The organism is Thermobifida fusca YX (genome assembly GCF_000012405.1).
Classification (GTDB): domain Bacteria; phylum Actinomycetota; class Actinomycetes; order Streptosporangiales; family Streptosporangiaceae; genus Thermobifida; species Thermobifida fusca.
Map to the genome: position 1 here is coordinate 1782848 of NC_007333.1, position 57671 is coordinate 1840518.

Consider the following 57671-nt stretch of genomic DNA (forward strand, 5'->3'; position numbering starts at 1 on the left):
GCACAAGGAAGCCGCCACACCCCCACCCGACCCCGCCACCGTGGGACCCGACGACCCCCTGCTCATCAGCCACACTCCCGGCATATCCGGGCCCCCGCGGCAAATCACCGTCCCCGTGCGCGCCCTGGCCGCCTTCCACATCCACCACCACTACGGCCTGCACATCAGCGACGACGACATCTACTGGTGCTTCAGCGAACCCGGCGACCCCCACGGCCTGTACTACGGCCTGGTCTCCCCCCTCCTTGCCGGACACACCTGCCTGCACCTGCGCGCCGGCTTCGACCCGGAACTCACCTTGGACGTCATGGAAACATTCCAGGTGACCCGCCTCGCCGCCGCGCCCACCATCTACCGGGCCCTGCGCACCGCCACGAAAACCCTGCCCCCCGGCATCATGGTGCAAGGACTCGCCACCAACGGCGACGAGTTCCGCACCGACCTGTCCGAATGGGCGCTCGGCACCTTCGGCGTCGGCATCAGCGACCACTACGGCCACCCCGAATCAGGGATCGTCGCCGTCAACGACGGGCACGGCGGCCCCCTGACCGCCCTCCCAGGATTCCGGCTGACAGTCCTCGAGCCGCTCAGCGACACCCCGGCCGAAACAGGAGTCCCCGGACGCGTAGCAATCGACACCCACAACAGCCCCGCCTGGTGGTTCGCGGGCTACCCGGACGACCCCCTGGCCACAGCCCAGCACTTCAGCCCTGACGGACGCTGGTACCTGACCGGAGACACCGGCACCGTGGACGACACCGGCGCCGTCCACCTCACCCGCCACAACGGTGAAGTGATCATCACCTCCGGCTACCGGATCGGCCCCTACGACGTGGAATCAGTACTGCTGGAACACGACGCCGTCGACGAAGTCGCCGTCTACGGAATCCCCGACCCGCTCCGCGGCGCACTGGTAGCAGCCAACGTCGTCCTCACCCCGGACGCCTCCCCCAGCGACGAACTCGCCGAGGAGCTCAAACGCCTCGTCGCTGAACGGTTCGCAGAAACCGCGGCCCCCCACCAGGTGACGTTCGTGCCGCACCTGCCGAAAACCGCGAGCGGCAAACTACGCCGCAACCGGCTGCGCGCCAGCGCTGCCTAGCCTTTCTCGGCTAGTCGACGAGCGTGTCGATCCGGGCAGCCATCTTCAAATCGCGTTCGGTCACATGGCCGACATCGTGGCTGGTGAGCGTGAACGTGAGCGTCGTGTAGCGGATGTCGATATCGGGGTGGTGCTGGGCTTCCTCAGCAGCCTGGGCAACCCGGTTGACCAGCTCGATGCCGTCCAGGAAGCTCGGCACGGTCACGGTGCGGGTAATAGCCTGCCCTTCCCGCCGCCACGCGGGCAGCCGGTGCATCGCCGACTCCAACGCCGCCTCGTTCTTTGTGTCCACCATGGTTTCCTCCCTGCCTCGAGCTTGCCTCTGCGGTCCAGGGCAGTGCCCGGCGCCGTCTTTCCTCTACCCGCAATCACCCCGCCCCACCAGCACCCCGCCGGTCCAGGGCAGGCCCGGGTGATGCAGGAGACAGGCGTGGAAAGGGCAGCAACAAGACCGCTGAACAGCTCCACCAAAAGCTCATCAAGACCGGACAGCGTCGTCGGCGCCTGTTTTCTCTACTGGTGGAACCCACAAACGCCACGCCTTGGCCCAACAATCAACGGCCTCCACCACCAACGACACACCGCTCCAGACCCGAAGAAACGAGCGCGCCCAACCGACAAACACCAAGACTCACACCACACACGGCACGTCCCAGCCACCAAGCCTTCGAAAATTGGGATAGTCCACGCCAAAGGTGCATGTTGGATAATTTTGCACCGTGTGCCACTTTGGTCGGTTTGGTGTGGCGTCCAAAAATTAAAACCGCATCCCCAAACCTGCTTTTGCGGGGGCCGAGCTGGTGGAAGGCAGTGAGGAGCAGTTCTGTCTGCGGTGATCGTCTTCTGCTGGCGGATGCTGCGCACACGCCGCGCCCAGCAAGCCCCGGTCTGGTTGGGCTGGCTCATTCTCGCCTCCTAGGGCGCGGCAGCACTGTTGGCCGCTGGTCTTCTCGCTGCCGTATGGCTGCTGCTCGGCTCTCCTGGTCTTGAGGTTCCTCAACAACTCACCCCGAAGGATCTGGACTCGATTGCTACCCGATCCTTCGGGGTGGTCGCAGGAATGGGCGCCGTGGCCGCGCTGGTGATCAACTACCGGCGCCAACGATTGTCTGAAGCGGAAAACAGCCGCAAAGAAACCCGCCTGTTTACCGAACGCTTTGAAGGAGCCAGCGAAAAACTCGGCAGCGAATACGCCGCAGTCCGTCTGGCTGGAGTCCATGCTCTGGCGCATGTGGCCGATGGTGCTCCCAGCCGCGAGTTACGACAGATGTGTATCGATGTGTTGTGCGCCTACCTGTGCCTGAAGACGCCAGCAAAGAGGAACACGTCGAGCATCAGCAACGCACCCTCCGGTTCGCCTCGTTTCGGGAGGTGCGTCACACCATCATCCGCATCATCGGTAGACGGCTCCGCAAGGATGCCCCTGTCTCCTGGCAGGGCTGCGACTTCGACTTCACCGGGGTCGTTTTTGACGGCGGCGACCTCTCCGATGCCCATGTCACCGGAGGTCGCATCAGCTTCCGCGAAGCACAATTCACCAACAGCAGGATGGACTTCACCGGCGCGACGTTCTCCGGAGGCACAGTGGACTTCGCCGACGTTCGTGATCTTTCGGTGATGCCGCAAGGCTTGCGGGAAGCCACGGTGAAGGCTGCGCCGGAAGCGAAGGTGCTGCTGCCAGAAGAGTGGCTTTCGTCTTCCCCTGCGGATTAAGTCAGTAGAGCTCTGACTGGTTTCCTGGTTGCCGTCTTGGCGACGACCGTTCAGACAAGGCCCCTTACGTCGCCTGCACCGCTACGATGCACCCTCCCCTTACCCGGACACGTCCCAGCCGCTTTGGCTTTCACTGTGATGAAAACAGCCCGCTCGAGAACTAAAGGCTATTGACGGTGGCCCACCCTCACTGCTCGATCCTCAACCGGCCTTGAGCAGGAGCCAGGCCGGTTAAGGATCGCGTTGTCTAACCCGTGTCAGGCGCTACACCCGGTGGTTAAGGCCAATCCACGCCAGGGCTGAGGGTTCCGCTAAAGCTTGGGGACGACCAACCGGGGGGATAAACCTCATCGTCTTTTTTGACGGTGGTTGCGGTCGTGTAGCGTCCCGGCTCGGCGGGTTCAACGAAAAAAGGTCCGCATTCGCGCGCCTGGTGAGTGTCGAGGGTGACCCGGCAGGAGTTCAGGGTCGATGGGTCCCGTGTCAAGTGATACTGCTGACTGTCGATCAAGTCGGGATCGAGGTCCATCAACCAGACCCACACGGTGACGTCTGTACCAGCTATCTCGGCGCTGAACGCTTTGACTTCTGCGGAAACAGCAATCTGCCCGTTTTCTTTCTTGATACAAGGGCGCACCTGCACGGTGTCGTTGATCATGCTCGCCCACGACCGGCAGTTTTTTGTGGCTACGGAAAGCTGTTCTCTCGGTTCTCGTGGTTCTTCTGTTTCTTCCACAGTCGCGGGAAGGTCCGCAGAGGAGGAGGGCTCTGGGCTCGCTGAGGGTGAAACAGAAGCCGAGGGGGAAGGCTCTGCGGTGGCTGAAGGTAACGCTGATGGGGAGGACAGTGCAGCTACCGACGGTGAAGAAGACGTCGACGAATCCTTTGAAGACAGAAAATAAACAACTGCAGCAATCGAACAGACCGCACCGATCGCGGCGAACAGTGAGTGGACCAGGAGCCGTCGGGGGACGGCCGCAGCATTTTTCGCCGGGGAGCTGGACTCTGACCCTCCGGAATTCGCTGGTTCTTCCTGCCCCTTCTTCTCTGCAGGAGAGCTGTACTGCTGGGCTTCCAGGCAGCGCGCGGCTTGGCTTCCCCAACTGCGGGGATACCGTTCTGAAAGCCGGGCAGCCAGGTCCTCCACCTGCCTAGTGATTTCGCGCAGCCTTCGCGCCTGGGAGGGGTTCTTTTCTTGAAGGCCAGTGTGGTTGATGAGGGCGTCCACTTCGGCCGTGCCGGGAAGTCGCCGACTCTTGATCTGGTGGATCTGTTCGTGGCCTTGCATCCACCCTGATAAATCGGACTGGTCCACGCCCATTGCCTGAACCAGAGCTTTACGGCCTGCCCCATAGTGTTCGAGGACTGTGCTGAGCTCTTCAGCGAACTCATCCAGGGCCTTGGCTAGCGCGACGGCATCCCGCTCAAAATCAGTGTCAGGAGTCGTGTCCCGCTCCGCCATCCCACCTCCTTCACCATTCCTTGTCACACCTCAACGGTGTTTCTCCTGCTCATAACCGCACTCGGTTGCGGTGCCGCTACACGCCATTCCTCTCCTCTTTCTCACCTGGCTGCGAGGCGACGCGGCTTCTACCAAGGCCGCAGCCACCACAGTCAGGAAGGCCCCCATACCGAGGAAGGAAAAATGCGGAGTTTCACGACATATTCTCAAAAAATGTCGTTATTCTCTTCGAAGTTATCGGACTGTTGAGGTTCTCTTGATCTGCCGTGTCCGTTGGTGTGACAACCACGAGATGTTCTGCTCGTTCTTCCAGCACGGCAGGACCCGACTCGAGGAGAGAAATCCACGCTGGCCGCACAGCAGTGGCCGAGGAACGTGACGAAAGTCGTGGGACACAGGTTTTCCGCTGATCAAGGAGGACGAGGGCCCATCCAGGGAACAAATCTTCCCGGGTAGAGCTTGGGGGATTGCTCTCCAGCGCGACCCTTTCCACCGCAAGGAAGCCCTACGTTATCCCGCAATCACCTAATGCAAGGAAAGACTGGCATGCGGTCGTGGACACTCGCCGCATGCAGATACGCGGCACAAACCCACGTCTCCGGCCCGCCGCTGCCACGAATCTCGCGCTCCCCACCAGCGCAATGACCACGAGTCAAGTCATGCGAACGCACCAATCGGCGACGAGACGCTGCAGCGACCCATTCCGGCCACCCCTATAAGCCGCCACGCCACCCGCAACGACACTGTTCTCCCGAAGCTCAGCCCCATGCCGAAAAAACCGAACCGGACTAAGTTGCTGGAGACGAACAACCACGCAACGCAAAGGAGACTCCATGACGGCAGCAGAAAGCGCACGCCTTACCCTTCTCGTCCTCTACAGCGACCGCATGGAAGAGTGCCGCGCCTTCTACAGTGCCCTGGGACTGTGTTTTGCCCGTGAACAACACGGTCAAGGACCACAGCACTACGCGGCCGTACTCGACGACGGTTCCGTATTCGAGATCTACCCCGCCTCCCCCGAACGCCGCACGGGTATCACACGACTCGGCTTCCGCGTTGACAAGACTTTGCTTCAAACACCCCTGGAAGCCGGACACCATATCTTGACCGACCCGGACGGCCGCAAAGTCGACCTTCACGTGGTCTGAAACCCTCCCCCCGGAAAAAGGGCTCGTGACCGCACCACCCTCCACGAAACCCGCCCCGCAGCGAGCACCGTGAAGTCGTCACCCGACCGCACAAACACGCGGCCTCTAAGGTTCACCACTGTCAGGCACCGCGCCGGGAGCACCGCTCCCCCGCGGGCCCACTCACCCAATATCCGGTCACATACTGGCGGGGATCATTGCCAACACCCACAAAGCCACCCGCCGCCACGGCCACACCCCTGGAATAGCCCACCTTCCCCGAACACACCCCCGTAGCAGGCACCCAGTCGTGCCTGCACCAAACCCTGCGGCCCCACCCCGGAAACACGCCACCGGCATCATGCGCAGCTCACTCCATGCCTGCCCCTGGGGTTTGGAAAACCCCGAACCACGGGGGTTAAGGCGTGTGGGAGGAAGGCCGGCTTGGCGGAATCACGGGGGATTCAGGAACCCGGATCACGATCACAGCGACATCGTCATCGTTGTCCTCAGGGCGGACGCGCTCAATGAGCAGGTCACAAAAGTCGTCGAGCTCGTGGTGGACGAGCTCGGCAGCATGCTGACGCAGCTGCGCCATACCCTCGTCCAGACCGTGGCGGGTGGATTCGATAAGCCCGTCGGTATAGAACACGACCGTACTCGCCACCGGCAGTTCAACAGCGGAGTCGGTGCGCGGAATATCCGTCTCAGCACCCAACAACAGGTCGTGGTGCTCGTCGAGGAAACGGGCCTGCCCGTCCCGCAACACCAGCAACGGCGGCAGGTGGCCAGCGTTCGTCCACCGCAAAACCCGCCGCCCTTCAGAACCGTCTTCTTCAAGCCGCGCAAAAACCATGGTGGCCATGGAGACTTCACTGATGTGCCCCAACGCGTGGTCCAACCGGCTGACGATACTGCTGGGCGGCTCGTCACGGTCCCACGCCAACGCCCGCAGCATGTTGCGGATCTGCGCCATGTGAGACGCGGCCTGCAAGTCGTGGCCCGCCACATCCCCGATAACCAGAGCAGGGGTGCCGTCTTGAAGACGAAAAGCGTCATACCAGTCCCCACCCACGTGGGAGGCATCAGGCGCAGGATGGTAGCGCACCGCCATCTTCACCAAAACCGTTTCGGGAAGCGGCGACAGCAGATACCGCTGCATGGTTTCGGTGACCCGCTGCTGACGCTCATACAGTCGCGCATTGTCGATAGCCAGCCCGGCCTGACGGGCCAAGTCGTCGACCAACGCCAACTCGGTGCTGGTGAAATCGTGGAGCTGATCGGCACGCCCCAAAGTGAGCGCCCCCAGAATGGCGCCGCGCGGCCCCCGCAGCGGCGCGGTGATGGCCGCGTGAATCCGGGTGCGTTCAAACAGCGTCCGCTGAGCCATGGCCAAACCCGTGTCGGGGGGACGCTGGTAGTCGCGGAGACTGACCCGAGTCGTCGACGCCCCGCGCAGCACCCGCGACAGCGGCATCAAAGAGGTTTCTGAAACGGGTGGCAGCGGCCCCTGCATCTCTTCCCGACGGATATGCCGCCCGTTTTCGTGGTGGACCACAAGCGCCCGCTCCAGTTCCCCTATCTCGTTGAGCAGGTCAATAACGACCCAGTCCGCAAGACGAGGCGTGACCTGCCGCGCCAGCAGCCACAGCGCTTCCCTGACCTGCAAAGTAGACGTCAGCACCGAAGTGACCTCGGCGATCAGGGAAAGACTGTCAGCAAGGTCGGTCAGCGTGGTCACCTGGTCGACAGGAACCTCCTCAGAAGAGGGGTCACCCCGCGGGTCACGGGGATGGAACAACACCAGCGCCCCCGTAGTGTCCCTGTTAATGCGGTACGGGGCGGTCAACCAGATCACGGGCAGCAGGGCGCCGTCACCACGCAGGAACCACTTGTTGCCACCGTAGACGCTCTGTCCTTGCAGGAAGGCTTTCATCAGCGGGCATTGGGAACGAGGCAGCAGAGCCCCGCCTTCAGCCCGATGCAGCAGGTCATGGGCGTTACGCCCTATCATGGCGGACTCAGAGCGACCGAGAAGTTTCTCCCCACGAGGGTTGACCGCAATGATCTGTTCGCGGTCATTAGTCACGTACACCCCGATTTTGAGCCCGGACAGGACTTTACGCGGCAAGTCCTGCTCCGATGCGGAAAACGAGACTGGATGCGGCTGATGGTCGCTAGGCACGGCGCTGCCTTCTTTCCACGCGCAAGGCTGCTTACCCGAGTCGAAACCGGTCACAGACTCCAGGTGTTCCCATAGGCCTCCCCTCCCCACCCAGGGCACTACCCCCACACAGCGTTCTGTTTCAGGGAAGCCCAGACCGCTCCTCCCGGACTGCCCGCAGCCCACAGGAAAAGAACAGCAGACGGTCCACCGCGCGCCAACTCACCCCACGAAACCCGCGCTGCCTTCCAGGCCAGGGCTAGGCGCAGCCGCAGTGCTCAAAGGCCCACGTGACGCATGGGGTTGTCGTGCCACGCATCCGCGGGACGAATATAGGTATCGACAACGGACGAGTTCGGCGACCAGCGCCCCTGCCGGGCAATATAGGCGCGAGGAACCCGGGCCGCTGCAGCAGCGGTAGCCGCACCCGCCCGCAGAGAATGCGCGGTAATCGGCGCGTCGATTCCCGCGCGACGGGCAAGGGTTTTAATGATGTGGTTGATTCCAGCACCACTCATCCGCCCCGAACCACGGATAGCAGCACCCGGACTTCCCGCGGGACGCCCATACCGGTCCACGGCACGCAGCAGCGGACCTTCAGTGATTCCTCGCTCGCTAAGAGCATCGATCCACGCCAACGTGGTACGCACAGGGCAGGTGCGAGCTAGTGACCCGTAGGGGATGGCAACAACCGCACCAACTGATTCACGGTCGGTTTTGGAGGTGCGGACCCGCACGTGAAGTCCTTCGGGAACCGGGTGCACGTCAGCGATATCGAGGGCCGCAAGTTCACTGCGCCGAGCCATCATCGCAAAGCCAAGCAGGCAAAGGGTACGGTCCCGCATCCCCGCTAGGTCATCGCTGGTGGCCTCAACCATGGCACGCAACTGTTCCACAGTGAGCGCGGGAGCGCGACGCGGCTCATATCCGGCTTGCGCACGTTCTCTACGGTAGGCGCGCAACACCATGCGGGCGGGTTTGGTGTCAAGAGGCAGACCAAGCGCGGTGTGGTGGGACTGGATGGTGCCGAGCATCCGGTCGAGGGTGGCGGGAGCAGGCGGAGGGACCGTGTGGGTGAGCGCGTCGATGTAGGTAGCGAGTGTGGCAGCGGAGGCAGGAAGCGGACTGCGGTTTTCGCGAGCACACCATTCTTGGAAGGCCGCCCAGTCCCGACGATAGGCGGCACGGGTGTTAGGCGTCCAGCTTTCTGCGATGCGCGCGGCCGCGGTAGGGCTCAATTCCCCGTTAGCGATGATCGGAGCAGGGGAGTCGGCGGGCATGAGCGGGCCGTCAGCGCGGGGAGCGGTCATCGACAGTCCTTCCTCACAAGGCCGCCAGGGGATGGTTTCGCCGGGCTGGACAAGGCGGACACGCAGGCAAAAACCAACCGGTGAAGGCTGTCACAGCCATGTGTCCACCCCACACGTCCCACCCGACCATCCTATGCGGTCAAAAACCGGGAGCAGGCCACCACCGCAAAGCAGGACGGTAACGGTGACCGTGCTTTCCCATACCCCTTCGCAGGCTGTGGGAAGACCGCAGCCCCGTGGCCGGACTTGGAGCCGCCATACGCACGGCGCGGCGGCCACCCCCTCGCAAGGCCCCACCCGTAAGAGAAGGCTACAGCGGAACCTCACACCTGGCGTGCGCCGTGAAAACCACGCTCGCATAGCCGGAATGAGAAGGCACGGCTTGCCAGCTGTTTCTTCCACGGCGGGGATGGCCGCCACCACCACGCTGATTCAGTGAACTATTTCCTTACCCCCAGGCACAGGAGCTACGACCGATACGGCCTTTTCCCACCCGATACTGCGGGGGCATGTGCCGGTCATTGGGAGGACGACGTCAACTCCTCCAGCAGTTCCTCCACAAGAGCACGGATACGGTCGCGGATAGGCCGCACCGCTTCCACATCCTTGCCAGCCGGATCAGGCAAATCCCAGTTCAAGTAGCGTTTCCCCGGATAGATCGGACACGCGTCGCCGCATCCCATAGTGATCACCACATCCGAGGAACGCACCTCCTCCGCGGTGAGGACTTTAGGGACGTTAGCGGAGATATCGATGCCAACCTCAGCCATCGCCTGGACGACAGCGGGGTTGACTGCGTCCGCCGGGGCAGACCCCGCCGAACGCACCCGCACCTTGCCGGCACCCAGGTGCTGCAGAAACGCGGCCGCCATCTGGGAGCGCCCAGCATTGTGCACGCACACAAACAGCACTTGCGGGATCTCAACGTTCGACATACTGGGGCCTTTCGTCAGGGAAGAAACGGCGGACAGCGAGGGCAAGGTGAACGAGAGCAAGCAAGACAGGCACTTCGATAAGCGGTCCCACAACCCCGGCCAGAGCCTGACCGGAAGCAGCACCAAAGGAGGCAATCGCTACCGCAATCGCAAGCTCAAAATTGTTGCCTGCCGCGGTGAAGGCCAGCGTGACCGACCGAGAATAGCCGAACCCCCACAGACGGGCCAGGAGCAACGTCGAGCCCCACATGAGCACGAAGTACAACAGCAGCGGAATCGCGATGCGAGCCACATCCCACGGGCGAGAGGTGATCGCCTCGCCTTGCAGGGCAAACAGCGCCACGATAGTGAACAGCAACCCGTACAGGCCCCACGGCCCCAGCTTCGGCAACAGACGAGACTCATACCAGTCCCGTCCGCGAGCCCACTCGCTTAGCCGCCGCGTCAAGTACCCGGCCAGCAAGGGAACGCCGAGGAAGACCAGCACCGAAAGGGAGATGTCCGTAAAGGTCACCTCCACCACCGCTTGTTCCCAACCTAGCCACCCGGGCAGACCCACCAGGTAGAACCAGCTCAACGCGCCGAAGGCGACTATCTGAAACACGGCGTTGAGCGCGACCAGAACAGCGGCAGCTTCCCGGTCCCCACACGCCAGGTCGTTCCAAACGATGACCATCGCAATACAGCGGGCCAGCCCGACGATGATCACCCCGGTGCGGTATTCGGGAAGGTCGGCCAGGAACAGCCAAGCCAAAGCGAACATTACCGCCGGGCCAACAATCCAGTTCATCACCAGGGAGGCCACCATGAGACGCCGATCTCCGGTGACCGTGCCCAAGCGGTCGTAGCGCACCTTGGCCAGCGGCGGGTACATCATCACCAGCAACCCGAAGGCGATGGGTACCGACACCCCGGCCACACTCATCCCGGCCAGAGCCGTTCCCAGGCTGGGAACCATCCTCCCCAAGGCCAGGCCGACAGCCATCGCCGCCAGAATCCACACCGTCAGGTAGCGGTTGAGAACCGGCAGACGCGGAGCGGCGGTTTTGGTGTCCGATCCAACGAGGGTGTTCACGCTTTAACCTCCGTTGGTGTGGTGTGGCGGGTCAAGACCTGCGCGAGGTGGTGGGTGGCTTCAGCGACGAGCCGGTAGTACACCCAGGTGCCGCGCCGTTCAGCGGTGATGAGTCCGGCCTGGCGCAGCAGTTTGAGGTGGTGGGAAATAGTGGGCTGGGACAGGTCGAAGGCAGCAGTGAGGTCACATACGCACGCTTCGCCTTTGGGGTGGGAGGCGATCATCGACAGCAGGCGTAGCCGCACCGGATCGCCGAGGGCTTTGAAGACACGGGCAAGTTGGATGGCTTCTTGCTCATCCACAGCGGAGGTGAGCAGGGTAGGACAGCAGTCTGCGGCTGTGGTTGGCTCAACCCCAGTTTCTTGATTCGACATACATCTATATTGACAAACTTCGAAACAGGGAGCAATCTTGCATTGAAAAAATTCGATGCAAGGCGTGCGGAGTTTCCATGTCCCGTATCCAACTCGCCCTCAACGTCGCTGACTTGGAAGCGTCAGTGGCCTTCTACACCACCCTCTTTGGGGTTGAGCCCACCAAACGCCGCCCCGGCTATGCCAACTTCGCTATCGCCGAACCGCCGCTCAAACTCGTCCTCATCGAAGGCGAACCTGGCCAGGACACCCGCCTCGACCATCTGGGGGTTGAGGTAGAGACCACAACCCAGGTTGATGCGGCAGCGAGCAGACTCAAAGAAGCTGGATTGGCCACAATCGAGGAGACCAACGTCGCCTGCTGCTATGCGGTCCAGGACAAAGTGTGGGTATACGGCCCCGGCAAAGAACCGTGGGAGGTGTACGTCGTTAAAGGTGATAGCGGCCAGCGCGACAAAGCCATAGACACCTCCACCCCATCCCAGCCCGCAGACTGCTGCCGCCGCTAACCCCCGGGCCGACACCCCCTGTCCTGCCAGATCTCCCGTCGGGGTATGCGTCCGCACATTCCGACGGGGAGTCCCAGGCAGACGCGGAACGCTCGCTTCCTTGATGAGGTTATGGGGACAAAAGCGGACCCAAGGGGCCACATCCGGTTGACGGTTTGCTGCTCGTGCGCCTGGCGCACGAGCAGCAAACCGTTTTTCTTCAGTAGGTACCTCGTGCGCTCCCTGAGGCGAGGGCCCAGGATGCAGACCGCCGGGCTCCCGGAAAAGCGTTGCAGGGGCTCGCCAACGTTATGTTGGCCGGGGGTCGGGGGTGGGGCACGGCACGGGGAATGCGGGGGCACACCCCCCGATTCTGGTTTTCGATAAGGGAAGCTTATAGAAAACCAGAAGCCCATCCAGGCGTCATGTCCGTTTTGTCGGCTTCCTTGGGTTCTGTTGGCTGCGTTTGTTTACGTTATTTAATAACGTTTGCAACGCTACGAAATTAAAGGGGATGGTGGCACACCCCAGACAACACACAACACGACAGCCCCTAGCCCGCCACGCCCCTGCTTTTCACACCGCACCACCATCGTTACTTTTGGTGACACAATGGGGGAAAGCAGGTCAGACAGCACACCGCACACGCATCACCTGGATGGACGGCAGGCATGTCACCGTCTTCACACCCCGATCCGGCGTATCCTCTCCGGACCACCACCCCAGCAACGGTCACAAGCCCGCCCACATCCCCCACGTTGCGCACCACCCAGGACCTGCCCTCCCCCCGCCCGGCACCCCGCACCCTCACCGCAATGGAGGTGTTCATGAGCAGCCCGCACTGGCAACCCGACATCCTCGGTGACGGCTACCGCCAGCATGTTCTCGACCTTGGCGCCGACCCGGACGGTGAAGGCCGCATCGTGGCCGTCCTCGTCCGCCGCGACATCCAACCCGGAGAAACCGTGCACGGCGCCGTCCTGTACGTCCACGGGTTTTCCGACTACTTCTTCCAAACCCCGCTCGCAGACTTCCTCGCCGCCCACGGCCTCGTCTTCTACGCCCTTGACCTGAGAAAATCAGGCCGCGCACGCCGCGAAGGGCACACCGCCCACTACGTGTCCGACCTTGCGCTCTACGACACCGAGCTCGACCGTGCCCTCGGCATCATCAGCGCCGCCCACCCCGGCCTGCCCGTCGTCGTGCTCGCCCACTCCACCGGCGGGCTGATCACCTCACTGTGGCTGGACCGCCGCCGCGCTGCCGGACGCGTGCCCCCAGTAGCCGGCCTCGTCCTCAACAGCCCCTGGTTTGACCTGCAAGGCAAACCGTCCCACCGCGGGATCCTCACCCAACTGCTGCGCGTGCTCGCCAAAATAGCGCCGTTCCGCCAGCTTTCCACCCTGCCCGGCGTCTACGGGCAAACCATCCACACCAGCGGCACCGGCGAGTGGGACTTCGACCTCACCCTCAAACCGTTGACCGGATTCCCCGTGACCGTGGGCTGGTTGAACGCGGTACGCCGCGGACATGCTCGCCTCCACCGCGGCCTGGACGTCGGAGTGCCGTCGCTGGTGCTGCGCTCAGACCGCTCCGACCTGTCCGGTGTCTACTCTGAGCTGAGCGACCGCACCGACACGGTCCTGGACGTCACCCACATTGCCCGGTGGGCCGGCTGCCTGGGCGGAGAAACCACCGTAGTACCCATTCCGGGGGCGCGCCACGACGTGTTCCTGTCCCTCCCGCAGCCCCGGGAGCATGCCTACCAGGTTCTGGGGTCCTGGCTGGACCAGCACGGACTCTCCACCCGGCCGGCAGGCGACGACAAACCCGCTGCGGAAGGCGGAATCACCCCTGCAGCCTCCTGACCGGCAGCCCTCCCACCACCACACAGCCCCCACTCTCGACCATGTGTGGGGCGGGCCGCGGCCCGCCCCACACAGAAGAAGAAAGGCCTAGGCGCCGACGTAGTCGGCAAGATGCTGCCCGGTCAGCGTGGAACGCGCGGCGACCAGCTCCGCGGGAGTGCCCTCGAAAACAACCCGGCCGCCCTCATGCCCTGCCCCGGGGCCTAGGTCGATGATCCAGTCGGCGTGCGCCATCACCGCCTGGTGGTGTTCGATGACGATCACCGACTTCCCCGAATCAACAATCCGGTCCAACAACGCCAACAGTTGGGCCACATCCGCCAAATGCAAACCGGTGGTCGGCTCATCCAGCACATAAATGCCGCCCTTGTCCCCCATGTGGGTGGCGAGCTTGAGCCGCTGCCGCTCCCCACCCGACAAGGTCGTCAACGGCTGTCCCAAGCTGAGATACCCCAACCCCACATCAGCGAGCCGGGTGAGGATCGCGTGCGCCGCAGGAAGACGAGCCTCACCTGCGCGGAAGAACTCTTCAGCCTCCCGCACCGACATCTCCAACACGTCACTGATCGTGCGGCCACCCAACGTGTACTTCAGCACGGAAGCCTGGAACCGTTTGCCCTCACACGTCTCACACACCGTGGCCACCCCCGCCATCATCGCTAAATCGGTGTAGATCACGCCTGCCCCGTTACACGCAGGGCACGCCCCCTCCGAATTCGCGCTGAACAGCGAAGGCTTCACCCCGTTGGCTTTCGCAAACGCTTTACGGATCGGATCCAACAAGCCCGTGTAGGTGGCGGGGTTGCTGCGCCGCGATCCCCGGATCGCGCTCTGGTCGATCGAGACCACGCCCGCCTCAGCCGGAATCGACCCGTGCACCAGCGAACTCTTGCCCGAACCAGCCACCCCGGTGACCACCACCAGCACCCCGAGGGGGAATGTCCACGTCCACGTTCTTCAAGTTGTGGGTGGTAGCGCCCCGGATCTCCAACTTGCCCACAGGGGTGCGCACCGTGTCTTTCAACGCGACCCGGTCCCCCAAATGCCGACCCGTCAACGTGGAACTGGCTCGCAACCCGTCCACCGTGCCGGCAAAACAAACCGTGCCGCCCTGCGCGCCAGCTCCCGGACCCAAGTCGATGACATGGTCGGCAATGGCGATCACCTCAGGCTTGTGCTCCACCACCAGCACCGTGTTGCCTTTGTCGCGCAGCCGCAGCAGCAATTCGTTCATCCGCTGAATGTCATGCGGGTGCAGCCCGATCGTCGGCTCATCGAAAACATAGGTGACATCCGTCAGACTGGAGCCGAGATGGCGGACCATCCGCACCCGCTGCGCCTCACCACCGGACAGGGTTCCTGAGGGCCGATCCAACGACAGATAGCCCAGTCCGATCTCCACGAACGAGTCCAACGTGTGCTGCAACGTCGCCACCAACGGCGCCACCGACGGCTCATCCAGGCTGCGCACCCATTCCGCAAGATCGCTGATCTGCATCGCGCACGCGTCCGCGATACTGATCCCGCGGATTTTCGACGATCGAGCCGCCTCATTCAACCGGGTGCCGTCACAGTCAGGACAGGTGCGGAACGTTACTGCCCGGTCCACAAAAGCCCGAATGTGCGGCTGCAACGCGTCACGGTCCTTCGACAGAAACGACCGGCGCACCCGCACCACCAGGCCCTCATAAGTCTGATTCGTGTTGCTGATCCGGACCTTGGTGGCCTCCCGGTACAAGAAATTGTGCAGCTCGGTGTCGGTGTAGTCACGGATCGGCTTGTCCGGGTCGATCAACCCTGACGCAACGATGATCTGCACCGGCCAACTGGTGGGCTTGTAGCCGGGAACAGTGATCGCACCTTCGTTGACCGACTTATCAGGGTCATACAACTGGGTCACGTCAATGTCCGTCACCTGCCCCCTGCCTTCGCACCGGGGACACATGCCTCCCGCGAGCGAAAAAGTCCGCCGCACGGTTTTCTGCTCCGGGCCCCGGTCCACGGTGAGCGCGCCACCGCCGTGCACGGAGGCAATGTTGAACGAAAACGCGTTAGGCGGACCCACATAGGGGGTTGTCCGAGCCGGCTGAACAGAATCCGCAGCAGCGCGTTGGCGTCGGTGACCGTGCCCACGGTGGAGCGGGCGTTGGCGCCGATACGCTCCTGGTCGACGATGATCGCGGTCGTCAACCCTTCCAGCAGGTCAACGTCGGGGCGCGCCAGAGACGCATAAACCCTTGAATGAAGGCGCTGTAGGTTTCGTTGATCAACCGCTGCGATTCTGCGGCGATCGTGTCGAACACCAGCGAACTCTTTCCCGAACCGGACACTCCGGTGAAAACGGTGAGCCGGCGCTTCGGGATGTCCACGTTGATGTTTTTGAGGTTGTTCTCGCGGGCGCCCCGCACCCGGATGAGGGTATGGCTGTCAGCAGCGTGACCCGCGGACTGCCGCGGATCCGCTCCGGCACTCTTGCCCATACGATCTCCACCTGGTTCTGCAACAGGGACGTATACGGTGTAGTCAAGCCAAACAACCCCCAGTGACAAAAATGCTTTTCTCTCCACGCCCCTAAGCCGCCTCCCAGGAAAGTCACGCAGGATGACCCCGGCCAGGACTGCGGGGCATGGCCACACCCGCGGGGGAGGGGAAAAGACTGTGCTGTTCCTAGGGTTTTGCGAGCACGCGGCCTAGTCGACCACCCTTCACGGCCTCTTCAGGCACTGTGCACAGCACAGCTTCTGCCACAAGTGGGCCAGAAAACTCTTCCCGTCACGGCCCTGCTGCCGCACCCTTTCAAGCCCTGGTGGTTTAGTCGCGGGCTCCAAGCTGCTCTACCACATAGGAGCGGAGCACCACGGCATTGTTCCGCTCCGTGTCAGCAGCGGAATACAGCAGCGTGACCGGGGCGTGCCGTGCAGCATCCACCAGCACATCAATCCCTTCAGGGTCGCGCGCCAGCTCATCCCGGTAGCGGTCCTGAAACTCCTCCCACCGCTCGGGAAGGTGACCGAACCAGCGACGCAGCTCACTGCTTGGCGCCACCTGCCTGAGCCACCCGTCCACGTGCACCTCGTTTTTCCGAATCCCTCTCGGCCACATCCGGTCCACGAGAAACACCCGCCGCCCACGGGTGGCTGAACCGTCCCGAACCTCCGCGTCGTAAACGCGACGCACCTCAATGTCAACCTGTGTGGCATCCATGGGATGCCTACTGCCCACTTCCCCGCCCCGTTCACCCCACCCTCCCTCTCCTGCGCGGGATCAGCCGAACAGGGCACCTAAAGCACCGCACACGCCACCGCAGCGGCTGCTGCCACGGAACGGACCACGGTGAGCCACACACCTCCCGGTTTCTCAACAGCGACGCCCCGGACGTTCGTCAGCTCCTCGACCGGACCCGCTCACGCAGCGTTAGCCACCGAAACATCGCTGCCCCAGCCAGACCAGCATCGCCCTGCTCCCACCGACGTGCACGGCCACGGCGATCTTTTCCCCTTTGTGCCGCACACTCTCGCTGAGGGTTTCAGAAAACACCACCGGCCCACCCGCGGGACGAGAAGCAATCGGATGATCGTCCCCCACGCAGGCGGGGAAGGGGGTGGGGCGGCCGCGCCACCGAACCAGACTTTTTCTTGCTAACGTTCTGGCGTCTGCGCCCAATGCCCTCCGTGGGGCGTACAGGATCCCCTAACCACACTCGTGGAAAGTTTTCTATGCGACTGATCCCCTCCACACCCGCCGGATGTCTTGCCGCCGCCGTCGGAGTCGTGGTGGTCGGTGGCCTGGGCTACGTCGGCTACCAGTACTTTTCCGACGACGAGTTCACCCTTCCCGTCACCGCGCTCACCTCTCCCGCGCCCACCCCCAGTCCGGTGGACGCCACTTTCACCCTGCCAGGCACCTGTGCTGAGGCTCACGCCCCCGAACTGGTGGGCGACCTTGCCCCGCCCGGCGCCACCCTCGTGGAAAACGTGGAGACCATCGACGAGGCCGACGCCCGCCAACTGTCGTGCACCTGGAGCACCGACAGCCAGTCCCTCACCCTGGTCTTCGCCGTCAACGTCGACCCCAGCGACCGAGTGTCCGTCGTTTCCCTCAACGACGCGGAACAGCAGACCCGGGAAATGGGGTGGGAAGTCGACGTGGACGTCACCACCGACAGCTACCAAAACACCCACACCGATGAACTGGGCGGCGAACTGAAAACCCTCACCACAGTTGACGGCTCCCTGCAGCAGTTGTCCCTGCAACTGCCGGGAGACGTCCACGTCTCCCTCATCGCCTCCTCTATGGACATCAGCCAAGAGGACATGGAGCGCATCCTCATCACCGCCGCCCAACAGCTTCAAAACTAGCCTTCTCTAACGCGTGTGTGGGGGGCAGGAACTCCTGCCCCCCACACACGCATGCTCAGGCGGTTATTCGATGGGAACGTCAGGGATCTCCCCGAACGGTCCAGCACGCAAAGTCACCGACTCCACCTCCGAACTAGGCGCAGAAAACACCGCCACCAGCTCGTAGGTGCGGTCCGGCTGCAACCGGTGCACCTCCTCAGCGAACGCGCTGTAGACCCCGTCCCCGAAGTTCATCTGGGCCACATACCGCACCAGGCCGCTTTCCGGCTCCACCACTTGGAAACCGCCCAAGGTTCCCTTACTGAACCGTTCCGGCCCGCCAGCCACCGCAAAACCCGTCAACCCGGGATCCACGGGCGTATCCGTGAGGTTGGTGAACGTCACCGTTCCCACCACAAAAGCACCATCGCGGCGGAGCGGATAGACGTCCAACCGCACCCCGTCCCGCTCCACACTGGCCACCACTTCACCCGGGTCGTCGGTGAACGGCGCCGGCCACGACACGTGCTGCCCGGCCACCCCCAGCCCGTCATCGGTCTCTTCCTCGCCACCCCCGGGCATCCGGATGGTGTAGGAGAACTCCACACGCCGGTTACGGGCCCGCGCCTGCTCGTCATCCGGGCCGCCTTCCCGCGCAATCGGCTCCCGGCTACCGCGGCCTTCCACCACATAGGTGTAGCCGGTGCCCATCTCCTCCACCAGAAGGTTACGCACCGTCTCAGCCCGCCGCACCGACAAATCGTCGTTGTAGGCGTCAGTGCCGATACCGTCGGTGTGGCCGATGATGATGATCTCCGGATGATCAGGGTCGACGTTGCGTTCCAGGGTTTCCGCGGCCCGCCGCACCACGGCTTCGGCTTCCGGCGTCAAATCAGCCCGGTCAAACTCGAACATCACGTCAGAGTGCAGCGAGATCGTCTCCGTGGTCCCGTCCCTGGTCACCGACGCGATCTCCGAGTCCACAAAGCTTTCCACCCAGCCTTCGACCGCCACCGCGTCCTCATCAGGCCGCCGGTTGTCGAAGGTGAGTTTCTCCCCAGCCGCAGGCGGCTGGTCCACCGACAGGTGCTGGCCGCCGTTGGGGTTCTCCGGCTCGGGCCGCTCCTCGTCCACGTCCTGGACGGGAATCCCCGTCATCGCACCCAAACCACTGCCCACGAACGTCACCTGCCGCACGTGCGGGGGAAGCGGCGGAAAATAGCGCCGGTACTCGTTAGTCACCCCAGGAAACACCGGGTACATGCCGTTACCGGTGGGACTCACCGACCCGTACTTCATCCCCTCGTCGTCCACATACGGCCGATACACCCGCCCCGTCATGGGATCGACCAGGGTGTAGGTCATGCTCAGGTTGCGGTTCGCACCCTCAAACTCGTCCGGATAGGTGATCTCATAGTGGAGCACGGTGTAGTCGTCGGTGCGCTCCAGGCCGGTGATAGCGAACCGCATCGTCGCATCCTGCCCCGTGTCCTGGAAGATCACGCCTTCCTTGACGTACGGGAACTCTTCGCGGACGACCGGCGGGCCATCCCCGGACACCCACGACATCACCACGCTGCAGCCACTCGCAAACAAGCAGCCGCTGGCCGCTAATGCCACAAACGACAAGACGCGCCTGTTCCGCGCCATGGGGGACATCTCCGATCATTGGGGGAATCTGTTCGGGCAACATCCTGCTCGAATCCCCGGACAAGTGCGAAACGCGCACGTCACACCGCAACTACTCGACCACCGGCGCACGGGGGAGAGGCATGACCAGAACCAGCCCACGCACCCCCGGGGGATAAGAGTCAACGCCGTCTCACCGGCCGCCACAAACGAGCACGGCTGTGTGGACCGTTGACACCGCCACCGTCACAAACCCGCCGCCCCTACCTGGCAGGAGTGCGGCGCGCCCACACTGGGGCTTTCTCCGGCCGCGGCCCCACACCCAAGACTGCGGCCGGCACCGCGGTCATCACCGGCATCCGCCCCATCAACCCCAGCACCCCGCCCGGAAGTCCACGGGCTCTACCCTCAAGCACGGGCATAATCACCCGCTGATGCATGACCCGCTGCAACGCTTGAATCACCACCGTCGGCAGCATGCGGCGCCGCTGCACCCGAGCCAACCACCGTTCCCCACCCGGGGAAGCCAGCCTTCCCTCACGCAGCGGACGGGCAAGAATCCGCGCCGCCGCCACCGCATCCTGCACGGCAAGATTGATCCCCACCCCACCGATCGGCGACATCGCATGGGCAGCATCCCCAATACACAGCACCCCCGGGGCATACCAGCGCCGCAACCGGTCCACCCGCACACTCAAATGCTTCACATCATCCATAGACTCAAGCCGGGCAGCCCCGTCGGCAAGCTCAGGAAGCAGCTCAGCCGTGTCCGCCCGCAACGCCGCAATCCCCCGCGCCCGCAACTGCGCATCCGCCCCTTTCCGCCCCACATACGCCACCTGCGCATAGCCCTCCCGCGGAATAGCAATGATGATCTTCCCGCGGCTCATGCGCGGCAGCAGCGACTCCAGCCGCCGCTGCGTGGGAATGCGATACCACCACACATCGATCCCCACCGGAAACTCTTTGACCGGCAAACCCACTGCGCGCCGCACCACCGACCAGCGCCCATCACAGGCGACCACGAGGTCAGCCCGCAGCCGACCCGACCCTGAAGGAGACCGGAAGTCCACCCCCGCCACTCGGTCCCCCTCCCACACCACGCCGGTCACCTCATGCTCCATACACAGCCGAAACGTCGGCTCCCTGCTCGCCTCCTCCGCAAGCAAGGTCAACAAGTCCCACTGGGGGACCATCGCGATGTAGGGGTGCCGCAAAGGCAACCGCTCGAAACTAGCGAACGTCACCTCACGGCCCTCCGGGGTAGAAAAAACCGCGCGCCGCAACCGCGACTGCGGCAACGCGTCAAAACGCTCAAACAACCCCAGGTCATCCAAAAGCGCCATGGTGGAAGGGTGGACCGTGTCACCCCGGAAATCCCGCAGGAAATCCGCGTGCTTTTCCAGCACCACCACGTCAATCCCGGCACGGGCCAACAACAGCCCCAACACCAGCCCGGCCGGCCCACCGCCCACGACAGCACACGTGGTGCGCAGCGTCACACCACGGCCAGCATCCCCGCCACTACCCGCCATTTCCCTCCCCTTACCGGCACACCTAACGCATCCACCCCCGAAAGGGACCATTCCCCTTTCTCAGGGAATACCCCACCCCCTCCCACCCTTGCCCTTGATAAGACCCGCACCCCACCGCAACGCATCACGAAAGGGGGCCTCCATGACTGAGACGATCCACGAGGTCGACGTCGCCGTCATCGGCGGCGGACAAGCAGGCCTCGCCTCCGGCTACTTCCTCACCAAACGCGGCTACCGCCCCCACCGCGACTTCGTCATCTTCGACCGCTCCCCACGCCCCGGCGGAGCCTGGCAACACGTGTGGCGCTCCGTCCGCCTCATCTCCCCACCCCACTACACCCGCCTACCCGGACTACCGTGGGAACGCCCCTTCCACGGGCCACCCAGCGGAGACGAAGTCGCCGACTACCTCGCCCACTACGAACAGCACTTCCAACTTCCCGTGCTCCGGCCCGCCACCGTCCACCAAGTCACCAACGACGGCCCCGATCCCACCATCACCCGCACCACCCCGCTCCTCATCACCACCGACCAGGGCACGTGGCGGGCACGGGCCATCATCAACGCCACCGGAACCTGGGACGCCCCCTTCATCCCCGCCGTCCCCGGAATCGGCGACTTCCGCGGCCGCCAACTCCACGCCGCCCACTACGACACCCCCCACGAGTTCGCCGGCCACCGCGTCATCGTCGTCGGCGGCGGCCACTCCGCGCTCCAAATCCTCGCGGAACTCTCCACCGTCGCCGACACCCTCTGGGTCACCCGCCGCCCACCCGAATTCCGCACCACCCCACTCACCGAAGCAGAACTCGTCGGAATCACCCGAGCCGTCGCCGCCCACGCCGCCAGCGGCCGCCCACTGCGCAGCGTCGTCAGCTACACCAAACTCATCGAAACCCCTGAAGTAGCCGCAGCCCGCGAACGCGGCGCCCTCAACCCCCGACCCATGTTCCACCGCATCACCCCCCACGGGGTGGCCTGGAACGACGGCACCACCGAACACGCCGACACCATCCTGTGGGCCACCGGCTTCCGCCCCGTCCTCGCCCACCTAGCACCCCTCCGCCTCCGCTCCCCCCACGGCGGTATCGCCCTCGCCGACACCCACGCCGCCATCGACCCCCGCATCCACCTCGTCGGCTACGGCCCCTCCGCCAGCATGATCAGCGTCCACCGCGCCGCCGCCACCGCCGCCCGCGTCCTAGCCGCCAGCCGCCCCCAACCAACGACCTAACCTCAACCAAACTTCAACTCCACGAAGCTGAGCACCACCACCCCCGCCCCTGACCTCGACTTAAGTCGAGAATGAAACCTCAACCTAAGGTGAGATCCACCGAGACGGGATACGCCCTCCCCACCCCCAACCACCACTAAAGCTGACGCACCTCGACAACGGACCCCTCCACACCGGCCTGCTCAGCCACAACAGCAGCAGCACGCCGATGACCCGTCACCATCACCACGCGACACCCCGAGCCCCGCAACGCAGCAACCGCCTACACACCCTCGGGACGCAGGCACGGGCCAGCGAATGCCCACCACGCTCCTCCACGCGGCCGCAACCCCCAACACCCGCTCGCGCGCCACCCCGACACCAGTCGCCACCCCAATCACCGCCAGACGGTTATCGGTGAGCGTTCCAGTCTTGTCCACGGCCACCGTCGCCACCCGACCCAAAACCTCCAACGCCGCCCGCCCCCGATCACAATGCCGTGCCGGGAAGCCCACCCACCGCAACCACCGGAACCGAGAACCCCAACGCGCACGGCGGAGCCGCAACCAACACCACCAAGGCCCGCTCCATCCCCTCCCGGACCACCCTGGCACGGACAGGCGCCAAACCCAGCAGCGCAGCAACCCCCGCCGCGTACGCGCAACCAAGAACTCCTCAAGCCCTCACCGCGGCGATCGTCATCAGGGTGCCCACGCCCACGCTGCCCCGCACCGAGCAACACGGCGTGCTCAGAACAAACGCCCACACCCCACTACCAGTACTGCAGTACACAACACCGGCGGCACCACCTCGGGAACACTCACCCAGCCGCCGCCATACCCCGCGGCGAAACGCAGCTCCCCGGGCCTACCACAGCTTCTCCAGGGTTCACGCTCGCCCATCTCCTCGCACCCGCACGCCTCACTCACCGCACGCTTCCGCCACGGCATCCTCGCCCCCGTAATTAGGGCACAACGCGACCGCATTACCCGTGGCAGCCAGCACCACCTCGGCCGCAGCGAGCAGATCGAACAGCTCCCGATGCGCCAGGGAATAAAACACCTGCCGCCCCTCCGGCCGACCCTTCACCAGCCCGCAATCCCGCAGGCACGCCACATGCTTCGACACCGTGGACTGGGCCAGTCCCAACTGGGCCACCAGATCAGCCACCCGCGCCTCCCCCTGCGCCAGCCGACGCACGATCGCCAGCCGGGTGACATCGGAAAGACTGTGGAACAGTGCCTGAGCCGCTCTCAGATCCGAATCCGCGGGAGAATCACCACTCCGCCCATTAACCATCGCCATAAGGCGATAATATCGCCGAAATCGAATCACTAAGAAGAGCGAAAACACCCCGTCCTAACCCCACCCCACCACCACAGCTAACGTGACACCGATACCACCACACCCGACTGCCACCCGCTCCAAAGAACCGACATGCCGCTAGCCGAACGCCTTCAAAGCCTCTTCGTCGCCCTCGCCGCCCTCACAGGACTCGCAACCGGCCTCCTACTCCCCATCGGACCAACAGCCGCCCACGCAGTACTGCCCGCCCTCATCCTCATGCTCACCGCCGTCTTCCTCCAAATGAACTTCGCCCGCCTAGGCGAAGCACGCCACGCCACCCGCCTGGTCACCACCAGCCTGATCCTCAACTTCGCCGTCACACCCGCCCTTGCCTGGACTCTAGGTGCCGGACTCCTCACCACACACCCCGACCTACGCATCGGACTCCTCCTCCTGCTCGTCACCCCCTGCACCGACTGGTACCTCGTCTTCACCGCCCTTGCCCACGGCCACACCGGCCTCGCCACCGCCCTCCTCCCCGTCAACCTCCTCCTGCAACTCGCCTTACTCCCCGGCTATGTCCTCCTGCTCGGCGGCAACGCAGCCATGGTCGACGCCACCACCCTCACCGAATCAGTACTCCTCGTCCTCGCCCTCCCCCTCACCACCGCCCTAGGACTGCGCTGGATCGCAACCCGCCTCAAAGGAGCCCACTGGAGACACCGCTTCCTCACCACCCCCGCCAGCCGCCTCGTCCTCCCTCTGCTGTATGCCGCAGTATTCGCCATGTTCGCCGGACAGGCCCGCACCGTCGTGACCCACGCCCCCGACCTCATCGCTCTGCTACCACCCTTGGCAATCTTCTTCACCGCCCTCCCCGCCACCGCCACCGCCACCGCCCGAATCCTGCGACTTCCCCCCGACCAACGCGTCACCCTGGTCATGACCACCACGGCCCGCAATTCACCCACCGCCCTCGCCATCGCAGTCGCCGCGTTCCCCGACCGCCCCCTCATCGCCGTCGCCCTCGTCATCGGCCCGCTCCTGGAAATCCCCGTTCTCACCCTCCTCACCCAACTCGTGCGGATACGCCCTCCCCACACCACCTCCTCGCCCCGCTAAAGCTGGAGCAGCCCGCCACCACACCCCTGCCAGATAACCGTGGAGAGCGTGAACGCCACCCCGCCAAGCAAGAAGCCACTCGACGTCCAGCCGCACCCCAACCCGAAAACCACGCAAGTGTCTCCGCGCACCCATTGCCCACCCCCACCCACCGTGCTATCAATCGCCATAAAGCGATGACATTCACTAAAAAGAATCATTACGAACAATGAAGCGAACCTGACTCCGCTGTGCATCGGCGGCACCCTGGACCGAAGCAAACCCGCTGACTCCGATAGCAGCGAGTTCATGTACGGAACGCCCGACACCTGGGCACAGGGCACCCACCGCGCAGGTCCCAATCCCGGAGACTGGGACGACTTTATTGAACACTGGTGCTTCTGACGCTCAAATGGGCCTCAGGTTCGAGACTCTCGCTTGACGTTGGGGGCCGACGCTTCGAAGATGGCGTCGGCCCCCAACTCATATGGAAGGCAGGCCCATGGTGCGCGTGGTCGCCAAGATAGTTCTTGCCCTGTTGGCTGCGGTTGGTGGCGTGGTACTGCCTGCCCTGGCTTTCTTCTTCGGAGGTGTGGTCACGTTCTATACTCTGCGGCTTTCCGGTGCTGGTTGTGTTTATTGGCCCGATACCGATCCGCCCGAGTACGACTGCGACTACATGGGCTATGTGATTCCCGTTCTGCTCGGCGGGTTCCTTGTTGGCCTGGTCGTGTTTGTCGCCTACGTCCTGCTGCTGCGGTGGTTTCGTGCCCGGCCTCTCACAGAAGCCGTGGCCGGAGTGCTGCTCGGCGTTGTCCTCACCCTGGCGGGGGTGGTGCTGTTCGCTGCGGCCTTCTTTCTGGGGGGTGCGGCGGGACTCGCCATCGTCCAGAACTTCGACATCGTCTGCGTGAACTCCTGGACGGGAGCGGTACCGCCGGAGAACACCTGCCGAAACACCGACTATGTCACGCCCGTCCTGCTCGGTGGACTCGTGACCGGTACCGCCACTGCCGCCGTCTACGGACTGGGACTCCGGTGGCTCCGCCGAAGAAGAGCAGAAGCCCTCGCTGCCACTAGGGACGAATAGCCCCACAACGGAGACGAGAACTGAGAGGGCAGGGGTAAGAGCACGCCTGTTCCCGATGTCTTTTCCGGCAGGGTGGACCACCCAGGAGAAGGCCCCGAGGTACAAGAAACGTTCGGGACCACGGCAGCTCCGGTGGGTGTGCCGGGATGCGGGGCCGGTTTTTGTTAAGTCCCATTGAGAGAGCTAGCAACGAACCCTGGGGGAGGGGCCCACCATGGCCACAGCCGCACTCATCCTCTACCTCATCGGCCTCATCACCGCATTCGGCATACGCACCCTTACCACATGGCGGCGCACCGGCGACACCGGATTCCGCAAACCCAACACCGCCCCCTTCACCGCCCCATGGTGGGGAACCGTCCTGTTCACCAGCGCACTCGTCCTCGGCCTGCTCGCTCCCGTAACCGGAATGCTCGAACTCGCAGCGGTAAGACCACCCACAGCAATAGGAATCGCCGGACTCGCCACCATGCTCCTCGGACTCATCCTCGTCCTCATCTCCCAAGCAGCAATGGGCGAATCCTGGCGTATCGGCGTAGACGAAACCGAGCACACCGCCCTCGTCACCCACGGTGTCTTCGCGCTCATCCGCAACCCCATCTTCACGGGAATGGGCGTAGTACTCGTCGGCCAGCTCCTCGCCGTCCCCTCACTCACCGCCGCAGCCGCCCTCGCAGCTTTCACCGCAGCAGTCCAAATTCAAGTCCGCGCTATCGAAGAGCCCTACCTCCTCCGCACTCACGGAGAGGCCTACCGCTCCTACGCAGCCCGCACCGGACGCTTCCTCCCGCTCATCGGCCGATGGCGCCCCACCGACAAGTGACACACGACGAAGCCGAGCTCGGCCGCCCCCGGTTCGCATACATCCCCAGCACGCGCCCAGCAAAAGACCCCATCTCCATGAAAAAGAAACACCCATCGATCGACGCAACTACTCGGCAGTCCTGACCCGCACCGTAAGAAAACTCGAGAATGTCAGGGGCCGAGGGATCCCCGTTCTGCGGAGCGGCGTACTGAGCCATGATCGCCAGGACAGTCTCCGCAGAAGCCAGGGGAGCGTCTCACCATTGCGCCAACCCTTTGGACATGAAACCGCTCGCCACCAGCACCATCATCATGCATCACGCTAGAGGACTACGCTCTTTCGTTTCAGAATCCCGGATACCAAGCCGGCTATGAGAAACGGTTACATAGTTAGCTGATTTGTGTTTATTGATTTTGGTGGGTTTTGGTTGGTTTTTCGACGGTGGGTTTTATATTTACTTAAGCACCACCTTTACAATGTAGATCAAAATAAGTGAAAGCAGGGAACGCCTTCTCCTTCTCTTTCTCTCCCTGTTTCTTGCTGGGCGGACTCACCGCTTCTCCTCCTTCTCCCATCAAACTCGCGCAAGGAGGCAGCGCTGAGCCCACTTCCTTGAGCTGCGCCCCTTTTCTCCTCCCCACAACTCCCCCACTACGTGGCGGTCGCCGCATCAGCTCACGAGCCGAGCGCCAGACGGCCCCATCGTGTGCGTGAGAGGGGCAACCGCGCCCAGCCGCTGCGGCAGTGGTGGTCATCCATGGTTGACTGCCTTCATGTCGAGGTCTTCCATATCTGCCCTGCCGCCGAGCTCTTCCGGTGGTATTTCGGACCCTCGTGGTGACCACCCATCGCTGTGGCGGGTGGCAGGTGATCCGCTTATCCCCGCCATCCGCGAGGGTGCGCTCTCCGGGTTTCGGGTTGCAGTGAAGGATCTCTTCGCGGTCGCCGGATACGCGATCGGAGCGGGAAACCCGACCTGGCTCCATGAAGCCCCGGTGGAAACAGACCACGCCCCGGCTGTCCGGGCCCTCCTGCACGCAGGGGCCGACATTGTGGGAATCGTGCAGACCGCTGAGTTCGCCTACGGTCTGACCGGCATCAACCAGCACTATGGGACACCGCCGAATCCCGCCTCCCCCGGTCGGGTTCCTGGAGGATCATCGAGCGGGTCAGCCAGCGCCGTCGCCCTCGGGCTGGCCGATATCGGCTTGGGAAGCGACACGGCAGGCTCGATCCGCATACCAGCCTCCTACTGTGGGCTGTGCAGTCTGCGCCCCACCCACGGCATGGTCCCCACTGCCGGAAGCATCGGGTTGGCTCCCTCTCTCGACACTGTCGGGTGGATCACCCGGACACCACGGCTGCTCAACCGAGTCTCTGACGTGCTTCTACCGCAGCGCTCCGCGCCACCGATCCGCCGACTCCTCTTGGCGGTCGACCTGTTTGATCTGGTTGAACCTGCGGTGCGGGACATGCTGGTGGACGAAGCCCACGAGTGGGCGCAGCAGACCGGTCTCCCCTTGCACCCTGTGGACTCCACCTGTGCTGCGCACCTGGAAGAGTGGGCGGAAGCGGTGGGCATCATCCAAGCCGTGGAGATGTGGCAGACTCACGGCCGCTGGCTGCGGGAGCACGCCGGCGCGGTGTCTTCCCTTGTCGCCGACGCCATCGCCGCTGGGGAAGCTATTCCCGAAGACTACCTGGAGTGGGCGCAGGAGACGGCCTGCCGCGGGCGGCGTCTCCTCGCTGAACTGGTTCCGCCCGGCACCGCGCTGGTGCAGCCAGCAGCACCGACCACACCTCCCCCACCTGAGCAGGCCATGAGCGACCTCGACCTGCTCACAACGACCGTGATGTTCGTGTGCGCGGCGAGCATGGCGGGCTTGCCCGTACTCACTCTTCCCGGGGTGCGCACGTCGGCTGGCCCGATCGGGCTGAGTCTGCTCGCGGCTGCCGGAAGCGACCGTGCTCTCAGCGCTCTCGTCGCCGAACTTGAATAGTCGCCGAGGCGCGCAGGAGAAGCACGCGGATCTCGCGGCCGCGATGCTGCCACCCGTGGGAAAGGCTCATCCGGTGGGTTTTCTGGTGTGCGGCTGGAAGGCCTGTTCCACGGGTGGCGTGCGGACGACCAGTTCCGGTGGCGGATACGGGGTCAGGCGCTGCGGGTCGGCCACGGAGTGGTGGGTTGGAGCACGGCTTCGCTCAGAGCCTGAGTGCGGAACTCTGTGATCTGCTGATATTCGGGGTCCTCAACCATACGGATGAATGCTTCCCGGCTGGGGTAGCGGACGAGCAGCACCGCGTCCCACGCTTGTCCTTCCTCAGCGACCAGGGGAGTAGCGCCGTCGCCGGCGTAGACCAGTTCAGCCCCGTACTTGTGGAGGATCTGGCGTGCCCGCCGAGTGTACTCCGCGTAGGAGGCTCGGCCTTCTGGGGCGAAGCGCAGCAGGTTGAGCATGACAATAGGGCCGCCGGGATCCTCGTCGAGGAAGCGGGCAAGGTCCGCGCGCGTGGGGTCAACTGCCATGGGGAGGGCTCCTTTGCCGTCAGGATGAAGGGCGGGTGGCCTTCTGGAGAAGGCAGTAGCCCCACCACTATGACATACCGCATGGTCGGTATGTATGGGTGCTGGGGCGGTTGGGTCCTTTCCGGCAGTAAGGAGCAGCCACCCCTGCCAGCGGAGGGATCCCATGCATGACGGAAAGCCCGCAGGGGAGATCTGCGTCGTTTCCCTCAGTTGTTCTCATCCGTCCCAGCGCCAGGAGCGGCTTCTTTGTAGGTCGCCGTAATGTACACGGTGACAGCGGCGAGAGCGGCGAGGCCAGCCCAGACAGCGAGAAGCACCCCGAAGCGTTCGAAGCTAGCGTCGACCATGAGCGCGGCGAAAAGGCCAGCGAGGAACAGTCCACCAGCCAGGCCGAGGGTGGCGGCCATGCCCCGGGTGGGTTTTGGTTCCGCGTGGCGGATCAGCCGCCACACGCACGTCACCATGACGAGCAAGGCGGGCGGCCCCGTCACCAGCGCGAAAGCGAGACTGCCTCCGATCACGTCGGTGGGGGCGTCGGTGGTCTCCTGGGTGGTGCCGTGGGCTGAGATCTCGGTGATGCGGCCCCGCCACAGGGTTCCGGTGACCTGTCCGCCTTCGTCTACTTTGAGGAGCACTGGTCCTTTGGAGGAGAAGTACGTCTCCCGTTCCGTGCCGTCCTCGGCGATGAGGACCGCACTGTTGTCCTTGTTTCTGGCGTTCGTCAGGTAGATGTCGGTGACAGTGAACTCCTGCTGCCAGATGCAGTCCGCAGGAGACTCGGGGGCAGCAGAGCAGGGTTGTGCCGCTTCATAGGCGTGGAGCTCCCTGTTGCCGTCGAGGATCGCCGCTCGAACGTGTCCGACAACGATCGCTATCAAGGCGGTGGAGAACAGCAGGACGATGATGCTTCTTGTGTGGCGGCGCAGCACCGTGTTCAGGGAGGAGGACACCCCTTAAGCATCTCACAAAATCCATTCCCCCTGTCATCTCCCCTGTGGTATGGCACGCACGGTGATTGTCATTGTGGTCATGAGGTGTCCTTAGTGTTTGTTTTCGGGGGTGGGGTGGTTGTTCCTGCGGAGATGATGAAGATAAACCTCGAACTTTACATCGTAGATTTCCTTATGGTGGGTGGGGGATACCACCGGCTCGTAGTGAAGCTCTGGGCGAGCGACCCCCGCCCCCACCGCCCGGGCGGCAAGATGCGCCGCCCCCACCGCCGACGCGCTCCGCAGCCGCACCGGACGTAACTCCACCCCTAACACGTTGGCGAGCAGTGCACGGAAACGCGGGTCTCGGCTCCCTCCCCCGGCAAGACGCACCACCGGCGGCAAGCCACCGGGAAGCATCATGGCGGCATGCCGGATCGTGAAAGCCACTCCTTCCACTGCGGCGCGCAGAACCGCTGTGCGGTCAGTGTCCAACCGCAGCCCTGCCAGCACTCCGGTCATCCCCAGCACGGGGGTGCGTTCCCCCGTCAAATGCGGCAGGAACACCACTCCCCCACGATCCGGCTCCTCCCCTGCCGCGGCATACACCTCCTCCCACGTTGCGCCCAGCAGGGTGCGCACCCACTCCACAACAACCCCGACATTCTGCACGGCAGCCATCCGATACCAGCCGGCACGTTCCGCGGTGCGGTAGACGTGAACGCCCGGCACCGGGCTGGGATCAGTAGTGGCCGCAACAATCTGCGCGCCGCTGCCCACGGTGAGCTGCGCCTGCTCCTCGCCCGCCGCGGTAGCTAAGAGCGCTGCCGGGGTGTCGCCCGCACCGACAGCCACGGGAGTCCCCGGATCCATCCCCAGTTCTGCGGCAGCGTCCCCGGTCAGGACCCCTGCGACGTCGTCGGAAGCCGCCAGCGGCGGCAGCAGGTCCGCGGGGAGCTGCGCGGCACGAAGTGCCGGCAGCGACCACGTGTCCGCGGGCACATCCCACAGCAGGGTCGCTGACGCGTCAGACGGATCGGTCGCAGCTTTCCCCGTCAACCGCAGCCGCAGCCAGTCCTTGGGCAGCAACGCCCACCGTGCCTCAGCCAACAGCCGTGGTTCATGGCGTGCTATCCACGCCAGCAGGGGACCGGTCATCCCCGGCACCAGCGGGTTAGCGAGCGCCTCCCGCTCGGTGTCGGCAAGCCCACGCCACGCGGCGAGCTCAGCCGCGGCACGCCGGTCCGCCCACAAGAGAGCGGAACGCAGCGGCATCGCGTCCTCGCGGGCGAGAACCAGGCCGTGCATCTGCCCGTCCACCCCGACCGCCCTGATCCGAGGCTGCCCGGCAGCAGCGAGCGCCTGCCGCACCGCGGCCACCGTTGCCTCCCACCAGTCACCCGGATCGCTCTCCGCCCACCCCGGACGGGGTGAACGCACCGGGTAGGAGGCTTCGCCCTCCCCCACCACGGCGGACTCTGAGTCCACCACCACGACCTTGACCCCGCTGGTGCCCAAGTCCACGCCGAGCCATGCGTCCCGTGCCATTCCGACGCCTTCCCTTGTGCAGACGAGTCGATCAGATCGCCCTGCGGCGCTGCAGCCGGGTGAACGCCAGCCACCCTGGCAGCACCGGAAGCCAGAATGTCAGCAATCGGAACAACAACACTCCGGGCAAAGCGGCGGCCGCGGGAACCCCAGCGATTGCGGTCAACCCGCCGATGAGCGCCGCCTCAACAGCGCCCAGGCCGCCAGGAGACGGCGCTGCCGAGCCGAGCGCATTCCCCGCTAGGTAGACCATCCCGACCGCGGCCAGCGATGGGGTCGCATCAAACGCCAGGATGCTGGTGTACAGGCACAACACCAGGCTCACCGTGAGCAGCACAGTGCCGCCCATCCCCAGCACGAGACGGCTCGGATGCTGGACGAGATCAAGCAGGTGCGGCAGCACCCCGTGCAGGTGGGGGCGAAGCCGCCCCACTGCGGCGCGGCGCAGCCGCGGCACCGCGAGCACGGCCGCGGCCAACACAGAAAGCACCCCCACGACCAGCAGTAGCGTGAACGACGGAGAAAAATCGCCGGGATAGTCCATGTTCGACAGGTAGGCGCACACCACCAGCAGCGGCACTAGCGTCACCAGCCCTGCCACCTGGGACACACCCACCGCGGACACTGCCTGGGCGGTGCTGGCCCCTGCCCGGATCAGATAGCGGGTATTCAACGCCAACGATCCCACGCCTGCTGGAGTGGCGATACGCACGAAACACGAAGCGTACTGCACGAGCACGGTACGCCATAGCCGCAGTCGCACCGGCGAAAACCCGAGCAGCGCTACCGCGGGAGCCAGCACACACAGCAGCGACAACACCGCGGCCGCGCTCGTCCACCCCGGATCAGGGTCGCTGAGCGTATTCCAGGCCACCCCGGTGAGCTGGTAGACCAGGGCGAGCCCCACGACGGTCGCCACCGCGACCGTGACCACGGTCCGCGGCGGCATCCGCTCCAACTGCACTGGTTGAGCGGGGGCGTGCGGGACGACACGCACAATCTCCTGGCGCACTTCCCGCAACAGGTCGCGGTGGCCCCGTACTGCTTGCCGCAAGGGCGGGGGCAGGCCGACGCTCTGCAGGAACGGCAGGATGGCGGCGACCGCATCCGCACCCAGATTCCGGACCGCGGACTCTACCGCGCGGTACGGGCCCACGTGCAGCGCCAACGTCACGAGAAGAGCTGCCTGGTCCAACGAGAGTGCCCACGGTCCGGCGGCGATGCTCCCCGTGGACAAGGCTGTGAACGCGGCATGCCCGTCGGCGCGTTGCACGACAGTTCCGGGGCTGATGCCCCGGTGGGCGACCCGGTGGCGGTGCAGCAGTCGCAACTGCGCCCACACCTTGTCCACGAACTCGTCGGTGAGCTCGCTGTCCCCCAATTCCGTGAGTGGCCGCACTGCGACATGCTCCCGGACGAGAAAGGCTGCGGAAGGACCGAGCTCTCCCACAGCCAGCAGACGCGGCGTCGCCGCACCGGCCGCCGCGGCGGCATACTCCAGCAAAGCCGTGTGCTCCACCCGGTCCCGCAGGCTCCACAGCAAAGGCGGGGCTGCGGCGTTCCGCAGCACGATCCGGGAGAACAACCGCCGTACCACTCCGCTCGTCGGATCAGAGTCAAGAACCGTCACCTGCAGGCGGCGAGTAGCGGTCTCCGCCATAAAACACCGGTTGCCTTCCGAGTCAGTTCCCGCAAACGCCAGGCGCGACGGCTCCCAGCCGAGACGCTCCAGCTCGTACAGCAGCCGCCCCACCGCGAGCCGCGGAATACTCACCCCTATGGCGTAATTCGTCAACGACGCACACACCGCCCCCACCAGCAGAGTCAGGAGCAACGCGAGCGCGGTGGTGTAACCGGACAGCAGCACTGAGGCGGCTGTCACAGCGACACTCACTGCCATAGGACCGGTGACCCGAGGCAAGTGGACCGGGCGGGTGGCGTGCAGGTAGGCGAATGCCGCGGCGAGATAGGCGTGCAACGGGTTGCTGGCCGGGCCCCCCGCAGACGCGTTGAGGATCGTCGGTGTCTCCGCGCCGAGCAGGGCAGCAAACCCCAGGTTGAGTGCCACGGTCGTCCCGTAGCCGGCCCCGGCCGCAGTCAACACCCGCACCACGTGGCGTATGTCGCGGCGGATCAAGCGTTCCGCCACGATGACGCCGCCCAGCAGCAGCACGGCGAGGTTCGCGAGCCCAGCAGCAAGCCCGAACAGTGACGGCGGCAGCAGGGAACGCAGTTCTGCGGGATCGCCCACGGCTGACGGTTCAGCGGCGAGTGCGATCGCCAAGAGAACCATGACCAGTAGCGCGCCCCCGATCACCGCGACCATCAAATCGACCGGCCGCCGGGCGATGCCCCCCGTGGCATCCATCCTGGTTCTGCTGGTGCTCTCTGCCGCTTTCACGCTCTCTACCCTGCCCTGACAGCAGTCTGTTGTCGCGTTGCGTGGGTGGGAAAAGACCAACCCTGCTGGTGGGAGTACGTGCTCCGCGCGTTATCCACAGTCCGGAAAACTTGGTATCGACGTGCCATAGCGGAACGGCAGAATCACCCTAGGCGCACAAGCGGTAATCTCACCGAAAGCACGCTTTACGTCGCTTTCCCGGCAAGGAGAGACATGGTCACCTATGAGCAGGCGCTCGCGATCGCGGACGCGTGGCTCAACGGTTCCGCCCCTCCGGGGCAGCGCCGGGAGGTGCGGACCCACGAATTCGACCTGGGCTGGGTCGTTTGGGCCGTTCCCGCCGCTGTCACCCATGACCCGCTGCCCGGCTCGTCTCCCCCCGACGACGTCGGCAGCCCTTACGGGGTAGTAGACCGGCACACCGGTGAATTGAGCACCTGGCCGTCGACGTCGCTGGAGGAAGTGGTGCGGATGTACCGCGACAAGCATTCCGGCACCCACTTCCCCCACCCCTACGACCCTTCACTCCCCCCGATCGTCGGCCCCGGCAACACCGTGGTCTTCACCTACCGCGACGCGGGCGGAGACGAAATGTCCCTCAGCCGCTCCTCCGGTCCCGGCCTTCCCCCGCCGGAAATCCAAGTGTGGACAGAACTGCGGTGGATGGGGGTGCGACCCGAAGACGTCATTGCCATCCACTCCGACCTGTACCCTGCTGACCTGCCCGGCGGCTACCGCGGCCAGTTCCTACGCACCACCTTCGCTGACGCTGACCTGTCCTGTTCCCACGACTACGGGCCCACGCGAGTGGTCCGTGCCCAAGGCATGGCGGCGCTCCTCGACCACGCCGAGGCGGCGCACCGGCTTTCGGGGACCCCGCCGCTTCCCCGCCCCAACCGGATCCCGTTCCCTGCGGCACACCACGACGGCTCCCCCCTCGCCGACGACGTACTGGACCAGCTGCTCGCGGACACCCGTCTCCCCGTGCAGCGGTACGACGCCGATGCGGTGGCTGAAAGCGGACTTCCTGAGGCCACGCACGACGCGTTGACCCGGTTCGGGCTTCCCAGTCTTATCCCCCACTTCTTCGTCGCTGATCCCCCGCACCAGCCTCCTGCTGGCGGGCTGTTCTGCGACGCTGCCACCCACCTGCATGCTCGCGGCACCCCTGCATCCGATCCGACGCTGGCCGCCACCCTGGGCGAGTATGTACGTATCGGCAGTGACGGGGGCAGTGTGGTCGCGGTACGCCGCGCTGAACCGGATGCCGGCACGGTGTGGGCGATCGACATGCGCAGCGGTGCGGCCCGCTACATCAATCGGTCAGTGGCGGACTTCAGCCACTGCCTCGTGGTGTTAGCGTACACCTTGCCGAAGATGCGCGGCCAAGACCCCTATGCCGCAGGCCAAACAGTTGCGAAGTTCCAGGAGACGCTGGCTGGCATCGACGGTTCCGTGTTTGCCGACCCCGAGCACTGGTGGGCGGTGATTGTCGAGCAGATGTGGGACGGTCTACTGTGAGCGGCTGCTATCCACGGAAGCTGTGCCTCGCATTGGGGTTCGCTGACTGAGCGGTTCTTCTCCCCTGCTTTGCGGCCGCGCTGTCCCCATGAACTTCCCGGCTCGACCCTGCCAGCAGCCCTCCGATAGCTATTGTGGTGAGTTCTTTCTCTGTCTGGCAGGTCGGAGCCGCCATCACGTCGTGAGGCGACGCTGGGCTCTTCTACCTCCGTGTCATCCGGGAACCGCCTTGACAACTGTGCTGCCTCACCAGGCAGGGCATAAATGCGTCCGGTCACCTGGTGTTTCTCACCCAGGTGCGGGCGTTTTTCAACAGTCCCGCGGGCGCGCCACTCCCCGCAACAGTGGGATCACCAGTGTCCGAAGGATCCCCGATCAACCCAGCCTTCAAGGAATAGCCGGAGTGGTCTCGACAACGCTGCTGACAGGCGGCATCAATGCTGCTTGCGTGGGGGCAAAGCGGTTGCAGGCGATCTCGATATCTTCGGCTTCCTGCCGCTGCTCTCCGTGACAGTGCTCCACCTCGGATCTACGTGCGCGGAGTCTGGCGCACACTCCGTTTAGTCTCGCTGGGACAGCCTGAGAAGCACGAAAATGCGCAGCGCTTTTCTTTCTCGAAAGAGAACTAAAGAAGCCGATTCACTACGTGCTGTTGAACCTGCTCTCAGCGAGGGAAGCCCTGTCATATGTTCCACTTAGTGGCAGTGTTCTCCTTCGTCACTTTCCAGGCGGACACGCTCCATCTTGAGCCTTCCTGACGTACCGTCCTGTGCTGCCCAGAGATGAAGCCTTGAGGCTACCCCCACCAGAAACTCTGACAATGTTTAGATTTTTCTTGACCTCTGAGTCAATTTCGGACGTGAAATAACACCTACTTCAGACACTTCACATCAAGGACACCTATCCCCAGTTTTGACTAATTACCTGCATTCTCTCCACGGATCAGGTGAGTTGCCGCTAATGTCACCTTCTGCTGTCTTGAGTACTTGGTGTTTCTCGCACGGAACTGCAGGAATGTTCGGGCCACTGCGCTTGTGGTTACTCCTGCGCTGCCCCTCAAGAGACTTCTGCCACAGCGGCTGCTCCCCCGAAGCCGCACTCAAGACAGGGAGCACCGATCTGGAGACCAGAGGACATACCCGGTTTCCAGCGAAAACAAGGCGTCAAATGGAGACTGCGTGGACGGCCAAGACCTCGTGGTGATCGCACTGTCCGGAGTCCAGCGATTCATCGAAGAATCCAGAAGCACCTCGGACCTGCGGGCAGGCAGCCGAATCATCGCTGAGCTCACCGAACAAGCCGTGTCCGTGTGCCAGGAGTCCGCTGCCGAACTCGTCTTCCCCGCCCCGAGCAAGAAAAGGAAAGACGTGGGAATGCCTAACCGGGTGGTGGCACTCGCCCCCGCAGGGCAGGGGACGACACTTGCTCAGCGAGCCACCGCACGGGTGAATGAGAAGTGGAAGGAGTGGTTGCAAAAGACTCTTGGCCGTATCGAAGAAACCCCCGGTATGCCCGCCGTGACGTGGGCCGTAGCTCCCCCACGGCCAGGCGGCTACCCCGAACAGTGGAAAGAAGCCCAACGTCGCCTAGCCGCACGCAAACAGGTCCGGAACTTCACCGCCCTGGAGGCACGCAACGGCCCCTGCCAGCTGAGTCCTCACTGGCCCGCGACCACGAAGCCACCGAAAGGTCTTCCCTCTTTTGAGCGTGACACGCTGAGCGCTGCCAACTGGCTGAAACGCAAGCTTGGCCGCCCCAATGATAAGGAGAGCGTGTCACCTTACGGGATCCCCTCGACCTACGGGATCGCGTCGGCCCCATTCCGCATCGAAGTTCTGAAAAATATCAACGATCCGGATGTAACTGAACAGGTGGACTACTTGCATCAAGTAGTCCAGGACGAAGATACGGGCATACATATCCCCAACTGGCCACTGCCAGGCATGCCGAAACCTCAGGGAGAATTAGCCCAGTGGCTGTGGCGGCACGGAGGACAGTGGGTTTACACAGACTCATGGTCCGCAGAGTCGCTGGCCCGCGAATTCAGGAAGCCGACTTCTGGAGAAGCATTCGACAACTTCTCCAGAACAGTAGAGATAGGCCGTATTGCTGCCGCTGATCTTCAAAAGATCATGCGGGACAAGTTCCAGGTAGCGCCTCCCTCCTCCTACCTGGCGATTCTTGTCCAAGACCTGGACGGCATGGGCTCCTACCTCTCCGAGGAAAAGAACCTGTCGCACAAGCGGCACACCGAAATTTCTGACCAGTTGCGGAGAGTCGCTGAAAGGCAGACAGAACTGCTGCACGACTCGGCGCTGCTGGGCGTTGCAGTCTATGCCGGCGGAGACGACCTGCTGGCGTTCCTTCCCGCAGCGACAGCCCTTGCGGGGGCACGCGCCTGCAGACAGGCAGTCACCGAAGTATCCCCGGAACTGCCCACGGCGAGCAGTGCCTTACTGTTCTTCCACCGCAAATACCCGTTGCGGCTCGCCTTGGCCGCGAGCCGGGAAGCCCTGGCTGCCGCCAAAAACGTTCCTGGAAAGAACGCTCTCGCCGTGAGCTACCTGCGCCGCTCCGGAACCCAGGAAACATACGTCCAGAAATGGGCTCTTCCTGACCACAACGATCCCGAGGCCTTGGTGTGTGACCGCCTGTCCCTCTTCACCAGGAGTGAGACGGGAGCACGGCTATCCCCCGGGCTACTGCGGGACCTGGAACGCGACAGTCACGCCCTATGCACGCTCAGTCTGGACCTCTTTACCGCTGAGCTCCAGCGCCTCGTCCACCGGCATACTCTCGCGCCCACCAGCGAGCAACAAAAAGCATTTGCCCTCAAGGCTGCAGAGCAGCTCCGCCTTCTGGGACGGCCCACCAGCGCCCTAGAAGACTCAGAAAAGATTTCCGAACAATCACTGATCGCGGCGGCTCGAGTCGCAGTGTTCTTGCGTCAGGAGTGCCGATGAGCACAGGCCAAGCAGACAACGCCACCACATGGATAGCCTTCGAGCCCCATGACACCGTCCACGTACGAGACGGTCGACAGTTCAGTTCCCGAGACAGCAACACGGCCCTGGCAGAGACCGTCATTCCCCGACCCAGCACCATTGCCGGGGCGGCCGCCAGCGCCTACGGCGGCGACCTGACGGCTGTGCGTGGCCCCATCCTCGGTAAGCAGAACCCTGACGGGAGGTGGTGCCCCTACTTTCCTGTCCCCTCAGACATCGTGGTGGTGGAAGGCAAAGAAACCACAGCGCAGGAAAGGGCCTACTACCGGCTTGTCAAAGGATCCGCCGTAGACGGGACCGATCTCGCCCACGTCCCTGGCGCCCCCGAGTCCTTGCTGGAGCTCCCTCCACAGGTCACGGCCAAAGCAGAGCCGCTCCAAGGCTGGATCTCCAGCGAAGGCCTGTCGTCCTACCTCAACGGCACGCTGTTCCAGGACTCCACTGTGGCATCCGACTACCTGGAGACCATGCTGGCCGGCGAGGAACCGCTCGTGCCCGAACACCGGATCGGCATCGCTCTTCAGGACCGGCGGATACGCTCGGGATACCTGTACCACGCCACCCACCTGCGTCCTCGCGATGGGTGGGTTTTCCTCGCCGAGGTCGTTCCGCACCCGGAACGGCCGAAACCGGAGCACACCACAGTGACGCTGGGGGGAATCTCCCGGCTTGCCGAGGTCGCCGAACTCCCGGCCGGCTCTGTGGCGTGGCCGTCAAGGCCTGCTTCCTTCCCCGGCGGGCGAATGCTGCTGTATGTGGCCACACCCGCGTTGTGGCGCGACGGCTGGCGTCCACCTCTTCCACCGGAAGCCACTCTCGTAGCAGCGGCTGTAGGCAGTCCACTCCCCGTGGCCACTGCATCACCCAAACGAGGGTTCTTCCGTACCCGCACCCTGCGCTGGGCGGTCCCACCCGGCTCGGTCTACCTCCTGCACTTCCCTGATGAGGAGACCGCTGCCGCCGTTGCATCCTCCTGGCATGGCCGGGCCCTTGCCCCTTCCGCTGACTGGATCCATACCCACGAAGGCGATCATCCGCCGACTGATGCACCCCCGCTCCACACTGCTGGATTCGGAATCGTCCTCACAGGAGTCTGGACATGACCGCTTTTCTGCTGTACCTGTACGCGGAATCCCCGCTGCATGCCGGCGCCGCAGCCAGCGACGGCGTCCTCGACCTGCCGATTCAACGAGAAAGCAGCACCAACTATCCGCTCATCTGGGGGCAGAGCCTCAAGGGTGCGCTGCGGCAGACCGCCCGCGACGCTGGCTGGAGCGAAGACACCTTGAAGGAGGTGTTCGGATCCGAGCCAGGCGAAGGAGAAGAAACCACCCCTGGAAAACTCGCAGTGGGCGATGCTCAACTTGTTGCGCTTCCGGTCCCCACCTTGCGCCGCTCCTTTGCCTGGGTCACTTCCCGGCTTGCTCTCAGCCGTCTGGCCCGCAAATACGCCATCATCAACGGCCCCCACGTCGTGCTTCCTGAAGTCCCCAACCCCGCCGACGGGGAGGGCTCCTGCGGTCGAGGGTTCTGGGGCGGGGAAACGCCGGAGGTGCTCGGCCCATGCCTCGTCAAGCTTCACAATCCTCGTGGAGGCGGTGACGCCCCTGATCCCGTCACTGACTGGGCACGGCTCTTGGCTGCCGACGCTATTGGCGACGCCCCCCATTTGCGCCCTTTCGCTAGCAAACTCGCAGAAGACCTGCTGGTTGTCGGCTCCGAGCCGATGTCTGTTCTCCTGCGCGAGTGCACCGAGTTCGCGGTACGGGTCCAACTCCACCGTCAACAGAAGCTGGTTCAAAACGGTCCCTTCGTCAGCGAATACCTCCCTGCCGAAACGATTCTCGCCTCCGTGCTGACCCTGCGTGGGAAATACGCTCCGGAAGAAGTCCAGCAGCTGCGGGACCTGGTGAACCATTCCCTCCTCCAAGTGGGCGGAGACGAAACCCTCGGCAAAGGGCTGGTGTGGACCCGGATCGTCGAAGGAGAACGCAATGGCTGAGCGAGTAGACCAGCAGATGGCCGCCCAAGCGGAGAAAGTCATCGGGCCTTTGGTGACCGACCCGCAACTCGCCCAGCGCATCCGTACCCGGATGCGCCAATTCCCGATGCGGCTGCGCTCTTCAGGTTTGGTTGCTGCGTTCGCATTCGCTGAAAGCAAAAGCGGAAGCGCCGACCCCCTCGAGCAGGCCTATAGCCGACTGTGCAAGGCCATCATCGAGCACGCTGCTAAACGTAAGCTTCTCCCTGGCCTCACCCCCCAGTCCACCCCCCGCGAATTCCTGGACGTGCTCACCAAAGCGGACCTTCCCACCCACAGTCGACTCAGCGCCGAAATCGACCTGCTCGCCGGATGGCTCAGCCGAATCGCAGAAGCCCGCTACGGCAAACTGGCGGCCGCTGCTACGGAGCACGCCAACCAGGAAAACCCCGGCGAGTCCGCTGACAGCGATACGGGAGAGGAGCGAGAATGACCTTTCCCCACGGTCGACGGGGAGCTCAGGACACCTCCTCGCAGGAAGAACCGAAAGAAATCCTGTGCGTCTCCTACTCTGGGGCGATAGGCCGAGTCCTCTGCGGAAGAGTGACCCAGAAGCCAGACAGTGCGCAGGATGCCCACCATTGCAAGAGCGCCTCGCCGAAATACGTCAAAAAAATCCGCTACGATCAGCGCTCTACGCTCGACGCTTCCGCGAATTCGCTGATCATCCTGCGACGTTTAGCTATCAGCGACGTCTCTCCCCCCACCGCGGATGCGCGCCGCGAGGATCCCGTGCTCGGCTGGGCAAGCGAGTACTGCCTCGGCTACCAGAAGGAGTGGGCACAGGCAGTTGAGCAACGCCGCGCGCACGCTCTAAGCATTCTCAACGCCCGAAAACGGCACATCTACCGGGTGGAACTGACCGCAGACTGGCGCTTCGTGACCGGACTAGGAGAGCAGACCGGAGACCACGAATTCGGGCTCAGCCTGCACGGCACCTACGGTTGGCCGCTCATCCCCGCTTCCACACTCAAAGGAGCCGCAGCGGCCTGGGCTTCTCGGCAAAAGGTTCCCTCTGAACTCTACACATTGGTCTTCGGGCCCCTGCCCTCCCCTGAAGACGAGGAGGACCGAGACAACCCCCGGTGCGGAGTGCGTTTCTTTGACGCCCTTCCCCTATCCGATCCCCGTAACCACCGCAAAGGTCTGCGCGTCCATAGTGATGTGATCACCCCGCACCAGCACGCCTACCACACCGATCAGTCCGCGGAACCGTGCGCCCCCGGGGAACACCATCAGCCTGTGCCGCTGCCTTTCCTCTCCCTCAGCGGTACTTTCGTCACTCACCTCATCGGGGAGGACCCCGACCTCACCGCCAAGGCAGCTGACTGGCTCAAGCAGGCTTGTGAAGAGTACGGAATCGGTGCACGCACCACGGCAGGCTACGGCTACTTCACCGTCAACATCACCGATCAATGGGACTCCCCGTGACCTTCTCTCCGGGCCACACCACGGTCATCCCGCTGAAGCACGTGGCGGACGCTTGCCGCGCGGGCATATTTCGGTCTCCCATCAGCGATCCTCGTGTGGTGGGACACAGTAGCGGAGCCCTACCCGCTGGCGCCGTCCTGAGGTGTCCACCTGTGCTGGCAGGGTTGGCCAGTTGCGACGAAACTGGCCAACCCTGCCAGCGCCAGCATGCCGGATGTCTCGAGCATTCCTTGTTCACCGCGCTGATCGTGTCTGCTCCGCAGCCCTGTTTTCCGTGCCTTGGTCTCGGCCTCTGAGCGAGTCTTCGCGTACCTCGGCACACGCATCAGCGCGGCAAACATTCGTTAAGGAGCACACTCATGTCTTGGATCACCCTGCGCCTACGTGTCACCACCCCGCTGTTCAACGGACATGACGACGAACCTCTCCGAGTCAGTTCCCTGCGGGGAGCCATGCGCTACTGGTTCCGCGCACTCGCCGGAACCAAGGTCGGCCCCAGTATTCGGACTCTGCGTCGCCTCGAAGACGAAGTTTTCGGCAGCACCACCAATCCATCCCCGGTACGGATGCGACTGGGCAAACTGCCCCAAACCCGCAGGAATCCCTGCCTTTCGTTCCTTGACTCGACACGGTTTCCTGACCAGCTGCGGAAAGAACCCGCCATCGGCTATCTGATGGGGCAAGGCCTCGGCACCATCGTCAAAGGCAGGTACCAGATCACCCGCCCCTACGTATTCCCAGACCACAAATACTTCGAACTCAAGATGGCTCTGTCGGAGGACTCTCGCATCAACGCCCTCACCCTGGCGTCACTGTGGATGGTGTGCGCCTACGGTGGGGTGGGGTCCCGTGTCCGGCGTGGTTTCGGCAAGATACGCATCATTGGAGCGACTCTCCACGACCAAAAATCGGTTACTCCCTGGACAGAGTCGTCACTTCAAACTCCAGGTCTCACTCATTACAAGGAGCTAGACGATCGGCAACGACTGCAGCCCATTGGCCCTCTCGATGACTGCCTGGAGCCCATCGATGACCTGCTCAAGCAGATAGGCGCCCCTGATGAGGCTCGCCCTTGGCGTGACGACGAGATACCTACCTATCCAGTGTTCAGCAGTAAGTGGACGTGCGCCGGGCTCAGCGCCTATTCCGCTTCTTCATGGGCAGAACTGCTGGCCCACGTCGGGCGGCAGTACCGGCTGTCACGGGCGACAGCCGACAACAGCGCTTCCAGGACCAACTACTGGCCCAAAGTCAAAACCCCAGAACGGGACGCTGTCCTCCACGGAAACTCCAACCGCTTCCCCCTAGGCGCCCTAGGCTTGCCTGTGGTCTACAGCAAAGACAAAGTGACCGTGGGTGAACGCCGTGCCTCCCCCTTGTGGATGCATCCCGTTATGGAGGATGGAGAATGGCGGCTGTTCTCATTCGCCTTCCACAACACTTTCCTCCCGGCGGAGACAGAAGTTCGGCTCAGCGGAAAAATTCGCAAGAGTGTCATCATCACGGACGATGATGTTGTGAACCGCACCAGTGACTGGATTCAGCGCATGCGACACGATCCGGCCCCCTACCGTCTCCCTGGAGAAGAAGGCTAACTGTGCCGTGAAAATCCGTGTCCCTGCTCTGCAGGAGCTAGGCGAATTGGCTGGATCTACTAGCTAAGCGCTTAGCGTAAACGAATGCTGCTTCGGGGCAGGCAGGCCTCTCACCCCGGCAGAAGGTGGAAGCCCAACAACAGGGATGTTGCGGGATCCAAGGGTGTCGGTTCTCCAGAAACGGAGTGCTGTCACACACCTCGCCATCACACAGGGCACACTCACGGTCTGCACGCCCCGAACGCTTCCTTGTTCTGTGGTCCCCCCAAGCCTGACCATCGCAGGATCCATGTCCACACCAGCCTGAACATGGTGCTATGACACTTGGGAGCTTTGGGAGTTCCTCGCATCAAAGAGAGGAGCCAGCGTATCCTCTCCCTCCTTGTACTCTCCCGCAGGCATTCGACCAACCAGAGAGCCAAGCGTTGACGTACAACACCTCGTTGATACGCGGTGTATGAAAACTCAGTGGCGCTTCAGAGAGATCCTCATAGAAGAGTTGAATCCGCCTCAGCTCTTCACCCGATCGCTTTTTCCAAACTTTGGCAACCAAGCCGTCGTTTAAGGGCGTAGGCGGCGCCCTCCATTCCTACTGCCAGCCCCACAGCATTGGGTTAGCCTTGGGACTTGAAATAGCGGATCCATGTCTCATCGTGTTTCTGCATGCCAGCCTTCGCCTTCTTGCAATTCGTCCAACAGCAAAATTAGACCAGCACTTAGGGACGCCCCAGCGACTGGTCACCCACGGTCCATCCCCACGTGCGTGGGGCTCACCGCTGATCCAGGCCCCCCACATTTTCCGTGGACGGTCCATCCCCACGTGCGTGGGGCTCACATGTGTTGTGCCGGTCTGGGTTCCGGTTTGGGCGGTCCATCCCCACGTGCGTGGGGCTCACATTTTGCGCAGCTCTGTGATAGCACGGCGGACCGGTCCATCCCCACGTGCGTGGGGCTCACAAAGGGGGAGTGCGGCCGATACCGCGCTCCCCCGGTCCATCCCCACGTGCGTGGGGCTCACCAGCAGTTCCAGGGCAGTCTGGTGGTCCCGGTCGGTCCATCCCCACGTGCGTGGGGCTCACCCAGTCGTCGGGGTCGGTGTCGAAGTAGGGGTCGGTCCATCCCCACGTGCGTGGGGCTCACCCCGTAGGTCACGGTGCGCAGTTCTCCACTGTCGGTCCATCCCCACGTGCGTGGGGCTCACAGCGACCACCAGCGGCGACCACACACCAGCTGCCGGTCCATCCCCACGTGCGTGGGGCTCACTCGGTCACCAGGGCCTGCGCCTCGGCGTGCGCCGGTCCATCCCCACGTGCGTGGGGCTCACCGGCGACCCACCATCTTTTAAACGTTCTACTACGGTCCATCCCCACGTGCGTGGGGCTCACCAGAGAAAGCCCCCCAGAATGTCTCTGGAGGGCGGTCCATCCCCACGTGCGTGGGGCTCACCAAAGTCCCCCCCTGGTGGGGCAGACGACCCCGCGGTCCATCCCCACGTGCGTGGGGCTCACGTCCGGGTGAAAGACGCCACCAAGGACATCACTCGGTCCATCCCCACGTGCGTGGGGCTCACTCGGTCGGAAAGGCCGCTTCGCCGGTGAACCACGGTCCATCCCCACGTGCGTGGGGCTCACTGGCATGCGAAAGGCCCTGGCCATGCCAGGGCCGGTCCATCCCCACGTGCGTGGGGCTCACATCGAAACGCTGACCGCCGCGCTGAACGATTTCGGTCCATCCCCACGTGCGTGGGGCTCACCGTCGACGAGGGGCGCTGAAGTCCGCCGGTGGCGGTCCATCCCCACGTGCGTGGGGCGCACAGTGCGGCGCCACTCCCGAAGAAGCGGCAGCCCGGTCCATCCCCACGTGCGTGGGGCTCACTCCCGCTAGCATGGCGATGCCGCTGAAAAACCCGGTCCATCCCCACGTGCGTGGGGCTCACGTGGCTGCACGGCAAACCTGGTCACGGCAAATCGGTCCATCCCCACGTGCGTGGGGCTCACGGTGAAACGCCGTAGCGGCCCTGGGATTGGCGCCGGTCCATCCCCACGTGCGTGGGGCTCACCGCGGAACGCGGGACGAGCGGAACGCGGAACGCGGTCCATCCCCACGTGCGTGGGGCTCATGCCGGGCACCAAGCGGCCCCGTGCGAGCCGCCCGGTCCATCCCCACGTGCGTGGGGCTCACTACGACATGCCCAACCCACCGCTCGATGACGTTGGTCCATCCCCACGTGCGTGGGGCTCACTAGTAGGCGACGACGTCTTCAGCGTCGCCTGCCGGTCCATCCCCACGTGCGTGGGGCTCACGTTCAGGGGTTATGTTGACGCGTTCAAGGCGGCGGTCCATCCCCACGTGCGTGGGGCTCACCGACTCGACGTCATCGGTGAGGTTCACCGGGGCGGTCCATCCCCACGTGCGTGGGGCTCACGCCCTCGTCGGGAGTCCAGCCCGGCGAGGGTACGGTCCATCCCCACGTGCGTGGGGCTCACTAGGTCATCCCCCCGATCTACTGCCACTGGCTCGGTCCATCCCCACGTGCGTGGGGCTCACAGTTACTTACCTGCAACTTTGCAAGGCGTTATCTTCTCGTTACCACCCTTCCGGGATCGGCGGCATCTCTTGTTCCGCACCTTCCGACGCCGATAGTTGAACAAGTTGAAGCCCGTCGAAGTCCACAATCGCACGACGACGCTCCCCCGCTGTGCGAACGGTGAAACCCTGCTCGTTATCGTCGGGGTGAACGCATAGGGCAGCCCCGTCCCCCACTGAAGCACTCACCGCGGACCACAGCTCGTCGCGGACTCGGGCACTCATCGTTCCTACATACACTCCGGCGACCGGCTCGATCATCCATCGTGACAACGCACCCCGAACATGATTAGGAACCGCTGTAGTTGCAATCATGACGAGCTTGGCCATCAGGGCTCCTCGCTGTCCGCGATGTGATTGGCATAGTTCACACCGCCGGAGACAGCCCCGACCACCGGGTCCCACAAGTCAACGACTTGCCACGGCCCTCCCGAGCTCGGCGGCTCCTCTTCCGAAACGGCCTCCTCAGGGTCGTCTAAGGAGAGGAGGGTCTGCACATCCCGCACAATTTGCGGAATCAGCCGGTACAGCTTTAGGTCTCGACGAAGCCGCAGGCGCGCTTCTTGCTCCGGGTTGGCTGTCCTGCTCAAGGAGAACGCGAGCGGGATAGTGGTCCGTGCTTTATAGAGATCGGCGATGTCGTAGACGAACGCGTCTTGTTTTCCGGAGTGGATGAACCCGAGCGCGGGGTGGCAGCCCAGGTGCGCCAGTACCGAGTGCACCACCCCGTAAAGGGCAGCGTTGCTTGCCGAAAGCGCCTTGTTGACAGGGTCTTGGTCATCCCAGTCATGCGGGTTGTAGTTCCGTTTGAATGGTTTCACCCTGTTCTTAGCCGCCAGGCTTCGGTAGAGGGCTTTCATCCGTGCCCCTTCAAGCTGGCGCAGCCTTTCGATGGACGCACCGGGAGGAGGTTCTTCTCCGAAGCGCATCTCGTACATCCGCACGGCGACGTCTCGTCGGCGTCTGTCGTCGGAGTAGGCGCGTGCCTGCCGGTCGATCCATTTCGTGGTGCGGTTAGGGGCGGGAAAGCTTCCGTAGTTGAGGATGCCTCCCGCCCCGCAGGTTACGACCGTTGTGTTGTGGCGCATGAAAGTCGCCATGGCAGGACTGGTGATTGAGGTTCCCGGTCCCAGTAGGACGCATGCGAGTGAAGCGGTGGGGATTGGGACTCGATGTATTCTTCCGGTTTCGGTTTCGACCTCCGCGCATACGCCGGTGTCGGTCTGCACTATTCGGCAGACATCCACGTAGAGGAAGGAGAGGCCGTCCGATACCCGGGGCAGCATCGCCAGTGTCGGACGGGCTAGCGCCTTACGGGGGTTATCCATGTTCTCCTTCCTCGATTAGGGCGAGGCTGAGCAGCCCGCAGCCGTAGGATTTGCCGCGGCCGATGCCGTTAAGTACCGCATGACGCACGGCGTCGACGTCAGAGATGACGGCTTCACCGTCGAAGCGCACGGCTGGGTGGCGGATTTTGCGGCTACGGTCAGCGGTCCCAGGGTCGCGGACGTCATCGAGTGTCTGCGCGTAGGTGCTGAGGAGTTCCAGTCCGTTGGCTGCCGCACGGGAATGCCACCACTCCTCGGCTGCGGCCCCGCGCAGAGCCCAGGTGTACTCTCTTGGTTTTTTCGGCGGCTCTTTCAGGCCAAGGCGTTGGGTGTTGTTCTCGGACCGGCCGAGTCGTTTGGTGGGACTGGCCACAATCCGGTAGCGGACACGGCTGCCTTTGTCTAGCCGAGCCAGGAAAGGGTCGAGGTTACGCATCTGGACCCCGTGGTATCCGGGGCCAAGCCGGTCAACCCGCAGGGGGGAGTGACTCTGTACCAGCAGGTAGAGCTCGTTTCTGGTTTCTTCGATGCGGAACAGTAAGCCGGATTGCTGACGGGGGTTAGCGATCCGCTCCTCACCGAGGTCAGAAGAAAGCCGGATGAGTTTACGATGTAGATTTCCAGCGGTACGGAAGTCTGCTCGGGTCTGGCGGTAGCGCAGGTCAGGAACGATCTTGGTTAGCCACGTCATGCTGCCTCCTCGGCGCACTGCTTGACGTATGTGAAAAGCTTGTTCTGGTAGTCCCTGCCGGGACCGGCCACGAGTGTCGCGGGAACCTCGGTGGGAACTACTCGGATCTGTCGGGTGGAGTAGCGGCGGCTCTTGCTGTCGAACGAGAGCGGAACGTCGTTGAGCACCGTCAGAGTGCGCGTATCTGGGTATTCGCCCTCTTCATAGATCAAGTCCACAAGCACAGTTGCAGCGTCTTCTTCCACCCTGCGATGGGGGAGCGGCACCGCTTCCACTAGTTCTCGCACCGGGTCAGCGACCCTGCGGCGCAGGACCAGTAGCGGGTCAGGAACGAACGCGCGCCGCCCCAGGTAGGGCTGCCAGTAGGGGGCGGCTAACGCGTCGGCGATAGTGTCTGCTTCCGGTCCGGTGACAGCGACGGTGAACACGGCGTCGGCCAGGTAGGAACGGCTGGTGACGATGGTGGCTTTCTTAGGGTCGCGCCGTTCACCTGCAGCGGTGGGCACGGTGCGCTCTTTGGGAAGGCCGCCGCCGATCGTGTGGAAGTCGACGAGCCGCACCCCTGGCCGGTCGACGCGAACGGTGAACTTCAGTTCCTTGTAGCGGTCCAGAGGGTCGCCGCGGCGCACCCCCTGGGCGGCAGCGAACATTCCGATCAGACCGGAGCGGCTCGGGTAAGGCAGGGTGTCGCGTTCCCCGAACATGCTGTGTTCGCCCCAGCTTTGCATGGGGCCAGCTAGCCGCAGCAGGAAGCCACTCACTCCCGCTCCCCCTCGAAGGCTGCCGCGACCATGGCGTCGATGAGCGCCGGGTAGGAGTCGTACCGCTCCCCCAACGCGGCGAGGTCGGTCTTGTTTTCCACGGTCGCGTAGCCGCGGATCGCGTCGTCGGGCCAGACTTCGCGGAGCCGTTCGGCGTAGTTGTTGAGTTCCTGGCAGGCGCGGAGGGTGTAGCCGTCGCTGCCGTATAGCGCGGTTTCGAACGCGGGAGCGAAAGAGATGGGTCGGTCGAAGCGTACCGCGATGTGTACCAGGTCGGGCAGGGTCATGGCAGCGGTAGCGTTCTGTTTCCCGGAGGGGACCGTGCTCAGGAAAGCGCGGAGGAACTCGGCCACGGCGGTGCGGGCGGTTTGGGCGTCACCGGTGTTTTCCACCAGTCGGTCGAGGTTGACGTTGGCGTAGCGGTAGAACGTTCCGGCACTGAACTGGCCCGCGTTCATGTGGCCACTACCGTGGTCGTTTTCTTTGGGGATGTCGTCGACAGCGGTGAAGAAGTCGACTTCTACGGTGGTGCCGTGCACGGTGAACGCGTGCGCGAACTGCACTGCGCCGTCGACCTCGGTGGAGGGCAGTTCAGCGAGCATCCGACCGAACAAGTTGACTGAGACGTTGCGGCTCTTCAGTACTTCGGTGATGCGGTCAGCGGGGAGGATTCCCTTGGGGGTCTTCTTGGCTGCTTCTTTGGCGACGGCGTCCCGGTGCTCATCGGCGATGGCGGCGAGTTCGTCGATTGCGGGGACCGGGAGGTAGAACAGGACAGAAGTGGCAGGGGCCTCGCTGTCTTTCTCCTTTTCCAGTTTGATGCCGCTCTTCTTACCGACAGACAGCACGACTTGGCGTGCTCCGGCGTCAGCGAGGTCAGCGTCCCAGCCGCGTTCCCGAAGCCGCTTGGCGATCTCGCTGATGATACGGCGGGTGCGGACCGCCTTGTCGCCGAGCCGGGCTTCCACTTCGTGGCGGACGGCGCGCTTCCAGCTCTGGCTGGACACGCGAGTGCGTTCCTTGCCGCCGTAGACGACCGTCTTGGGGGAGCCCAAGTCGTCGCGGTTGATGTTGGAGTAGGGCAGGGTCTGGATGGCGTGAATGTCAACGAAAGTCATGCTGCTTCGGCCTCCTCATCGGTGGTGTTGTTCTTGTTTTTCTGCTCTGCTTGACGGGTCAGGGTTTCGAGGGTGCGGTGGTAGTCCTGGACCCATTCGCGGGCGACGTGGCGGGGGGTGTGGCCCCAGCGGGCCAGGTCTCGGATGAGGATCCCCCAGTCGATGTGGACTTGGTCGCTGCGCAGGTATAGGACCAGGCGCGGCAGGTGGCGGTGGACGCCGTCGAGGTTCTGGCGGGCGATCAGGTGCAGGCGCTGCTCGGTGCTGTCAGCGTTGAGCCCTTTGTCGAAGACGGCTTGAGCGAGGGATACTCCCAGGTTGGGCCGCCGGTCCGGCTTTCCATCCTTGGTGGCGCTGCTTTCTTCGGCAGGGGTTGGCTCAGTGAGTGCCTCGCTGTCCTGTGGTTCTCCGGTTTGTTCTTCGGTAGCTTCCGCTTCCTGGTCGCGGGCGCTTCTGGGCTGTGCGGCCATGATTGCTGCGACTGCGTAGAAGGCGCGCTCCACAGCGTGGACGTCCCATAGGGACGCGGCCCGGCGACGGTCGACGTCGTAGTCGGTGGGGACGGGAACGTAAGGGGCGACCACGCGGTGAGCGGCCAGCATGCGCGGATCCTCGGGGGCCAGTCCCACACCGCGCCGCAGTGCGGCCCGTGCCGCTGGTTCGTTGACAATGAGCTTGCTCACCCGTTTCACGAGGGCATCAGCGTGCTGGAGTATGTAGTCGCTGTTCACGCGGCTTCCTTGTCCTGTTTCGGTGTCCAGTTGCTGAACAGGGTGCTGCGGTGCCGCTCCACGACTTTGGCCACGCGGGGCCGTTCACAGTAGGGACCGGTCACCTCGTCGTAGGCAGCTAACGCGACCAGGTTGAAGGCGTTTCCGGGGCCTGCCATGCCGGGGGTGTAGCCTTGAGCGGGCCGGTCGTAGACGATGTTCCAGAAGACCGGCTCGGCTTTCGCCCAGTAGCGGCTCATGCCGTGCTGCACCCAGGGTCCGACACCGGTCTCGGTCTTAGCGTTGGTGCCGGAGCTAGTGGAGCTAGGGCTGTTGCTTTCCTTCCACGCTTCTTTGCACGCTTTTTCTAGGCGGCGGCCGAGTGCTTCCGCGGCTTTGCGAGCCAGGGTGATACGACGCACGATTCGGGCGTTCTCGTTGTCGTCGGTTTCCCGGTCTGCTAGCCAGCGCAGCACGGCCGGGGTGGTGGCGGTGAACCACTGTTTGTCACGGGCCTGACCGTCCTGGTCGAACCCGAAGGCGCGCAGCCGCAGGGAGTCCAGGACTTCTTGGGGAACCTGCGCCAAAGGCGTGCAGTTGTCCAAAATTGTCGGCCGGTAGTTGCCGTCTTCGCCGTAGTGCAGCAAGGCGTCGAGGTCCCGCCATATGGCCCGTTCCGCTTCGGCTGGCCGCGGATAGACACGGCCTTCCTTGCTTGTCTGGTAGATGAGGTAAGGGTCGAGTTCTGGCGAAATGTTGCGTTCCCGCCACGCCCAGGTCACCCATGCATCCACGACGTGTGAACCATCTGGCGAGGGGTGCAGCAGGACAGCATGGCGGAAGTGGTCGAGCCTCAGAATCCCGGCGAGTCCCGCGGATTCTTCGGGAAGACCGAGCGGGTCGTTGAGCTCTGGCTGTTCCCAGAAGGCGAGGTCGGCTGCACCAGTGCCGGGGTAGGGAATGTTGAGGATCAGGCTTTCGAACAGGGTGCGGCCCAACGGGTGGTAGGAGACGGTGCCGCGCAGCGGCCCCGCGGTGACGTTGCGTTCGCTTCTTCCCCGGACAACGCGAGCCGTGCACATCCCTGAAGGCCCGTAGCCGAGAGTTGCCAGCAGGTGCCAGACAGCCTCAGCGGAGTCGAGGGGGTGCGGGTCGAGGTCATGGTGGTGGCCGCCGAGCCACACCTGGTTCTCTCCCGCGGTGCGCCCCCATGCCAGCTTGTTGACACCCGAGGTTTTCGGACACTCTTCACGCAGGCGAGGATCTTGCAACCAGGGCCGCTCAGGGTGGAACAGGTCGAAGCGCTCCGAGTAGTCGGCGAAGTAGGCGTCGACCGCTTCCGGGTCGAGTCGTCCTTTGCTGAGGATCTGGCTGCGGCGAGCCTGCCATTTCCGCTTCGGATTCTTGTTTGGCGGCTGGTCGAGGCCGGTGATGCGGGCGGTGATCAGTGCGAGTATCCGCCACAGTACTGCCGCGCCAGGCGGAAGCGGAATCTCCACGTCGGAGAGTTCGTGGGAGCGGATGAGAACGTCACGCAGTCCCAGCATTTCGGGTGCGGCCAGGACGTCGCGGCTGCGCGCAATCAGCCAAGGAGCGATGGTCACATCAAATGACGGCGGTGAAGGAATGGCTCCTCCCACAAGAAAACACAGGGCAACCGACAGCACTGTCGGCTAGACCGGCTAAGGACAGGCCAGCATCGTAGCTTCTAGTAGCGACAAGAATGGCATGAATCTCTCTGAAATCATGGACAACAGCAAAAAATCATCTGACTTGACTAAGAAGTCTCTCTGCACTGCCAGACTGCCACAGAAACGGACAGCAAAAAAATGGGAATTTGTTGTGATAGATAGACCTGCGAGGAACGGTTTGCTCCGTTCTTCCAGATCGGGACCTAATCCCTTATCTTGAGAATCCCATTCTCTCACTGAATGTGATTTTCTTTTTACGGAGAGTTCTTTTTCGAGGGTGTTCTTGACGTGCTAGCTACGGAGCGATTTTCCCTGCTACTACTCGCAGTCCGAGATTCCTAGAACTCAGAAAGTCAGCTGTCCACAGGCGAGGCAGGACGGCTGCCCCGGACCCTTCCTTGTCTCCCCCCACACACGCCCAGACACCCACACTGGAGGACACCTTCGACTGGACGTCCGAGGCCCAACTCCTGAGCCCGAAAGGGCGGAAGGCGGTAGGGCACGGTGCCGCGGTCAATCCTCCGGCCAACCAGGCCACGGCACCACACCCACTTCTAGGGTCAAAAGATCAGCCCCTTACAGGGATCAAGCAACCACTCTCGTCCACCGGTTTCAGTGGGGAGCACCGCGCCCTCGTCTGTCACACGTTGAGGTATAAGAACCAGGTCGCGAAGGTAGAACGACTCCCGCCATGCCTCAGGAGGATGGTTGTCCTCGGTGAGTTGACTCGCCCAGGGACCCATACGCACCGGGATCGTGCGGGCCACCAGGTCGCGGCAGTCTGCCATGGTGAACCGGCCCTCTCGCCCCGTGCCCTGTTCAGGAAACTCGACCGTGCATTCAGGGTCAAGCCAGCGGTTCCCCGCCGTGTCCACGTAGTAGCACAACACCCGGACTGAACCGGCACCGAACCGGGTCGCGAGCACGTGCTCGTCCACATCAAAGCTGAACTCGGTGAGCCCGTTCAGGTTGTCTTCCGCATCGTCTGGGTCGGGGATGACCGCGTTGCGCGCCAAGCCGCGTTGTGCCAGCTCCTCCCCCATGCGCTCCATGTCTGCTTCTAGATCTTCAGCGAGCGAGTCGTCGTCATACACGTCGTCCACAAGCTGCTGCACGTCTTCAGGAATCTGCACCGGGGCCCCGTTCCTGCGGCGCAGCAGTGTGTACGTGCGCTGGAGCAATGCCAGCGGGTACACCGATGTCCAGGAACGCGGAAACCACGGAGCCCTATCAGCGTCGCCGTTCTGTTCCGGGGTGAGTACCACAAGCTCGGGCTGTTTGGCCCATTGGGGACGGTTGATGATGCCCAGGTGTTCGTGCCGCCAGCAGCGTCCCGCCCGTTGCAGCAACAGCGACACTGGAGCGAGGTCGCTGATCATCAAATCCACGTCCAAGTCGAGGGACTGCTCCACCACTTGGGTGGCTACCAGGACAGCGCCGCGAGTGGGTCTCCGTCCGCTCTGTGCACCTTCTTTACCGAACAGGTCAACGATGGTCGCGGTGATCTCCGTGCGCTGCCGGTTAGGGAACCGCGAATGCAGCAGGTAAAGGTCGGGGGCGTCCTCACCGAGCGTCGCAAACCACTGGGAAAGCAGATCGTAGACTCCCTGGGCTTCAGCAACCGTGGTGCAGATGATCGCTGCGCATCCTCCCTGCTTCACTAGTGGAGTCAGCTCCTTAGCGAGCACCGTGGACCGGTTTAGGGCTCCCTCCTTGACCGGCACGTCCACAAGCCGCACCTCCAAGGGCTTGCGGGGAGTCGTAGCGATAGGCAAGGGGTCGACGTCGCTGCTGCGAGTCACTTTTCCGATCCGAGCGTCAACGTGCAGCCAGCCAGGGTAGGAGACCTCCGAAACAGGCTGCGGTTCAGACCTGTTCCACCTTCTGCCTCGGGCACCTTCCAGGTACGCCTTGACAAGTGAGTTCGCGATGCTGTGATGCAAGGTCGCCGACAGCAGCACTACCGGCACATCAAGCGTGCCCAGCCAGCGCAGCAACTGTTCCAAGAGGACCTGCATGTAAGGGTCGACCGCGTGCGCCTCGTCGACAACCACCACTTTCCCAGCAAGCCCGAACAGGCGCAGCGCGTTGTGTTTCGCACGCAGCACCGCCATGAGTGCTTGGTCGATTGTGCCGACTGCCCAGGGAGCGAGTAGGCCCCGTTTACGCCCCATCAGCCAGTCAGTTGCGGCAAACGGATCGCGGTGCCCGAGATTAGAGAGCACTTTCGACACGCCTGGCAGGTCGGCGGGGGCGTAGTCGGGATTCAGCCACGCCATTGAATGCAGGAGGGCCAGCGTGGAGGAGCGCGGAAGGTCTGTGTTCTCCACCCGGTAGCGTGCGTACTCCTTGAGCCGGGTGTGCATCTGGTCAGCAGTGGCCATGGTGGGAAGCGCAAGAAAACGTCCAGGGCGCCCCGTTGCCTTCCCCAGCAGATCCGCCACATGGTAGGCGGCTTCGGTCTTGCCCTCACCCATGGGCGCGGTGATCAGCACTAATCCCGGACCGGTGCACAGGCAAGGAAGGTGTTTCGCCAACGATGCTTGAAGGCCGTTGGGCTTGCTCAGGTGCGGAAACGACTCAGTGAACGTGGCCGGAGGAACTGTGATCGGCCGTAGACCCGCGGCGTCGAGAAGTGAGGGGATGCGCCGTAGCGACGTTTCAAAGTGGGCGCGCAGTGCAGACGCGGAACCGTCTGCGGGCAGGGAGGTGAGACGTTCCAGGAGAAAATCCTCCTGGCTGACCAGCCAGTCAGCAAGGATGACCAGGCCGCACACGACCGATGCTGTAGGCCCGTCAAGCATGTCAGGAGGTGTGGGACGCCCCGTCGCATCAAAAACTGCGTGCAGCAGGGCGTGGCGCTGCTTCTCCCAGTGCGGCGAGGAAAAGCCGAACTCCGCTAGCGGATTGCGGCTTTGAAAAGAGGGGTGTGGGTGGAACGTACCGTGATGGCCCCCAAGCATCTGGGCAACGAGGCCGGTGACTAGTCCTCCGTTGGGATAGCCGAGTGAAGGAAGCGCGAACGGCAGCCATTTACCGGTCGCGGCAGCATGGGACCTTTGTTCCCCACTGAGCTCCTCCCCGGGATAAGCGGAAAGGTCGATAGCGATCTGCTGTTGGAACTCTCGGGTTAGTTTCCCTATGTCATGCAACCCCGCCCAGAAAGCGATGCAGTGTCCCGCGTGCTCTTCGTCAGTCTCCATAGACGAAGCGATCGTGTCTCGCAGCCCGGGAGAGAGATATTCGTTCCACAACACCAATGCCGCGGCAGCAGCGTCGAGGGAATGGCACACCAAGGGGTAGGTCTTGCCGCGAAGGCCGCGTTCTTTCGCCCAGAACCTCAAGTCGAGCGGTGGGATACCGTGCTTGTCATCTGTAGAATCGTGTTCGGGCACGTTTCCTCCTGAGTTCTGCTGCCTTAGCACGCAGAACATAGCGTTCCAAGCAACTTGAGTGAGGCAATTCCACAAAATTGGATTAGAGTGCCCGCAGAGGGAAGCACGCCCACCAGACAGATAACGCGAAGATAACAGCCCACAAAACTGCAGGTCAACAACTGAGAGCCCCACGCACGTGGGGATGGACCGAACTCGCCAGTTACGGGCCGCACACTGACGATGAGAGCCCCACGCACGTGGGGATGGACCCGCGTAGGTGATGGTGTAGGCGGTGCCGTAGTCGAGAGCCCCACGCACGTGGGGATGGACCGATCAAAATGCTCTCGATCGCGGCCCGATCCGAGAGAGCCCCACGCACGTGGGGATGGACCGACCGCCGTCTCGGCGACCCGGATGATCGCGTCGAGAGCCCCACGCACGTGGGGATGGACCGCGGAGTGAAACCAGCCTCTACCTGAAACGGCAGAGAGCCCCACGCACGTGGGGATGGACCGGCTTCAGTCGCACGCTAGACCAGCATCACCGCGAGAGCCCCACGCACGTGGGGATGGACCGACACGCTTAGACGCGCTCAGACGCGCTCAGGCGAGAGCCCCACGCACGTGGGGATGGACCGCGTTGGGGGACGCGGACAGCGTCCTCCCCGCAGAGAGCCCCACGCACGTGGGGATGGACCGTGCGTCTTTAGGGATGACCAGGTTTTCGACGCGAGAGCCCCACGCACGTGGGGATGGACCGCAGACCATTACCCCGCATGAGCGGCGGACACAGAGAGCCCCACGCACGTGGGGATGGACCGGTGGGGTCGACGAGGTTCGTCCAGTGGCCGTAGAGAGCCCCACGCACGTGGGGATGGGCGGCCGCGCACGCTCCCTCGGCCGCCCCGGTGGGGGCGCAGGACCCCAGTGATAAGACTCCGATGGTGGCGGAGGGGATGTGGGTGGTCCCTTCGCCGTCCTCCGCGGTAATGGCGTTGGCGTCGCGGCGCACGGTACCCCGTCCTAGGTAGGCGAAGGGCCACCGGCCAGATGCCCGGGTGAGTTCACGCAGACTGGAGGCGCACCGTTTCCCGGTAGTGCTCCCCGGTCAGCCCACTGGGGCCAGGGTCATCAGGCCGCATCCGTAGGCTTTGGCGCGACCTATCCCCGAGATGAGCGCGCGACGTAGGGCGTCGGGGTCGGTGACTTCGAGCCGACCGTCGAAGGTCACAGTGACAAGAGAGACCGGACGGCCTTTTCGAGCTCCTTTAGAGAAGTTCCAGTCGCGACGGTTGTGGACGATCAGTTCGTGTTCGTCGCCTTCGGGAAGGCGACGCTTTTCCGCAGGTTTCTCCACTACCCGGAATCCCGCAGCGTCTTGGCGCTGCAGCAGCCACTTTTTTTGATAGCGCTGGGTGAGGTGTGCGGTGAGTTTAGTGGGTTCCCCGGCTTTGCGGCGGATGCTGTGCACAGGGTTGGCAGTGAGCCGGAACGCCCACACGTCTCCTTTTGCTAGGCGGGACAGAAACGGAGTGTAGTCGTAGCTTTCCCACGTGGGTTGGGTTGGCCACCCGGCCTGCTCCACGAGGTGGGTCAGGTCAGGTTTGGGCGGGCTGACGATGTAGAGGAACACTTCAGCCCTGGAGGTGCGGTCGATTCGCCACAGCACACGCGGGCCGTCGGTGTCGCTGGGCAGCAGGGTCGGGAAAGAGCTCATGACGGCGGCGTGCATAGCTTGCGGGGAGGCCAGCAGTTTACGTGCCCCGCTACGCGCGGTGTTAAGGCGAAAGCGGGTGA

General features: G+C 63.7%; 43 protein-coding genes, 1 pseudogene and 2 CRISPR repeat arrays (3 of these 46 only partly in view). Of the genes and pseudogenes, 18 read left to right on the forward strand and 26 right to left on the reverse strand.

The window, feature by feature from the left end; genetic code table 11:
• Window positions 1–1102 carry the 3' portion of an AMP-binding protein gene (locus TFU_RS07655; RefSeq protein WP_011291977.1) on the forward strand. The gene continues 431 nt to the left of window position 1, outside the view, so only the last 1102 of its 1533 coding nucleotides appear in the window; its start codon lies off the left edge, out of view; it ends in the stop codon at window positions 1100–1102.
• A 10-nt stretch (window positions 1103–1112) separates the two neighbouring features.
• On the opposite strand, the gene TFU_RS07660 is transcribed toward TFU_RS07655, so the two are convergent.
• Complete coding sequence (locus tag TFU_RS07660) at window positions 1113–1397, reverse strand: 4a-hydroxytetrahydrobiopterin dehydratase (RefSeq protein WP_011291978.1); 285 nt, start codon at window positions 1395–1397, stop codon at window positions 1113–1115.
• Window positions 1398–2398: 1001 nt separating this feature from the next.
• Here TFU_RS07660 and TFU_RS07665 point away from each other — a divergent pair.
• Window positions 2399–2815, forward strand: coding sequence for a pentapeptide repeat-containing protein (locus TFU_RS07665; protein ID WP_155983540.1), 417 nt, complete (start codon window positions 2399–2401; stop codon window positions 2813–2815).
• 277 nt (window positions 2816–3092) lie between these two features.
• Here the strand turns inward: TFU_RS07665 and TFU_RS16060 are convergent, their stop codons facing one another.
• Entirely contained in the window at window positions 3093–4277 is a 1185-nt protein-coding gene (locus TFU_RS16060) for a hypothetical protein (protein ID WP_011291981.1), read from the reverse strand.
• A gap of 833 nt (window positions 4278–5110) precedes the next feature.
• On the opposite strand from TFU_RS16060, the gene TFU_RS07675 reads away from it, so the two are divergent.
• On the forward strand, window positions 5111–5425 hold the full coding sequence (locus tag TFU_RS07675; RefSeq protein WP_011291982.1) for a glyoxalase/bleomycin resistance/dioxygenase family protein: 315 nt from the start codon (window positions 5111–5113) through the stop codon (window positions 5423–5425).
• Window positions 5426–5822: 397 nt separating this feature from the next.
• Here TFU_RS07675 and TFU_RS07680 read toward each other — a convergent pair whose 3' ends face one another.
• From TFU_RS07680 to TFU_RS07700, 5 genes are all read right to left on the reverse strand, one after another.
• Window positions 5823–7535, reverse strand: coding sequence for a SpoIIE family protein phosphatase (locus tag TFU_RS07680; RefSeq protein ID WP_370492636.1), 1713 nt, complete (start codon window positions 7533–7535; stop codon window positions 5823–5825).
• Between the two features lie 311 nt (window positions 7536–7846).
• A complete protein-coding gene (locus TFU_RS07685) occupies window positions 7847–8878 on the reverse strand; it encodes a tyrosine-type recombinase/integrase (protein ID WP_011291984.1) in 1032 nt (343 codons plus the stop codon).
• 518 nt (window positions 8879–9396) lie between these two features.
• A complete protein-coding gene (locus TFU_RS07690; protein WP_011291985.1) occupies window positions 9397–9813 on the reverse strand; it encodes an arsenate reductase ArsC in 417 nt (138 codons plus the stop codon).
• Window positions 9800–10888, reverse strand: coding sequence for an ACR3 family arsenite efflux transporter (gene arsB / locus TFU_RS07695; RefSeq protein WP_011291986.1), 1089 nt, complete (start codon window positions 10886–10888; stop codon window positions 9800–9802). Before arsB ends, TFU_RS07690 begins: the two co-directional genes overlap by 14 nt.
• Window positions 10885–11262 (reverse strand): ArsR/SmtB family transcription factor, encoded by a 378-nt coding sequence (locus TFU_RS07700; RefSeq protein ID WP_011291987.1) that lies wholly within the window; start codon window positions 11260–11262, stop codon window positions 10885–10887. The genes arsB and TFU_RS07700 overlap by 4 nt, the downstream gene beginning before the upstream one ends.
• A 77-nt stretch (window positions 11263–11339) precedes the next feature.
• Between TFU_RS07700 and TFU_RS07705 the strand changes: the two genes are divergently transcribed.
• The gene (locus tag TFU_RS07705) at window positions 11340–11771 is read left to right on the forward strand and encodes an ArsI/CadI family heavy metal resistance metalloenzyme (protein WP_011291988.1); all 432 of its coding nucleotides are present in this window, start codon (window positions 11340–11342) and stop codon (window positions 11769–11771) included.
• 806 nt (window positions 11772–12577) lie between these two features.
• Window positions 12578–13618 (forward strand): alpha/beta hydrolase, encoded by a 1041-nt coding sequence (locus TFU_RS07710; RefSeq protein WP_016188703.1) that lies wholly within the window; start codon window positions 12578–12580, stop codon window positions 13616–13618.
• Window positions 13619–13705: 87 nt separating this feature from the next.
• Here the strand turns inward: TFU_RS07710 and TFU_RS07715 are convergent.
• Window positions 13706–16098: pseudogene (locus TFU_RS07715) on the reverse strand (ATP-binding cassette domain-containing protein).
• A gap of 331 nt (window positions 16099–16429) precedes the next feature.
• A complete protein-coding gene (locus tag TFU_RS07725) occupies window positions 16430–16822 on the reverse strand; it encodes a DUF488 domain-containing protein (protein WP_041428020.1) in 393 nt (130 codons plus the stop codon).
• A 512-nt stretch (window positions 16823–17334) separates the two neighbouring features.
• Between TFU_RS07725 and TFU_RS07730 the strand changes: the two genes are divergently transcribed.
• Window positions 17335–17976 carry a hypothetical protein gene (locus TFU_RS07730; protein ID WP_016188706.1) on the forward strand — a complete coding sequence of 214 codons (642 nt, stop codon included), beginning with the start codon at window positions 17335–17337 and terminating at the stop codon, window positions 17974–17976.
• A gap of 63 nt (window positions 17977–18039) precedes the next feature.
• On the opposite strand, the gene TFU_RS07735 is transcribed toward TFU_RS07730, so the two are convergent.
• Window positions 18040–19605, reverse strand: a complete 1566-nt coding sequence (locus tag TFU_RS07735; RefSeq protein WP_011291995.1) for an OmpA family protein — start codon at window positions 19603–19605, stop codon at window positions 18040–18042.
• 242 nt (window positions 19606–19847) lie between these two features.
• The gene (locus TFU_RS07740) at window positions 19848–21119 is read right to left on the reverse strand and encodes an FAD-dependent oxidoreductase (RefSeq protein WP_011291996.1); all 1272 of its coding nucleotides are present in this window, start codon (window positions 21117–21119) and stop codon (window positions 19848–19850) included.
• A gap of 142 nt (window positions 21120–21261) precedes the next feature.
• Here TFU_RS07740 and TFU_RS07745 point away from each other — a divergent pair, with 142 nt between their 5' ends.
• A complete protein-coding gene (locus tag TFU_RS07745) occupies window positions 21262–22353 on the forward strand; it encodes an NAD(P)-binding domain-containing protein (RefSeq protein ID WP_011291997.1) in 1092 nt (363 codons plus the stop codon).
• 900 nt (window positions 22354–23253) lie between these two features.
• On the opposite strand, the gene TFU_RS07750 is transcribed toward TFU_RS07745, so the two are convergent.
• Window positions 23254–23637, reverse strand: coding sequence for an ArsR/SmtB family transcription factor (locus tag TFU_RS07750; RefSeq protein WP_016188710.1), 384 nt, complete (start codon window positions 23635–23637; stop codon window positions 23254–23256).
• 132 nt (window positions 23638–23769) lie between these two features.
• On the opposite strand from TFU_RS07750, the gene TFU_RS07755 reads away from it, so the two are divergent.
• The 4 genes from TFU_RS07755 to TFU_RS07770 all read left to right on the forward strand — a co-directional run bounded on the left by TFU_RS07755 (window position 23770) and on the right by TFU_RS07770 (window position 28615).
• A complete protein-coding gene (locus TFU_RS07755) occupies window positions 23770–24741 on the forward strand; it encodes an arsenic resistance protein (protein ID WP_011292000.1) in 972 nt (323 codons plus the stop codon).
• Between the two features lie 481 nt (window positions 24742–25222).
• Window positions 25223–25810, forward strand: coding sequence for a hypothetical protein (locus tag TFU_RS07760; protein WP_041428026.1), 588 nt, complete (start codon window positions 25223–25225; stop codon window positions 25808–25810).
• 214 nt (window positions 25811–26024) lie between these two features.
• Entirely contained in the window at window positions 26025–26633 is a 609-nt protein-coding gene (locus tag TFU_RS07765; protein WP_011292002.1) for a methyltransferase family protein, read from the forward strand.
• Window positions 26634–27388: 755 nt separating this feature from the next.
• Window positions 27389–28615 (forward strand): amidase family protein, encoded by a 1227-nt coding sequence (locus TFU_RS07770; protein ID WP_011292003.1) that lies wholly within the window; start codon window positions 27389–27391, stop codon window positions 28613–28615.
• Between the two features lie 152 nt (window positions 28616–28767).
• On the opposite strand, the gene TFU_RS07775 is transcribed toward TFU_RS07770, so the two are convergent.
• The 4 genes from TFU_RS07775 to TFU_RS07790 all read right to left on the reverse strand — a co-directional run bounded on the left by TFU_RS07775 (window position 28768) and on the right by TFU_RS07790 (window position 33987).
• Window positions 28768–29142 carry a DUF1330 domain-containing protein gene (locus TFU_RS07775; RefSeq protein WP_011292004.1) on the reverse strand — a complete coding sequence of 125 codons (375 nt, stop codon included), beginning with the start codon at window positions 29140–29142 and terminating at the stop codon, window positions 28768–28770.
• A 206-nt stretch (window positions 29143–29348) separates the two neighbouring features.
• Entirely contained in the window at window positions 29349–30092 is a 744-nt protein-coding gene (locus TFU_RS07780; RefSeq protein ID WP_011292005.1) for a hypothetical protein, read from the reverse strand.
• Window positions 30093–30182: 90 nt separating this feature from the next.
• Window positions 30183–31619, reverse strand: coding sequence for a xylulokinase (locus TFU_RS07785; RefSeq protein WP_011292006.1), 1437 nt, complete (start codon window positions 31617–31619; stop codon window positions 30183–30185).
• Between the two features lie 31 nt (window positions 31620–31650).
• A complete protein-coding gene (locus TFU_RS07790) occupies window positions 31651–33987 on the reverse strand; it encodes a lysylphosphatidylglycerol synthase transmembrane domain-containing protein (RefSeq protein WP_016188713.1) in 2337 nt (778 codons plus the stop codon).
• A 246-nt stretch (window positions 33988–34233) separates the two neighbouring features.
• Between TFU_RS07790 and TFU_RS07795 the strand changes: the two genes are divergently transcribed.
• The 7 genes from TFU_RS07795 to cmr1 all read left to right on the forward strand — a co-directional run bounded on the left by TFU_RS07795 (window position 34234) and on the right by cmr1 (window position 43613).
• Window positions 34234–35541, forward strand: coding sequence for an SUKH-4 family immunity protein (locus TFU_RS07795; protein ID WP_011292008.1), 1308 nt, complete (start codon window positions 34234–34236; stop codon window positions 35539–35541).
• 1196 nt (window positions 35542–36737) lie between these two features.
• Window positions 36738–38504, forward strand: a complete 1767-nt coding sequence (gene cas10, locus TFU_RS07800; RefSeq protein ID WP_196794331.1) for a type III-B CRISPR-associated protein Cas10/Cmr2 — start codon at window positions 36738–36740, stop codon at window positions 38502–38504.
• Window positions 38501–39649 carry a type III-B CRISPR module-associated protein Cmr3 gene (locus tag TFU_RS07805; RefSeq protein WP_011292010.1) on the forward strand — a complete coding sequence of 383 codons (1149 nt, stop codon included), beginning with the start codon at window positions 38501–38503 and terminating at the stop codon, window positions 39647–39649. Before cas10 ends, TFU_RS07805 begins: the two co-directional genes overlap by 4 nt.
• Entirely contained in the window at window positions 39646–40548 is a 903-nt protein-coding gene (cmr4, locus tag TFU_RS07810) for a type III-B CRISPR module RAMP protein Cmr4 (RefSeq protein WP_011292011.1), read from the forward strand. The genes TFU_RS07805 and cmr4 overlap by 4 nt, the downstream gene beginning before the upstream one ends.
• Window positions 40541–41020, forward strand: coding sequence for a type III-B CRISPR module-associated protein Cmr5 (locus TFU_RS07815; RefSeq protein ID WP_011292012.1), 480 nt, complete (start codon window positions 40541–40543; stop codon window positions 41018–41020). The genes cmr4 and TFU_RS07815 overlap by 8 nt, the downstream gene beginning before the upstream one ends.
• Window positions 41021–41130: 110 nt before the next feature.
• Window positions 41131–42018: a type III-B CRISPR module RAMP protein Cmr6 gene (gene cmr6 / locus TFU_RS07820; protein ID WP_370491865.1), complete on the forward strand. Its 888-nt coding sequence runs from the start codon at window positions 41131–41133 to the stop codon at window positions 42016–42018.
• Window positions 42019–42377: 359 nt separating this feature from the next.
• On the forward strand, window positions 42378–43613 hold the full coding sequence (gene cmr1 / locus TFU_RS07825; protein WP_011292014.1) for a type III-B CRISPR module RAMP protein Cmr1: 1236 nt from the start codon (window positions 42378–42380) through the stop codon (window positions 43611–43613).
• Window positions 43614–44358: 745 nt separating this feature from the next.
• Window positions 44359–46160: a CRISPR direct-repeat array (repeat unit 29 nt; unit sequence CGGTCCATCCCCACGTGCGTGGGGCTCAC).
• Window positions 46161–46199: 39 nt separating this feature from the next.
• Here cmr1 and cas2e read toward each other — a convergent pair.
• Window positions 46200–46529: a type I-E CRISPR-associated endoribonuclease Cas2e gene (gene cas2e / locus TFU_RS15810; protein ID WP_081430411.1), complete on the reverse strand. Its 330-nt coding sequence runs from the start codon at window positions 46527–46529 to the stop codon at window positions 46200–46202.
• Window positions 46529–47527 carry a type I-E CRISPR-associated endonuclease Cas1e gene (gene cas1e / locus TFU_RS07830; RefSeq protein ID WP_011292015.1) on the reverse strand — a complete coding sequence of 333 codons (999 nt, stop codon included), beginning with the start codon at window positions 47525–47527 and terminating at the stop codon, window positions 46529–46531. The genes cas2e and cas1e overlap by 1 nt, the downstream gene beginning before the upstream one ends.
• Window positions 47520–48218, reverse strand: coding sequence for a type I-E CRISPR-associated protein Cas6/Cse3/CasE (gene cas6e, locus TFU_RS07835; RefSeq protein ID WP_011292016.1), 699 nt, complete (start codon window positions 48216–48218; stop codon window positions 47520–47522). Before cas6e (TFU_RS07835) ends, cas1e begins: the two co-directional genes overlap by 8 nt.
• Window positions 48215–48979, reverse strand: coding sequence for a type I-E CRISPR-associated protein Cas5/CasD (gene cas5e, locus TFU_RS07840; protein WP_011292017.1), 765 nt, complete (start codon window positions 48977–48979; stop codon window positions 48215–48217). Before cas5e (TFU_RS07840) ends, cas6e (TFU_RS07835) begins: the two co-directional genes overlap by 4 nt.
• Window positions 48976–50097, reverse strand: coding sequence for a type I-E CRISPR-associated protein Cas7/Cse4/CasC (cas7e, locus tag TFU_RS07845; protein WP_011292018.1), 1122 nt, complete (start codon window positions 50095–50097; stop codon window positions 48976–48978). The genes cas5e (TFU_RS07840) and cas7e overlap by 4 nt, the downstream gene beginning before the upstream one ends.
• Window positions 50094–50828 carry a type I-E CRISPR-associated protein Cse2/CasB gene (casB, locus tag TFU_RS07850; RefSeq protein ID WP_011292019.1) on the reverse strand — a complete coding sequence of 245 codons (735 nt, stop codon included), beginning with the start codon at window positions 50826–50828 and terminating at the stop codon, window positions 50094–50096. The genes cas7e and casB overlap by 4 nt, the downstream gene beginning before the upstream one ends.
• Window positions 50825–52411 (reverse strand): type I-E CRISPR-associated protein Cse1/CasA, encoded by a 1587-nt coding sequence (gene casA / locus TFU_RS07855; RefSeq protein WP_227480871.1) that lies wholly within the window; start codon window positions 52409–52411, stop codon window positions 50825–50827. Before casA ends, casB begins: the two co-directional genes overlap by 4 nt.
• Window positions 52412–53058: 647 nt before the next feature.
• Window positions 53059–55893 carry a CRISPR-associated helicase/endonuclease Cas3 gene (locus tag TFU_RS07860; protein WP_011292021.1) on the reverse strand — a complete coding sequence of 945 codons (2835 nt, stop codon included), beginning with the start codon at window positions 55891–55893 and terminating at the stop codon, window positions 53059–53061.
• A 163-nt stretch (window positions 55894–56056) separates the two neighbouring features.
• Window positions 56057–56756: a CRISPR direct-repeat array (repeat unit 29 nt; unit sequence GAGAGCCCCACGCACGTGGGGATGGACCG).
• Window positions 56757–56982: 226 nt separating this feature from the next.
• Window positions 56983–57671, reverse strand: partial view of a type I-E CRISPR-associated protein Cas6/Cse3/CasE gene (gene cas6e / locus TFU_RS07865; RefSeq protein WP_041428033.1) — the 3' portion only. Its footprint extends 7 nt past the window's final position; only the last 689 of its 696 coding nucleotides appear in the window; the start codon falls outside the window, past its right edge; it ends in the stop codon at window positions 56983–56985.
• Window positions 57653–57671, reverse strand: partial view of a type I-E CRISPR-associated protein Cas5/CasD gene (cas5e, locus tag TFU_RS07870; protein WP_011292023.1) — the 3' portion only. The gene runs 719 nt beyond the window's last position; only the last 19 of its 738 coding nucleotides appear in the window; its start codon lies beyond the right edge, outside the window — the gene reads right to left on this strand; it ends in the stop codon at window positions 57653–57655. Before cas5e (TFU_RS07870) ends, cas6e (TFU_RS07865) begins: the two co-directional genes overlap by 26 nt.

Bases quoted from the DNA above. Each gene is read 5' to 3' on its own strand.
- TFU_RS07660 (WP_011291978.1), bottom strand. From the start codon at position 1,397: ATGGTGGACACAAAGAACGAGGCGGCGTTGGAGTCGGCGATGCACCGG.
- TFU_RS16060 (WP_011291981.1), bottom strand. From the start codon at position 4,277: ATGGCGGAGCGGGACACGACTCCTGACACTGATTTTGAGCGGGATGCC.
- TFU_RS07675 (WP_011291982.1), top strand. From the start codon at position 5,111: ATGACGGCAGCAGAAAGCGCACGCCTTACCCTTCTCGTCCTCTACAGC.
- TFU_RS07685 (WP_011291984.1), bottom strand. From the start codon at position 8,878: ATGACCGCTCCCCGCGCTGACGGCCCGCTCATGCCCGCCGACTCCCCT.
- TFU_RS07690 (WP_011291985.1), bottom strand. From the start codon at position 9,813: ATGTCGAACGTTGAGATCCCGCAAGTGCTGTTTGTGTGCGTGCACAAT.
- TFU_RS07700 (WP_011291987.1), bottom strand. From the start codon at position 11,262: ATGTCGAATCAAGAAACTGGGGTTGAGCCAACCACAGCCGCAGACTGC.
- TFU_RS07705 (WP_011291988.1), top strand. From the start codon at position 11,340: ATGTCCCGTATCCAACTCGCCCTCAACGTCGCTGACTTGGAAGCGTCA.
- TFU_RS07710 (WP_016188703.1), top strand. From the start codon at position 12,578: ATGAGCAGCCCGCACTGGCAACCCGACATCCTCGGTGACGGCTACCGC.
- TFU_RS07725 (WP_041428020.1), bottom strand. From the start codon at position 16,822: ATGGATGCCACACAGGTTGACATTGAGGTGCGTCGCGTTTACGACGCG.
- TFU_RS07730 (WP_016188706.1), top strand. From the start codon at position 17,335: ATGCGACTGATCCCCTCCACACCCGCCGGATGTCTTGCCGCCGCCGTC.
- TFU_RS07735 (WP_011291995.1), bottom strand. From the start codon at position 19,605: ATGGCGCGGAACAGGCGCGTCTTGTCGTTTGTGGCATTAGCGGCCAGC.
- TFU_RS07740 (WP_011291996.1), bottom strand. From the start codon at position 21,119: ATGGCGGGTAGTGGCGGGGATGCTGGCCGTGGTGTGACGCTGCGCACC.
- TFU_RS07745 (WP_011291997.1), top strand. From the start codon at position 21,262: ATGACTGAGACGATCCACGAGGTCGACGTCGCCGTCATCGGCGGCGGA.
- TFU_RS07750 (WP_016188710.1), bottom strand. From the start codon at position 23,637: ATGGCGATGGTTAATGGGCGGAGTGGTGATTCTCCCGCGGATTCGGAT.
- TFU_RS07755 (WP_011292000.1), top strand. From the start codon at position 23,770: ATGCCGCTAGCCGAACGCCTTCAAAGCCTCTTCGTCGCCCTCGCCGCC.
- TFU_RS07760 (WP_041428026.1), top strand. From the start codon at position 25,223: ATGGTGCGCGTGGTCGCCAAGATAGTTCTTGCCCTGTTGGCTGCGGTT.
- TFU_RS07765 (WP_011292002.1), top strand. From the start codon at position 26,025: ATGGCCACAGCCGCACTCATCCTCTACCTCATCGGCCTCATCACCGCA.
- TFU_RS07770 (WP_011292003.1), top strand. From the start codon at position 27,389: ATGTCGAGGTCTTCCATATCTGCCCTGCCGCCGAGCTCTTCCGGTGGT.
- TFU_RS07775 (WP_011292004.1), bottom strand. From the start codon at position 29,142: ATGGCAGTTGACCCCACGCGCGCGGACCTTGCCCGCTTCCTCGACGAG.
- TFU_RS07785 (WP_011292006.1), bottom strand. From the start codon at position 31,619: ATGGCACGGGACGCATGGCTCGGCGTGGACTTGGGCACCAGCGGGGTC.
- TFU_RS07790 (WP_016188713.1), bottom strand. From the start codon at position 33,987: ATGGATGCCACGGGGGGCATCGCCCGGCGGCCGGTCGATTTGATGGTC.
- TFU_RS07795 (WP_011292008.1), top strand. From the start codon at position 34,234: ATGGTCACCTATGAGCAGGCGCTCGCGATCGCGGACGCGTGGCTCAAC.
- TFU_RS07805 (WP_011292010.1), top strand. From the start codon at position 38,501: ATGAGCACAGGCCAAGCAGACAACGCCACCACATGGATAGCCTTCGAG.
- cmr4 (WP_011292011.1), top strand. From the start codon at position 39,646: ATGACCGCTTTTCTGCTGTACCTGTACGCGGAATCCCCGCTGCATGCC.
- TFU_RS07815 (WP_011292012.1), top strand. From the start codon at position 40,541: ATGGCTGAGCGAGTAGACCAGCAGATGGCCGCCCAAGCGGAGAAAGTC.
- cmr1 (WP_011292014.1), top strand. From the start codon at position 42,378: ATGTCTTGGATCACCCTGCGCCTACGTGTCACCACCCCGCTGTTCAAC.
- cas2e (WP_081430411.1), bottom strand. From the start codon at position 46,529: ATGGCCAAGCTCGTCATGATTGCAACTACAGCGGTTCCTAATCATGTT.
- cas1e (WP_011292015.1), bottom strand. From the start codon at position 47,527: ATGGATAACCCCCGTAAGGCGCTAGCCCGTCCGACACTGGCGATGCTG.
- cas6e (WP_011292016.1), bottom strand. From the start codon at position 48,218: ATGACGTGGCTAACCAAGATCGTTCCTGACCTGCGCTACCGCCAGACC.
- cas7e (WP_011292018.1), bottom strand. From the start codon at position 50,097: ATGACTTTCGTTGACATTCACGCCATCCAGACCCTGCCCTACTCCAAC.